At 70.9% G+C, this 55,412-nt stretch carries 57 protein-coding genes and 2 pseudogenes (2 of these 59 only partly in view); 27 read left to right on the top strand and 32 right to left on the bottom strand.

The features are described from left to right. Window positions 1-1,381 carry the 3' portion of a GH92 family glycosyl hydrolase gene (locus AB0J55_RS30570; protein ID WP_364256041.1) on the top strand. Its footprint begins 956 nt before the window's first position, so 1,381 of the gene's 2,337 nt are visible here — the last part of the coding sequence; its start codon lies off the left edge, out of view; the stop codon is at window positions 1,379-1,381. A gap of 96 nt (window positions 1,382-1,477) precedes the next feature. On the opposite strand, the pseudogene AB0J55_RS30565 reads toward AB0J55_RS30570, so the two are convergent. The 3 genes and pseudogenes from AB0J55_RS30565 to AB0J55_RS30555 form a co-directional block, all read right to left on the bottom strand. Beyond that, window positions 1,478-3,531: pseudogene (locus tag AB0J55_RS30565) on the bottom strand (MMPL family transporter). Window positions 3,532-3,645: 114 nt separating this feature from the next. After that, the gene (locus AB0J55_RS30560; RefSeq protein ID WP_364256038.1) at window positions 3,646-4,311 is read right to left on the bottom strand and encodes a response regulator transcription factor; all 666 of its coding nucleotides are present in this window, start codon (window positions 4,309-4,311) and stop codon (window positions 3,646-3,648) included. 7 nt (window positions 4,312-4,318) lie between these two features. Continuing rightward, on the bottom strand, window positions 4,319-5,386 hold the full coding sequence (locus tag AB0J55_RS30555; protein ID WP_364256035.1) for a sensor histidine kinase: 1,068 nt from the start codon (window positions 5,384-5,386) through the stop codon (window positions 4,319-4,321). A gap of 92 nt (window positions 5,387-5,478) precedes the next feature. Between AB0J55_RS30555 and AB0J55_RS30550 the strand changes: the two genes are divergently transcribed. Together AB0J55_RS30550 and AB0J55_RS30545 are read left to right on the top strand one after the other, a co-directional pair. Further along, a complete protein-coding gene (locus AB0J55_RS30550; protein ID WP_364256322.1) occupies window positions 5,479-5,913 on the top strand; it encodes a DUF3761 domain-containing protein in 435 nt (144 codons plus the stop codon). 86 nt (window positions 5,914-5,999) lie between these two features. After that, the gene (locus AB0J55_RS30545) at window positions 6,000-7,412 is read left to right on the top strand and encodes an MFS transporter (RefSeq protein ID WP_364256032.1); all 1,413 of its coding nucleotides are present in this window, start codon (window positions 6,000-6,002) and stop codon (window positions 7,410-7,412) included. Here AB0J55_RS30545 and AB0J55_RS30540 read toward each other — a convergent pair. From AB0J55_RS30540 to AB0J55_RS30520, 5 genes are all read right to left on the bottom strand, one after another. After that, a complete protein-coding gene (locus tag AB0J55_RS30540; RefSeq protein WP_364256029.1) occupies window positions 7,409-8,215 on the bottom strand; it encodes an SAM-dependent methyltransferase in 807 nt (268 codons plus the stop codon). The two genes, AB0J55_RS30545 and AB0J55_RS30540, sit on opposite strands and share 4 nt — an antisense overlap. Window positions 8,216-8,312: 97 nt before the next feature. Next, the gene (locus AB0J55_RS30535; protein WP_364256026.1) at window positions 8,313-8,540 is read right to left on the bottom strand and encodes a phosphoglycerate mutase family protein; all 228 of its coding nucleotides are present in this window, start codon (window positions 8,538-8,540) and stop codon (window positions 8,313-8,315) included. Continuing rightward, window positions 8,541-9,341 (bottom strand): SAM-dependent methyltransferase, encoded by an 801-nt coding sequence (locus AB0J55_RS30530; RefSeq protein WP_364256023.1) that lies wholly within the window; start codon window positions 9,339-9,341, stop codon window positions 8,541-8,543. Window positions 9,342-9,384: 43 nt separating this feature from the next. Beyond that, window positions 9,385-10,938, bottom strand: coding sequence for an acetolactate synthase large subunit (locus AB0J55_RS30525; RefSeq protein ID WP_364256319.1), 1,554 nt, complete (start codon window positions 10,936-10,938; stop codon window positions 9,385-9,387). Between the two features lie 5 nt (window positions 10,939-10,943). Further along, window positions 10,944-12,329, bottom strand: coding sequence for an FAD-binding oxidoreductase (locus AB0J55_RS30520; RefSeq protein ID WP_364256020.1), 1,386 nt, complete (start codon window positions 12,327-12,329; stop codon window positions 10,944-10,946). Between the two features lie 181 nt (window positions 12,330-12,510). Between AB0J55_RS30520 and AB0J55_RS30515 the strand changes: the two genes are divergently transcribed. Further along, complete coding sequence (locus AB0J55_RS30515; RefSeq protein WP_364256017.1) at window positions 12,511-13,332, top strand: aldo/keto reductase; 822 nt, start codon at window positions 12,511-12,513, stop codon at window positions 13,330-13,332. Window positions 13,333-13,373: 41 nt separating this feature from the next. Here the strand turns inward: AB0J55_RS30515 and AB0J55_RS30510 are convergent, their stop codons facing one another. Both AB0J55_RS30510 and AB0J55_RS30505 read right to left on the bottom strand, forming a co-directional pair. Next, window positions 13,374-13,871 (bottom strand): DUF3830 family protein, encoded by a 498-nt coding sequence (locus tag AB0J55_RS30510; protein WP_003079597.1) that lies wholly within the window; start codon window positions 13,869-13,871, stop codon window positions 13,374-13,376. A 2-nt stretch (window positions 13,872-13,873) separates the two neighbouring features. Further along, window positions 13,874-15,130 carry an aminotransferase class III-fold pyridoxal phosphate-dependent enzyme gene (locus AB0J55_RS30505; protein WP_364256014.1) on the bottom strand — a complete coding sequence of 419 codons (1,257 nt, stop codon included), beginning with the start codon at window positions 15,128-15,130 and terminating at the stop codon, window positions 13,874-13,876. A 93-nt stretch (window positions 15,131-15,223) separates the two neighbouring features. Between AB0J55_RS30505 and AB0J55_RS30500 the strand changes: the two genes are divergently transcribed. From AB0J55_RS30500 to AB0J55_RS30490, 3 genes are read left to right on the top strand one after another with little or no spacing between them, the layout of a single operon-like run. Continuing rightward, complete coding sequence (locus tag AB0J55_RS30500; protein ID WP_364256011.1) at window positions 15,224-16,687, top strand: NAD-dependent succinate-semialdehyde dehydrogenase; 1,464 nt, start codon at window positions 15,224-15,226, stop codon at window positions 16,685-16,687. Beyond that, window positions 16,684-17,742 carry a tartrate dehydrogenase gene (locus AB0J55_RS30495; RefSeq protein ID WP_364256008.1) on the top strand — a complete coding sequence of 353 codons (1,059 nt, stop codon included), beginning with the start codon at window positions 16,684-16,686 and terminating at the stop codon, window positions 17,740-17,742. Before AB0J55_RS30500 ends, AB0J55_RS30495 begins: the two co-directional genes overlap by 4 nt. A gap of 60 nt (window positions 17,743-17,802) precedes the next feature. Then, window positions 17,803-18,267, top strand: coding sequence for a DUF4262 domain-containing protein (locus AB0J55_RS30490; protein WP_364256005.1), 465 nt, complete (start codon window positions 17,803-17,805; stop codon window positions 18,265-18,267). A 139-nt stretch (window positions 18,268-18,406) separates the two neighbouring features. Here the strand turns inward: AB0J55_RS30490 and AB0J55_RS30485 are convergent, their stop codons facing one another. The 3 genes from AB0J55_RS30485 to AB0J55_RS30475 are packed head-to-tail and all read right to left on the bottom strand — an operon-like array spanning window position 18,407 to window position 20,675. Continuing rightward, on the bottom strand, window positions 18,407-19,126 hold the full coding sequence (locus tag AB0J55_RS30485) for a GntR family transcriptional regulator (protein WP_364256002.1): 720 nt from the start codon (window positions 19,124-19,126) through the stop codon (window positions 18,407-18,409). A gap of 1 nt (window position 19,127) precedes the next feature. Continuing rightward, window positions 19,128-19,874, bottom strand: a complete 747-nt coding sequence (locus AB0J55_RS30480) for a maleate cis-trans isomerase (protein ID WP_364255999.1) — start codon at window positions 19,872-19,874, stop codon at window positions 19,128-19,130. Window positions 19,875-19,934: 60 nt separating this feature from the next. Beyond that, complete coding sequence (locus tag AB0J55_RS30475; protein ID WP_364255996.1) at window positions 19,935-20,675, bottom strand: Asp/Glu/hydantoin racemase; 741 nt, start codon at window positions 20,673-20,675, stop codon at window positions 19,935-19,937. A 100-nt stretch (window positions 20,676-20,775) separates the two neighbouring features. Here AB0J55_RS30475 and AB0J55_RS30470 point away from each other — a divergent pair, with 100 nt between their 5' ends. From AB0J55_RS30470 to AB0J55_RS30455, 4 genes are all read left to right on the top strand, one after another. Further along, entirely contained in the window at window positions 20,776-21,774 is a 999-nt protein-coding gene (locus AB0J55_RS30470) for a D-2-hydroxyacid dehydrogenase (protein WP_364255993.1), read from the top strand. After that, window positions 21,771-23,153: an amidase gene (locus tag AB0J55_RS30465; RefSeq protein ID WP_364255990.1), complete on the top strand. Its 1,383-nt coding sequence runs from the start codon at window positions 21,771-21,773 to the stop codon at window positions 23,151-23,153. Before AB0J55_RS30470 ends, AB0J55_RS30465 begins: the two co-directional genes overlap by 4 nt. A gap of 58 nt (window positions 23,154-23,211) precedes the next feature. After that, complete coding sequence (locus AB0J55_RS30460; RefSeq protein ID WP_364255987.1) at window positions 23,212-23,469, top strand: hypothetical protein; 258 nt, start codon at window positions 23,212-23,214, stop codon at window positions 23,467-23,469. A gap of 211 nt (window positions 23,470-23,680) precedes the next feature. Then, window positions 23,681-24,151 (top strand): MaoC family dehydratase, encoded by a 471-nt coding sequence (locus AB0J55_RS30455; protein WP_364255984.1) that lies wholly within the window; start codon window positions 23,681-23,683, stop codon window positions 24,149-24,151. Here the strand turns inward: AB0J55_RS30455 and AB0J55_RS30450 are convergent. Together AB0J55_RS30450 and AB0J55_RS30445 are read right to left on the bottom strand one after the other, a co-directional pair. Beyond that, window positions 24,105-25,325, bottom strand: coding sequence for an MFS transporter (locus tag AB0J55_RS30450; protein WP_364255981.1), 1,221 nt, complete (start codon window positions 25,323-25,325; stop codon window positions 24,105-24,107). The two genes, AB0J55_RS30455 and AB0J55_RS30450, sit on opposite strands and share 47 nt — an antisense overlap. 159 nt (window positions 25,326-25,484) lie before the next feature. After that, window positions 25,485-26,000, bottom strand: coding sequence for a helix-turn-helix domain-containing protein (locus tag AB0J55_RS30445; RefSeq protein WP_364255978.1), 516 nt, complete (start codon window positions 25,998-26,000; stop codon window positions 25,485-25,487). An 80-nt stretch (window positions 26,001-26,080) separates the two neighbouring features. Here AB0J55_RS30445 and AB0J55_RS30440 point away from each other — a divergent pair. After that, window positions 26,081-26,197: pseudogene (locus AB0J55_RS30440) on the top strand (hypothetical protein); the annotation flags it as partial. A 149-nt stretch (window positions 26,198-26,346) separates the two neighbouring features. Here the strand turns inward: AB0J55_RS30440 and pqqB are convergent. The 6 genes from pqqB to AB0J55_RS30410 all read right to left on the bottom strand — a co-directional run bounded on the left by pqqB (window position 26,347) and on the right by AB0J55_RS30410 (window position 30,769). Then, window positions 26,347-27,183 (bottom strand): pyrroloquinoline quinone biosynthesis protein PqqB, encoded by an 837-nt coding sequence (pqqB, locus tag AB0J55_RS30435; protein WP_364255975.1) that lies wholly within the window; start codon window positions 27,181-27,183, stop codon window positions 26,347-26,349. Beyond that, window positions 27,180-28,244 carry a pyrroloquinoline quinone biosynthesis protein PqqE gene (gene pqqE, locus AB0J55_RS30430; protein WP_364255972.1) on the bottom strand — a complete coding sequence of 355 codons (1,065 nt, stop codon included), beginning with the start codon at window positions 28,242-28,244 and terminating at the stop codon, window positions 27,180-27,182. The genes pqqB and pqqE overlap by 4 nt, the downstream gene beginning before the upstream one ends. Beyond that, window positions 28,235-28,501 carry a pyrroloquinoline quinone biosynthesis peptide chaperone PqqD gene (gene pqqD / locus AB0J55_RS30425; protein ID WP_364255969.1) on the bottom strand — a complete coding sequence of 89 codons (267 nt, stop codon included), beginning with the start codon at window positions 28,499-28,501 and terminating at the stop codon, window positions 28,235-28,237. The genes pqqE and pqqD overlap by 10 nt, the downstream gene beginning before the upstream one ends. Next, on the bottom strand, window positions 28,498-29,187 hold the full coding sequence (pqqC, locus tag AB0J55_RS30420; protein WP_364255966.1) for a pyrroloquinoline-quinone synthase PqqC: 690 nt from the start codon (window positions 29,185-29,187) through the stop codon (window positions 28,498-28,500). Before pqqC ends, pqqD begins: the two co-directional genes overlap by 4 nt. 3 nt (window positions 29,188-29,190) lie before the next feature. Continuing rightward, a complete protein-coding gene (pqqA, locus tag AB0J55_RS30415) occupies window positions 29,191-29,277 on the bottom strand; it encodes a pyrroloquinoline quinone precursor peptide PqqA (protein WP_043776987.1) in 87 nt (28 codons plus the stop codon). A 127-nt stretch (window positions 29,278-29,404) separates the two neighbouring features. Then, on the bottom strand, window positions 29,405-30,769 hold the full coding sequence (locus tag AB0J55_RS30410; RefSeq protein WP_364255963.1) for a wax ester/triacylglycerol synthase family O-acyltransferase: 1,365 nt from the start codon (window positions 30,767-30,769) through the stop codon (window positions 29,405-29,407). An 80-nt stretch (window positions 30,770-30,849) separates the two neighbouring features. Between AB0J55_RS30410 and AB0J55_RS30405 the strand changes: the two genes are divergently transcribed. The 8 genes from AB0J55_RS30405 to AB0J55_RS30370 all read left to right on the top strand — a co-directional run bounded on the left by AB0J55_RS30405 (window position 30,850) and on the right by AB0J55_RS30370 (window position 41,481). Continuing rightward, window positions 30,850-32,028, top strand: coding sequence for an FAD-binding oxidoreductase (locus AB0J55_RS30405; protein ID WP_364255960.1), 1,179 nt, complete (start codon window positions 30,850-30,852; stop codon window positions 32,026-32,028). Between the two features lie 43 nt (window positions 32,029-32,071). Then, window positions 32,072-33,694 carry a thiamine pyrophosphate-binding protein gene (locus AB0J55_RS30400; protein ID WP_364255957.1) on the top strand — a complete coding sequence of 541 codons (1,623 nt, stop codon included), beginning with the start codon at window positions 32,072-32,074 and terminating at the stop codon, window positions 33,692-33,694. Beyond that, window positions 33,691-35,724 (top strand): hydantoinase/oxoprolinase family protein, encoded by a 2,034-nt coding sequence (locus tag AB0J55_RS30395; protein ID WP_364255954.1) that lies wholly within the window; start codon window positions 33,691-33,693, stop codon window positions 35,722-35,724. The genes AB0J55_RS30400 and AB0J55_RS30395 overlap by 4 nt, the downstream gene beginning before the upstream one ends. Next, window positions 35,721-37,421, top strand: a complete 1,701-nt coding sequence (locus AB0J55_RS30390) for a hydantoinase B/oxoprolinase family protein (protein WP_364255951.1) — start codon at window positions 35,721-35,723, stop codon at window positions 37,419-37,421. The genes AB0J55_RS30395 and AB0J55_RS30390 overlap by 4 nt, the downstream gene beginning before the upstream one ends. A gap of 1 nt (window position 37,422) precedes the next feature. After that, complete coding sequence (locus AB0J55_RS30385) at window positions 37,423-38,208, top strand: SDR family oxidoreductase (RefSeq protein ID WP_364255948.1); 786 nt, start codon at window positions 37,423-37,425, stop codon at window positions 38,206-38,208. Window positions 38,209-38,212: 4 nt separating this feature from the next. Continuing rightward, entirely contained in the window at window positions 38,213-38,905 is a 693-nt protein-coding gene (locus AB0J55_RS30380) for a GntR family transcriptional regulator (protein WP_364255945.1), read from the top strand. Between the two features lie 23 nt (window positions 38,906-38,928). Further along, on the top strand, window positions 38,929-40,119 hold the full coding sequence (locus AB0J55_RS30375) for a CoA transferase (RefSeq protein ID WP_364255942.1): 1,191 nt from the start codon (window positions 38,929-38,931) through the stop codon (window positions 40,117-40,119). Between the two features lie 93 nt (window positions 40,120-40,212). Beyond that, a complete protein-coding gene (locus tag AB0J55_RS30370) occupies window positions 40,213-41,481 on the top strand; it encodes an aminotransferase class III-fold pyridoxal phosphate-dependent enzyme (protein WP_364255939.1) in 1,269 nt (422 codons plus the stop codon). A 58-nt stretch (window positions 41,482-41,539) separates the two neighbouring features. Here AB0J55_RS30370 and AB0J55_RS30365 read toward each other — a convergent pair whose 3' ends face one another. The 7 genes from AB0J55_RS30365 to AB0J55_RS30335 form a co-directional block, all read right to left on the bottom strand. Further along, the gene (locus tag AB0J55_RS30365) at window positions 41,540-41,956 is read right to left on the bottom strand and encodes a VOC family protein (RefSeq protein WP_364256316.1); all 417 of its coding nucleotides are present in this window, start codon (window positions 41,954-41,956) and stop codon (window positions 41,540-41,542) included. Beyond that, window positions 41,956-42,153, bottom strand: a complete 198-nt coding sequence (locus AB0J55_RS30360) for a hypothetical protein (protein WP_004561810.1) — start codon at window positions 42,151-42,153, stop codon at window positions 41,956-41,958. Before AB0J55_RS30360 ends, AB0J55_RS30365 begins: the two co-directional genes overlap by 1 nt. Before the next feature lie 133 nt (window positions 42,154-42,286). Continuing rightward, the gene (locus AB0J55_RS30355; RefSeq protein WP_364255936.1) at window positions 42,287-42,790 is read right to left on the bottom strand and encodes a GNAT family N-acetyltransferase; all 504 of its coding nucleotides are present in this window, start codon (window positions 42,788-42,790) and stop codon (window positions 42,287-42,289) included. 31 nt (window positions 42,791-42,821) lie between these two features. After that, on the bottom strand, window positions 42,822-43,607 hold the full coding sequence (locus AB0J55_RS30350) for an IclR family transcriptional regulator C-terminal domain-containing protein (RefSeq protein ID WP_364256313.1): 786 nt from the start codon (window positions 43,605-43,607) through the stop codon (window positions 42,822-42,824). Between the two features lie 131 nt (window positions 43,608-43,738). Then, window positions 43,739-44,434, bottom strand: coding sequence for a family 16 glycoside hydrolase (locus AB0J55_RS30345; RefSeq protein WP_364255933.1), 696 nt, complete (start codon window positions 44,432-44,434; stop codon window positions 43,739-43,741). 82 nt (window positions 44,435-44,516) lie between these two features. Continuing rightward, complete coding sequence (locus AB0J55_RS30340) at window positions 44,517-45,974, bottom strand: PH domain-containing protein (RefSeq protein WP_364256310.1); 1,458 nt, start codon at window positions 45,972-45,974, stop codon at window positions 44,517-44,519. A gap of 74 nt (window positions 45,975-46,048) precedes the next feature. Then, a complete protein-coding gene (locus AB0J55_RS30335; RefSeq protein WP_364255930.1) occupies window positions 46,049-46,552 on the bottom strand; it encodes a PH domain-containing protein in 504 nt (167 codons plus the stop codon). A gap of 175 nt (window positions 46,553-46,727) precedes the next feature. On the opposite strand from AB0J55_RS30335, the gene AB0J55_RS30330 reads away from it, so the two are divergent. Both AB0J55_RS30330 and AB0J55_RS30325 read left to right on the top strand, forming a co-directional pair. Next, on the top strand, window positions 46,728-47,645 hold the full coding sequence (locus AB0J55_RS30330) for a PAC2 family protein (protein WP_364255927.1): 918 nt from the start codon (window positions 46,728-46,730) through the stop codon (window positions 47,643-47,645). Next, entirely contained in the window at window positions 47,645-48,376 is a 732-nt protein-coding gene (locus AB0J55_RS30325; RefSeq protein ID WP_364256307.1) for a class I SAM-dependent methyltransferase, read from the top strand. Before AB0J55_RS30330 ends, AB0J55_RS30325 begins: the two co-directional genes overlap by 1 nt. 88 nt (window positions 48,377-48,464) lie before the next feature. Here the strand turns inward: AB0J55_RS30325 and AB0J55_RS30320 are convergent, their stop codons facing one another. Further along, complete coding sequence (locus AB0J55_RS30320) at window positions 48,465-49,451, bottom strand: MCE family protein (protein WP_364255924.1); 987 nt, start codon at window positions 49,449-49,451, stop codon at window positions 48,465-48,467. 70 nt (window positions 49,452-49,521) lie between these two features. Further along, window positions 49,522-50,712 (bottom strand): FAD-dependent monooxygenase, encoded by a 1,191-nt coding sequence (locus AB0J55_RS30315; RefSeq protein ID WP_364255921.1) that lies wholly within the window; start codon window positions 50,710-50,712, stop codon window positions 49,522-49,524. A gap of 121 nt (window positions 50,713-50,833) precedes the next feature. Here AB0J55_RS30315 and AB0J55_RS30310 point away from each other — a divergent pair, with 121 nt between their 5' ends. Beyond that, complete coding sequence (locus tag AB0J55_RS30310; RefSeq protein ID WP_364255918.1) at window positions 50,834-51,484, top strand: TetR/AcrR family transcriptional regulator; 651 nt, start codon at window positions 50,834-50,836, stop codon at window positions 51,482-51,484. Here AB0J55_RS30310 and AB0J55_RS30305 read toward each other — a convergent pair. Both AB0J55_RS30305 and AB0J55_RS30300 read right to left on the bottom strand, forming a co-directional pair. Beyond that, window positions 51,481-51,756 carry a YggT family protein gene (locus AB0J55_RS30305; RefSeq protein WP_364255915.1) on the bottom strand — a complete coding sequence of 92 codons (276 nt, stop codon included), beginning with the start codon at window positions 51,754-51,756 and terminating at the stop codon, window positions 51,481-51,483. The genes AB0J55_RS30310 and AB0J55_RS30305 overlap by 4 nt on opposite strands. Window positions 51,757-51,892: 136 nt before the next feature. Further along, window positions 51,893-53,053: a right-handed parallel beta-helix repeat-containing protein gene (locus AB0J55_RS30300; protein ID WP_364255912.1), complete on the bottom strand. Its 1,161-nt coding sequence runs from the start codon at window positions 53,051-53,053 to the stop codon at window positions 51,893-51,895. 194 nt (window positions 53,054-53,247) lie between these two features. Here AB0J55_RS30300 and AB0J55_RS30295 point away from each other — a divergent pair, with 194 nt between their 5' ends. The 4 genes in view from AB0J55_RS30295 to AB0J55_RS30280 are tightly spaced (at most 48 nt apart) and all read left to right on the top strand, a layout consistent with a single transcriptional unit that may run on beyond the window. Beyond that, window positions 53,248-53,577, top strand: coding sequence for a hypothetical protein (locus AB0J55_RS30295; protein WP_364255910.1), 330 nt, complete (start codon window positions 53,248-53,250; stop codon window positions 53,575-53,577). A 48-nt stretch (window positions 53,578-53,625) separates the two neighbouring features. Then, a complete protein-coding gene (locus AB0J55_RS30290; protein WP_364255907.1) occupies window positions 53,626-53,832 on the top strand; it encodes a heavy metal-associated domain-containing protein in 207 nt (68 codons plus the stop codon). 44 nt (window positions 53,833-53,876) lie between these two features. Beyond that, window positions 53,877-54,779, top strand: coding sequence for a hypothetical protein (locus AB0J55_RS30285; protein WP_364255904.1), 903 nt, complete (start codon window positions 53,877-53,879; stop codon window positions 54,777-54,779). Further along, on the top strand, window positions 54,776-55,412 hold the 5' end (the start) of the coding sequence (locus tag AB0J55_RS30280) for a heavy metal translocating P-type ATPase (RefSeq protein ID WP_364255901.1). Its footprint extends 1,592 nt past the window's final position; the window shows 637 of its 2,229 coding nt (coding positions 1-637); the start codon lies at window positions 54,776-54,778; its stop codon lies off the right edge, out of view. Before AB0J55_RS30285 ends, AB0J55_RS30280 begins: the two co-directional genes overlap by 4 nt.

Raw genomic sequence — 55,412 nt, 5'->3', positions numbered from 1 at the left:
GAAGAAGGCCTGGAACGCCGAGCTGAGCCGCGTGGACGTCGGCGGCGGCACGGCGAACCAGCGCATCGTCTTCACGACCGCGCTCTACCACAGCCTCCAGCAGCCCAACCTCGTCAGCGACGTCGACGGCCAGTACCTGGGAATGGACCGTCAACCCCACCGTGTCGAGCTCGGGCAGGACGCGCAGTACTCGAACTTCTCCGGCTGGGACCAGTACCGCGCCCAGGTGCAGCTGCTGGCGCTGCTGGAACCGCGTGTGGCCGGGAATTTCGCACAGTCGCTGTACAACTACGCGCGCCAGAACGACGGCGTCTGGGACCGCTGGGTGCACGTCAACGGCGCAACGCACGTGATGACCGGCGACCCGTCCGCGGCGACGGTCGCGACCTTCTACGCCATGGGCGTGCGCAACTTCGACTACCGCGGCGCGTTCGACTCGCTGTACCGGCAGGCGACCGTCCCCCGTCCGGAGGGGCTGCAGGACGGCGGCTGCCCCGGCCAGTGCGTCGGCCAGCGGCCCAACCTCGCGCAATACCTGACGTCGCACTACGCACCCAACGACGTCTGCCACTGCTGGGGCGGCGCCGCCGAGACACTCGAAGACGCCGTCGCCGACTCCGCAATCGGACATTTCGCAGAGCTGCTCGGACGCACGCGCGAAGCTGCAGAGCTGCAAGCCCGGGGCGCGTACTGGCGGAACGTCTTCAATCCCGCAACCGGGTACGCCCAGGCGCGCAACCTCGACGGCGGCTGGGTGACCCCGTTCGACCCGGCGAGCGACCGCGGCTTCGCACAGGGCAGCGCGGCGGCCTACACCTGGATGGTCCCGCAGGACGTGTCCGGCCTCGCCGACGCCATGGGCGGCAAGCCCGCGGCGATCACCCGCCTCGACGGCTTCTTTCACGATGCGAGCGGGAACTGGCAGCTCAAGGGCGGCGGCCCGCTCAAGTACGACCCGACGAACGAGCCCGACATCCACGCACCGTGGCTGTACAACGAGCTCGGCCAGCCGGCGAAGACGCAGGAAACCGTCCGGCAGCTGGTCAACACCGTCTACACGACCGGCCCGTCGGGACTGCCCGGCAACGACGACCTCGGCACGATGTCCGCCTGGTACGTCTTCGCCGCGCTCGGGCTGTACCCCCGGGCGCCGGGTACGGCGGAACTGCTGCTGTCGAGCCCGCTGTTCCCCAGCGCCGTGATCCGGCCGGCGGGCGGCGCGCCGATCCGGATCACGACGTCCGGCAGCGGTAAGTACATCGCCGGTGTCCAACGGTCGGGACGGTCGCAGCGGGACTGGAAGCTCGACGCGTCATTCCTGCGGACCGGTGGCTCGCTGGCGTTCCGCCTGTCCGAAACGCCGACGGCCTGGGGCAGCTGACCGGCGATTCTGCCGGTCGACGCTCCACACCCACGTCGGCCGGCGCGCGCCGAGCGGGAGGGGGATGGCCGCCACGCCGTGGTGGCCATCCCTGCTTCACGGCTCCAGCGCCAGGTGCGGCAGCCGGCGGTCCAGCCACCGCGGCAGCCACCACGCCCGGGCGCCGAGCAGCCGCATCACCGCCGGGACGACCAGGCAGCGGATCACCAGCGCGTCCAGCAGCACCGCGACCGCCAGGCCGAGGCCGAACTGCGCCAGCATCCGCGACGGGTCGAGCAGGAACGCGCCGAACACCAGCACCATGATCGCGCCGGCCGCGGTGATCACGCCGCCGGTCGCGGCGAGCCCTTCGCGGACCGCCAGCCGCGCGTCACCCGTGCGCCGCCACTCCTCGTGCATCCGCGACACGAGGAACACCTCGTAGTCCATCGACAGCCCGAAGACGATCGCGAAGATCATCACCGGCACGAAGGCCTCGATCGGGCCGGGCTGCGCGCCGAACCAGCCGTCGCCGAACACAAGTGTCATCACGCCGAGCGAGGCGCCGATGCTCAGCAGGTTCAGCAGGGCCGCCTTGAGCGGAATGAGGATCGACCGGAACACGACCATCAGCAGCAGCGCGGACAGCCCGACGACGACCAGGACGAACAGCGGCAGCCGGTCCGCAACGGCGCCGGCGAAGTCCGTCGCGGCCGCGACCGAGCCGCCGACGAGGTAGTGGCCGGGCAGTGCCGGGAGGACGTCGGTCCGGAGCCGTGTCACGAGCTCGGCGGTCGCTTCGTCCTGCGGCGACGTCGTCGGGAACGCGAGCACCGTCCCGCCCATCGGCGGGAGCGCGCGGGCGATCCCCGGTGTCGAGGCGAGTGTCTGCTGCACCGCGACGGGGTCGCCGTCCACACTGATCACTGCTAGAGGGCCGGTGTAGCCGGGGCCGAAACCTTCGGCCAGCAGGTCGTAGGCCTTCCGCGTGGTCGATCCGGTGGGGTCGGTGCTGGCGTCGGCGAACCCGAGGCGCATCCCCGCGGCCGGGATCGACAGCCCGATGAGGAGGAGCAAGCCGATCGCCAGCGGTGCCGCGGGACGTCGCTGGACGCCGTCCGCGAGCCGCCGCCAGACCTGCCCGTGGTCGCGTTTCGCGGCGTGCCGGCGGATGCCGCGCTCGAGCCGCTTGCCGAACAGCGACAGCAACGCGGGCAGGAGCGTCACCGAGGCGAGCATCGTCATCAGGACGGTGAGCGCGACGGACAGTGCCACCCCGCGGAGCCCGCCGAGCCCGAGCGCGAGCAGGCCGAGCAGCGCGATGATCACGGTCGTCCCGGCGAACAGCACCGAACGGCCTGCGGTGTCGAGCGCCCGCCTGGTGGCCGCGTCGCGGTCGTGCCCGGCGAGGATTTCCGTGCGGTAGCGGGAGAAGATCAGCAACGCGTAATCCACGCCGACGCCGAACCCGACCAGCATCATCAGCGGCGAGGTGTAGCTGGCGATGTCGACGAAGTGCGAGACGACCGTGATCACGCCGAGGGTGCTGCCGACGGCGAACACCGCGGTGAGCACCGGCAGCCCGGCCGCGAGCAGCGAGCGGAACAGGAACACGAGGACGACCAGCGCGGCGAGCAGGCCGACGCCTTCCGCGGGCCCACCCCCTTCGGAGATCCGCTTGACCGGATCGCCGGCGAGACCGACTTCGACGGGCCCGACGCGCTTCGCGGCGTCGGCGAACTTCACGATGTCGTCGTAGGGAAGGTCGGTCGAGGCGGCGTCGAAGGTGACGGTGGCGTAGCCGATCCTGCCGTCGGCCGAGAGCGTGGCGAACGGCTCGGTCACCGACCGCACGTGCGGCTGCAATCGGACATCGCTCAGCATGTTCTCTATCACTGATCGATGCGCGGCGAGGCCACCGTCGGCCTTCAGCACGATCTGCGCACTGGCGCCCGATTGCGCGGTGTTCTGCAGCCTGTCGACGACCTGCTGCGACTCCGTGCCGGGCAGCGAGTTGTCGTCGTGGAACGCGTTGCCGGTGAGCCCGGACGTGACGGTGACGCCGATGAGGACCAGCGCCCAGAGAGTGCGACGGCGAGCCACCGGTGGCGCTGCGCCCAGCCGGCCACGCGGGCCAGGCTTCCCCCGATGGGGCGAGTGATGGTGTCCATGGCGGACAAGGATTCGCGAAACCGGCCCTGCGCCGCGTCGCGCACAGGAGGACACTTGCCGTGCTCCCGGCGGTGTCCCCTAAGGCGTTTCCCGTACCCCCGCGGGAGTACGGCTCAGGGCGTCAGCCAGCGGGGCGTCACCGCGCCCGACTCGTAGGCGAGGACGACGAGCTGCGCCCGGTCCCGCATGCCGGTCTTGGTCATGATGCGGCTGACGTGCGTCTTCGCCGTCGCCGGGCTGAGCGTCAGCTCGCGGGCGATTTCGTCGTTCGACAGCCCGGCCGCGACCAGCGACAGCACCTCGCGTTCGCGGTCGGTGAGCCGGTCGAGGGCCGGCGACGGCGCCGGGCGGGTGACGCGCGCGGCGAACTCCGCGATCAGCCGCCGGGTGATCGACGGCGCCAGCAGCGCGTCGCCGCGGGCGACCACGCGGACGGCGTGGATCAGCTCCTCGGGTTCGGTGTCCTTGACCAGGAAGCCGCTCGCGCCGGCGCGCAGCGCGCCGTAGACGTCTTCGTCGAGGTCGAACGTCGTGAGGATGACGACCTTCGTGGGCACGCCGGGGTCTTCGAGGAGGTGCCGGGTGGCGGCGAGGCCGTCGAGCACGGGCATGCGGATGTCCATCAGCACGACGTCCGGGTGGTGGTCGTGCGCGGCCTGCAGCGCCTCGCGCCCGTTCGCGGCCTCGGCCACGACGGCGATGTCGGGCTCGCCGTCCAAAATGGACCGGAATCCGGCGCGGACCAGCCGCTGGTCGTCGACGAGCAGGACCCGGATCATCGGCCCATCATCGCACCGGCAACCGGGCGCGCACCCGGTAGCCGCCACCTTCGCGCGGCGCCGCGGTGACGTCGCCACCGAGGGCCCGCGCGCGTTCGGTCATCCCGCGGATCCCGTTGCCCGCCGGCGCCGCACCGCCGCAGCCGTCGTCGTCGACCTGCACGGACAGCTCGTCCGCGCTGTACCCGAGCCGGACGACGACGGTCTTCGCGCCGGCATGCTTGCTAACGTTCGTTAACGCCTCCTGCACCACCCGGAACGCCGCGTGCTCGACCTCCGGAGGCAGTTCCCGGGCGACACCGTCGATCTCGGTGCGCACGACCAGCCCGGAGCCGCCGACCGACTCCGCCAGCTCCGCCACTCGCTGCAGGCTCGGTCCGCCGCTCTGGCGGAGCATGCCGAGCGTTGCGCGCAACTCCTGGAGTGCGGTCTTGCTGGCGTCCTTGATCGCCCCGAGCGCCTCCTGCGCCTGCTCCGGGTCACGGCGATGCAGTGCAGCGCCGGCCTGGACACTGATCAGTGATAGGTAGTGGCCGAGGGCGTCGTGCAGTTCGCGCGCGATGCGCAGACGTTCGTCGGTGGCGCGCGCCCGCGCCTCGGCCTCCTTGGTGCGCTCGGCTTCGGCGCGGTAGTGCGCGACAGCCCCGCCGGCGACCAGAGCGACGAACCAGCCGGTCATCAGGAAGAATGCGAAGTTGTCGACGTGCCGCCCGCTCCGCGAGCTGATCTCCCCGGCCGCGACGCCGGCCATCGCCGCGACGACGAGCAGCGCGGCGCCGCGGATCCGTCCCGCCGCGGCGGCGTTGTAGAGCGCGTACGCGAAGGCGAGCAGCACCAGTCCGTCGGGATCGGTCAGCGGGTAGTAGAGCGCACAGCAGACGAGCGCGAACGCGGCGACGCTCAGCGGGTACCGGCGCCGGAGGAACAAGGCGGCGCAGCAGAGGCAGGTGAGCACCCACCCGGCCGCGGCGTGGTGAGCGGGCTTGGCGCCGTCGTTGAGGACGGCGAAGACCGAGCCGGCGAGCACCGCGACGACGACCGCGAGTTCCGCCGCGTACCGCCGCAACCAGGACATGCGAAAAGTCTAGGAGAACACGCGTAACAGCCGGGCGCGTTCCGCCGACTCCTGCGGCATTGCTTCGCGAAGCCAAGGGAGTCGGCGTGCGGATGAAGCTCGGCGCGGTACTGGCCGCGGGTGTCCTGGTCGCGGGGTGTGGGGTCGGTTCCGTGCCGCCCAAGGATGCCGGCAACCTCGGTGTCCTCGCCCCCACGACTTCGGCGTATTCGACGCCGACCGAAACGCCCACCCCGCCTTCGGTCCCGGAAACCTCCTCCGCGGCAGCACCGGCCGTCACCACGACCCCGGCGGCTCCGAAGACGGCGGCTCCGAACTCCAAGGCGCCGAGGACGACGACCCCGGCCGCGCCGGCGCCCACCGGCTGCGGCGCGGACTACTACCGGAACTCGGACGGCAACTGCGTCCACCGGCCCAGCGACAACCCGTCCGGCGCAACGGCGCTCTGCAAGGACGGCACCTACAGCTACAGCCAGCACCGCTCCGGTACCTGCTCCGGACACGGAGGCGTGCGCAGCTGGCTGTGACGAAACCGCCAGTCGCGCGGAAACCCGGCACCCCGTAGGTACAGTGCATGAAGTTGCATGACGCGTACTAAGTACACACTGGGGGTGTGGTGGTGTCCCGTTCCGCGCCGTCCGGCCGGGCGATCGTCGTGGTGCTCGCTTCGTGCGGGCTCGTCGCGTCGTTCATGCAGACACTGGTCGTGCCGCTGATTCCGGTCTTCCCGCGGCTGCTCCACGCGTCGGCGGCCGACGCGTCCTGGGTGGTCACCGTGACGCTGCTGGCCGCGTCCGTGATCACCCCGGTCAGCGGGCGGCTCGGCGACCTCTACGGCAAGCGGCGGATGATCCTCGTCAGCCTCGCGGTGCTCATCGCCGGGTCGGTGGTGTCCGCGACGACGAGCGCGCTCGTGTTCCAGATCGTCGGCCGCGGGCTGCAGGGCTGCGCGATGGGGGTCATCCCGCTCGGCATCAGCATCATGCGCGACGAACTTCCGCCCGAACGCGTCGGCGGAGCGATCTCGCTGATGAGCGCGACGCTCGGCGTCGGCGGCGCCATCGGGCTGCCGGTCGCGGCGGTGGTCGCCGAAAACGCCGACTGGCACGTGCTGTTCTGGACCGCCGCCGGCCTCGGGCTGGCCTGCGCGCTGCTGATCCTCACTGTCGTGCCGGAGTCGCCGCAGCGCACACCGGCGCCGTTCGACTACTTCGGTGCGTTCGGCCTGGCCGCCGGGCTGCTCTGCCTCCTGCTGCCGGTGGTCAAGGGCGGCACGTGGGGCTGGACCAGCGCGCCGACGCTCGGGCTGGCCGCGGCCGCGGTCGTCGTCCTGCTCGGCTGGGGCGCCTACCAGCTGCGCCGCCGCGACCCGCTGGTCGACCTGCGGGTGTCGGCCCGTCGTCCGGTGCTGTTCACGAACCTGGCGTCGATCATGGTCGGCTTCGCGCTGTACGCGATGGCGTTGTCGTTCCCGCAGCTGCTGCAGGCCCCGGCGTCGACCGGCTACGGGCTGGGGCAGACGATGGTCGAGTCCGGGCTCACGCTGGCCCCGAACGGCCTGGTGATGATGCTGCTTTCGCCGGTCTCGGCGCGGCTCATCGCCCGGTTCGGCCCCCGCCCGACGCTGATGAGCGGCGCACTGGTGATCGCCGCCGGGTACGCGTTCGCGATCGTGCTGATGGACAACGCGCTGGAGCTGATCACGGCGTCGGTGATCATCGGTGCCGGCGTCGGCATCGCGTACGCGGCGATGCCCGCGCTGATCATGGGCTCGGTCCCGGTCACCGAAACGGCGTCGGCGAACGGCCTGAACTCCCTGATGCGCTCGGTCGGCACGGCGATCTCCAGCGCGGTGATGGCGGCGATGCTGGCCCAGCTGACGATCACCGTCGGAGGACTGCCGGTGCCGTCGCTGTTCGGCTTCCGCGCCACGTTCGCGGTGGCGGCGCTGGCCGCGCTGGCAGGCGTGCTGCTCGCGGCGCTGGTCCCGAAGAAGCGGCCGGCGCCGGAGCTGATCGCCGTCTAGTTCTTGCGCGCCACCAGCGCCAGCCCGCCGCACTCCGCCGGGTTGGGGGGCATTTCCGCGGGGTCGTCCGGCCGCCACTCCGGGATGAACACGATGCCCGGGTCGACGATCTCGAAGCCGTCGACCAGTGCGCGCAGCTCGTCGGCCGAGCGGGGGGTGACGGGGTTCGCGCTCTTCTGGTACATCGCGACCGCACGGGCGGTGCCGTCGCTCTGCTGCTCGTAGGTCGCCGACGACAGCGCGAGGTAGCTGCCGGGCGCGAGCGCGTCGCGGTAGGCGGCGATGAGCCGGGCCGGGTCACGCTCGTCCGGGATGAAGTGCACGAACAGCGCCATCACGACCATCACCGGCTGGTCCAGGTCCAGCATCATCTCGGTGATGTCGTGTTCGAGGACGTCGTCGGGGAACTCGGCGTCGGCGTGCACCATGGCCGCGTTCTCGTTGTCGTCCAGCACGATCTCGCTGTGCGCCACGGCAACCGGCTCGTTGTCGACGTAGACGACCCGCGCCGTGGGATCGACGGCCTGCGCCACCTCGTGCACGTGCCCCACGGTCGGCATGCCCGAGCCGATGTCGAGGAACTGCCGGATGCCCTGAGCCATCCCGAACCGGATGGCCCGGCGCAGCCACTGCCGGTTGAGCCGCGCCCGCTCTCGCGCGTTCGGCTGCGCGGCGAGCACCTGCTCGGCGAACATCCGGTCGACGGCGTAGTTGAGCTGCCCGCCGAGGATGTAGTCGTACACCCGGGCGGCGTTGGGCTTGTCGAGGTCGATGCCCCGTCTGGCGTACTCGTCTTCGCTCATCGCGGCTCCCCGGAGTCAGGTTTGACGCGAGAATAGCCGGACGCGCCGGTCAGCCCGCGAGGTGACTCGTGTCGTGCGGTTGTGGAAGTGGTCGTCTTCATGCAGCACGGTGATGCGCAATCGGCTCCGCGGTCTGGACCGCGCGTCGAAGATCGGAGCTGTACAGCTCAACCGCTGCCGCGCGGGCAATCGGCTGCCGCAGCCGTGCCGCGATCGCCATCGCGTGGATATGACCCCGCGCCGTGAGTGCGGAGTCGAGCCAGCCGCCCAGCCGCCCAGCCGGCCCTCCTCGTGGCGGGTGGGTGACGACGAAGAGCCGGCGCACTTAAGCCTTGCGTGCGACCAGCGCCAGGCCGCCCGCGCGGGCCGGCGGGTCCTCGAGCGGCTCGTCCGGCCGCCACTCCGGCGTGAACACCACGCCCGGCGGTAGGATCTCGAAGCCCTTCACCAGCGCGGCCAGCTCGTCCGGCGAGCGCAGCGTCAAGGGTGTCCCGCTCTTCTCGTACAGCGCGACCGACCGCTGCGTCTCCTCGCCCTGCCCCTCCCACGTGCCGGACGACAGCGCGAGGTGGCTCCCCGGCGCCAGCACGTCCCGGTAGCGGGCGATCAGGCCGGCCGGGTCGCGGGAGTCGGGGATGAAGTGCACGAACGCCGCCATGATCACCATCACCGGCTCGTCGAAGTCGAGCATCGCTTCGGTGGTCGGGTGCTCCAGCACCTCGTCCGGGTACTCGGCGTCCGCCTGGACCATCGTCGCGTTGTCGTTGCCTTCCAGCACGATCTCGCTGTGCGCGACGGCGATCGGCTCGTTGTCGACGTACACGACCCGCGCCGACGGGTCGATCGCCTGGACGACCTCGTGCACGTGCCCGACGGTCGGCATGCCGGAGCCGATGTCGAGGAACTGCCGGATGCCCTGCTCCGCGCCGAACCGCGCGGCGCGGCGCAGCCACGCCCGGTTCACCAGCGCCATGTGCCGCGCGTTCGGCAGCACCCCGAGGATCTGATCGGCGAACATCCGGTCGACGGCGTAGTTCAGCTTGCCGCCGATCATGTAGTCGTACACGCGCGCGGCGTTCGGCCGCTCGAGGTCGATGCCGCGCTTCGCGTGTTCGTCGTCGTTCATCCGCCGCTCCCGGGCTCAGGGTGTGCCGGGAGAATAGTCCGGTTCACAGCAGTGGCGGCACCGCGGCATCGATCAGGTGCGGGCCGGGCTCGGCGAAGGCGCGCTGCAACTGCTCCGCGAGTTCCTCCGCGGTGGTCGCGCGTGTCGCGGGCACGCCCATGCCCTCCGCGATCTTCACGAAGTCCATGTCCGGGCGCGACAGGTCGAGCAGGTCGTTCGCCTTCGGCCCGCCCGACGCCGCGCCGACGCGCTGCAACTCCAGCCGCAGGATCGCGTACGCGCGGTTGTTGAGCAGCACCGTCGTGACGTTCAGGTTCTCCCGCGCCTGCGTCCACAGCGCCGAGATGGTGTACAGCGCGCTGCCGTCCGATTGCAGGTTCAGGACGGGACGGTCCCGTCCCGCCACTGCCGCGCCCGTCGCGACCGGCATGCCGTAGCCGATCGCGCCGCCGGTGAGCGTCAGGACGTCGTGGCGCGGCGCGCCCGCGGTCGCTGCCGGCAGCAGCAGGCCGGACGTGTTGGCCTCGTCGGCGATGATCGCGTTCTCCGGCAGCAGGGCACCGATGACGTCGACCCAGTTCTGCGGAGTCAGCGGCCCGGTCGGCAGCGCGGGCCGGGACGGCTGCTGCAGCACCGGTTCGGTGTCCGCGGCGACGAGCTCCGCGACTTCGTTCAGCGCGCGCGTGACGTCCTGGCCGACGGAAGCGAGCGTGTGCACCTGCGCGCCTTCGGGCACGAGGTCGCTCGGCTTGCCCGGGTAGGCGAAGAACGACACCGGCGCCTTCGTGCCCGCGACGACGAGATGCTTGACGCCGTCGAGCTGATAGGTGACCTGCTCGGCGAGGTACCCGAGCCGCTCGATCGCCGGTAGGCCCGCGCCGCGCTCCAGACGAGACGGGAACGTCTCGACGAAAGTCTTCGCGCCGGTCGCGGCCGCGATCCGGCTGGCCGCGCGCAGCCCCTCCTCGCGACACGCGCTGCCGCCGATGAGCAGCGCGACCGGCTCACCGGTGCCGAACACCGCTGCGACGTCCTTGACGGTGGTGGCGTCGACGGCCTGCGGCACGCGCGGCGGAATGGGCGCGCAGGTCTCGCCCCCGTCACCCCACGAGGCGTCCGCGGGCAGGATCAGCGTCGCGATACGGCCGGGCGCGTCCTGGGCCGCGGCGACTGCGGCGGCCGCGTCCGCCCCGACGTCCTTGGTGTGCTCCGAGCGGCGCACCCAGCCTTCCAGCGAGCCCGCGACGGCTTCGATGTCCGACTCCAGCGGCGCGTCGTACTGCTTGTGGTAGGTCGCGTGGTCGCCGATGACGTTGACGATCGGCGTGTGCGCGCGCCGCGCGTTGTGCAGGTTCGCCAGGCCGTTACCGAGGCCGGGACCTAGGTGCAGCAGCGTCGCGGCGGGCTTGTCCGCGATCCGCGCGTACCCGTCGGCAGCACCGGTGACGACGCCTTCGAACAGCGCCAGCACGCCCCGCATCTCCGGGACGGTGTCGAGCGCCGCGACGAAGTGCATCTCCGACGTGCCGGGGTTCGCGAAGCAGACCTCCACGCCGGCGTCGACCAGCGCGCGGATCAGGGACTGGGCGCCGTTCATCTCGCTCATGCGGTTCCTTCGGGGAAGAGAACGCCGGGGTTGAGGATCCCGGCGGGGTCGAAGCTCTGCTTGATCCGGCGCATCAGCTCGATCTTCGCCGGGTCTTCGAGGTGCTGGTGGTAGCCGGCCTTGGTGCGGCCGAGGCCGTGCTCGCCGGAGATCGCGCCGCCGAGCTCCATCGCGTACGCGAAGATGTCGGTGAGCAGCTGCTTCCGCTTGTCCGCGTCCTTGCAGAAGATGCCGAGGTGGACGTTGCCGTCGCCGGCGTGCCCGCAGCCGAGCGCGCCGCCGCCCGCGGCCATCGCGAGCTCCCGCGCCTTGCCGATGAACTGCGGCATCGCGGTCCGCGGCACGACGACGTCGATCACGTCGTCGGCGCCGGCCGCCTTCGCGGTCCAGAAAGCCTTCTCGCGAGCTTCGATGAGCTTGCGCGCGGCGTTGCCTTCGAGGACGTAGACGTCGGTGGCGCCCAGTTCGCCGAGCAGCTCGCCGACGGTTTCGACGTCCTCGCCGAGGCGCTCGCTGTCGCGGTTCTCCAGCGCGACCACGAGGTACGCCTCGCTGGTCTCGCGGATCTTGTCGGGCACGCCCAGCTCGAGCTTCTCGTTGTAGACGATCGCCGCCATCGTCAGGTTGTCGATGTACTCGAGGATGTGCGGCGCGAGCCCGCTGGAGAGGATTTCGGGCACGGCGGCCATCACCTGGCCGAAGTCGCCGAAGGGGGCGAGGACCGTGGCGCCGTGGGCCAGCCGCGGGTGCAGCTTGACGGTGATCTCGGTGGCGAGCGCGAGGGTGCCCTCGGAGCCGATGATCAGCTGGGTGAGGTCGTAGCCGGTGGACACCTTCGACGTCTTGCCGCCGGTCCGGATGATCTCGCCGGTCGCGAGCACGGCCTGCAGGCCGAGCACGTTGTTGCGGGTGACGCCGTACTTGACGGCCCGCATCCCGCCGGCGTTGGTCCCGACGTTCCCGCCGACGCTCGCGCTCAGCTCACCGGGGTAGACGGTGTAGCCGAGCCCGGCTTCGGCGGTCTTGGCATCGAGCTCGGCGAGAGTCACGCCGGGCTGCACGACGGCGACGTGGTTTCCGGTGTCGACTTCGAGAACGGCGTTCATCCGTTCGAAGGAGATGAGCAGGCCGTCGGCCTGCGGCCGCGCTGCGCCGGAGAGCCCGCTGCCGGACCCTCGCGCGGTCACGGGGACGTTGTGCTCCGAAGCGGCTTTCAGCAGCTCCGCGACTTCTTCGGCTGTAGCCGGCTTCGCGACGTACGCAGGCTTCTGCGGCTCCGCCGTCAGCGCTTCGTCGTGCGCGTAGTCCTCTGAGATCGCGTCGCCCGTGAGCAGGTTCTTGTCCCCGACGATCTCGGCCAGCCGTGCTGCCACGTCGCCCATCGGCAGTCTCTCCTCCGCGCCGTCGCTGTGGTTACCGCAGCGTAGTACGTACCGCCGGTACGCCGCCATGAAGGTTTTTCACGTTCGCGTCGCCCAGTGTGATCACCCGGTGACACCCCTCTCGATTTAGTTCAGGCTAAATCTCTGGAGAGTGACAGCAACGGGAGCAAAGCTTCCCTGCATGACCTCGACGTTCTCCTTCGAAGACGGCCTTTCCGTGCATCGCCTGGGTTTCGGCGCCATGCGGCTGACGGAGTGGGACCACGTGAAAGACGGCGCCGAAGCGGTCGCGTGCCGCGCGGCCGAACTCGGCGTGACTTTCTTCGACACTGCCGATGCCTACGACCTGGGCCTCAACGAAAAGCTGCTCGCGGACGCGCTGCATCCGTACCCGGGACTGCTCGTCGCGACGAAGTGCGGGCACGCGCGCCCGAGCCGCGGCGAGTGGGTCCCGCTGGGCCGGCCGGAGTACCTGCGGCAGCAGGCGGAACTCTCGTTGAGACGCCTCCGTATCGACCGTCTCGACCTGCTGCAGCTGCACCGGATCGACCCGCAGGTGCCGCTGGCCGACCAGGTAGGCGCGCTCGCCCGGCTGCGGGACGAGGGCAAGGTCGCCCGGATCGGGTTGTCCGAAGTCACCGTCGCGCAGCTGGCGGAAGCCCGCGCCATCGCCCCGATCGCGAGCGTGCAGAACCGCTACAACCTGACCGATCGAGCGTCCGACGACGTCCTGGACTACTGCGAGCGCGAGGGGATCGCGTTCGTGCCGTGGCTGCCGATCGCCCGGGGCGACCACGCGACGGCGGGCGGAGTGCTCGGCAAGGTCGCGGCCGACATCGGCGCGACACCCGCGCAGGTATCCCTCGCCTGGCTGCTGCGCCGCTCGCCGGCGGTGATCCCGATCCCGGGGACGTCGTCGATCGGGCACCTCGAGGAGAACTGCGCCGCCGCAGCCGTCACGCTTTCCGACGCCGATTGCGCGCTGCTGGACAACCTGGGCTGAACGTCGGCCCGGCCGCGACGTCGCCGCGGCCGGGCTGGTGTTCAGGCGCGCGCGAACGAGAGCGTCTCGCCCTCGACACCCCGCAGCCAGAGGTCCTGCGCGGCAGCGGCCATCTCGGCCAGGCCTTCCTCGATCGTGGCGAACACGTTGCCGGGGACCCAGCCGGCGTCGCCGTTGATCAGCAGGTTGTTGCGCCCGTAGAAGATGGCCAGGTCGGTCGCACCCTGATCGCTGTGTGCCTCGCTGCCTTCGTCGTAGCCGTATGCCGGGTTGCCGATCTCCCAGGCTTCGAAACCGAAGTACACGACGTCACCGGGAATCGGCGTGATCGTCGGGTTCTCCCGCCCCGGTTTGGGCTCCGCGAACGGCGGCACGAGAGTGTAGACCTCGTTGCGCGCGTATTTCGCGTGGTAGGCGGAACCGCTCTGCGGCAAAGCGTCCCACACGGCTTTGCAGGTACGCGGTGCCTCGTCGTCGAGCAGCCGCGCCCGGCAGGAGACGCCGCGCTTGTCGAGGGTGATCGTGATGTACCGCGCCATCCTCAGCTCCCCGTGACGGACGCGACGACGTCGCCCCAGATGCGTAGCGCGTCGTCGACCTGCTCGGCGGTCACGACCAGCGGCGGCACCATCCGGACCACGTTCATGTACGGCCCGCAGGTGAGCAGCAGCAGACCGCTCTTCGACGCTGCCTGCTGCGCGGCTTGCGCGGTTGCCGTGTCCGGCTCGCCGTCGGCGGTGGTGAACTCCGAGCCGACCAGCAGTCCGAGCCCGCGCACCTCGCCGATCGACGGCGTCTTGTCCGCGATCACGCGCGCACCCTCGAGCAGCTGGCGCCCACGCTCGGCGGCGTTCTCCACCAAGTTCTCCTGCTGGATGACTTCGAGTGTCGCGATCGCCGCGGCGCACGAGACCGCGTTGCCGCCGTACGTGCCGCCTTGCGAACCCGGGAACGCCTTCGCCATCAGCTCCTGCGAGGCGGCGATGCCGGACAGGGGGAAACCGCTCGCCAGCCCCTTCGCGATGAGGACGATGTCGGGCGAGACGTCGAAGTGGTCGTGGCCCCAGAACTTCCCGGTGCGGCCGAAACCGGTCTGGATCTCGTCGACGACCAGCAGAATGCCGTGCCGGTCGGCGCGCTCGCGCAGGCCCGCGAGGAACTCGGTGTTCGCCGGCACGTACCCGCCCTCGCCGAGCACGGGCTCGACGAAGAACGCGGCGGTCTCGTTCGGCGCGCAGACGGTCTGGAACAGGTAGTCCAGCTCCCGCAGCGCGAACTTCGTCGCCGTCTGCTCGTCCCAGCCGTAGTGGTAGGCGTACGGGAAGGGTGCGACGTGCACGCCCGCCATCAGCGGGCCGATGCCGGCGCTGAACCGCGTCCCGGACGTCGTCATGGATGCGGCGGCGACGGTCCGGCCGTGGAAGCCACCCTGGAAGACGATGACGTTCGGGCGCTGCGTGGCCTGCCGCGAAAGCCGCAACGCCGCTTCGACGGCTTCGCTGCCTGAGTTGGCGTAGAAGAGCGAGTCGAGCCCGCGGGGGAGCACGTCTCCGAGCCGCTCGGTCAGTTCCAGCAGCGGCTTGTGCATCACCGTCGTGTACTGCCCGTGGACGAGCTTGCCGATCTGCTCCTGCGCAGCCCGCACGACGTGCGGGTGGCAGTGCCCGGTGCTCGTGACGCCGATGCCGGCGGTGAAGTCGAGGTGGCGTTTGCCCTCCACGTCGTAGAGGTAAACCCCTTCACCGTGGTCGACCACGACGGGCGTTGCCTGCTTGAGCAGCGGAGATAGCTGGGCCATGGCAGCGTGCTCCTAGGTCGGTCTGAGCGGGTTGTCGATTGTTGACAATATCCATAGCATGGCCCTCGGGACAACACGTGAGGAGCAGTCGGGATGAGCGCGAGCACCGAGTCCGGCGTCGTCGAGGCGGTCGGCAAGGAACTGTTCATCGGCGGCAAGTGGGTGGCCGCCGAGTCCGGGAAGACGTTCCCGGTGGTCGACCCGGCCACCGGCCGGGAGCTGTGCCAGGTCGCCGACGCCTCGCCGGCCGACGGCGTCGCGGCGCTGGACGCCGCCGTCGCCGCGCAGGCCGACTTCGCGAAGATGGCGCCGCGCGAGCGCGGCGAGATCCTGCGCCGGGCCTACGAACTGCTGATGCAGCGCCAGGAGGAGCTGGCGCTGCTGATGACGCTTGAGATGGGCAAGCCCCTAGCCGAATCGAAGGGCGAGATCGCGTACGCCGCCGAGTTCTTCCGCTGGTTCGCGGAGGAGGCCGTCCGCATCGACGGCGGCTACGCGACGGCTCCGAACGGCGCGGGCCGCTTCCTCATCACGAAGCAGCCGGTCGGGCCGACGCTGCTGATCACGCCGTGGAACTTCCCGATGGCGATGGGCACCCGTAAGATCGGCCCGGCCATCGCCGCGGGCTGCACCGCGGTGATCAAGCCTGCCGCGCAGACACCGCTGTCGATGCTCGCGCTGGCCGGCATCCTTGCCGAAGCGGGACTGCCCGAAGGCGTGCTCAACGTCGTCACGACCAGCGATTCCGGCGGCGTCATGGAACCGCTGATCCGCGACGGCCGCGCTCGCAAGCTCTCCTTCACCGGCTCGACCGGCGTCGGCCGCAAACTCCTGGAGCAGTGCGCCGACAAGATCCTGCGCACGTCGATGGAACTGGGCGGCAACGCGCCGTTCCTGGTCTTCGACGACGCGGACATGGACGCGGCCATCGACGGCGCGATGCAGGCGAAGATGCGCAACATCGGCGAGGCCTGCACCGCCGCGAACCGGTTCTACGTGCAGCGTGGCGTCGTCGAGGAGTTCTCGCGGCGGCTGACCGAGCGCATGCAGGCTTTGCCGATGGGCCGCGGCACGGAGAAGGACGTCGTGGTCGGCCCGCTGATCGACCAGAACGCCGTGGACAAGGTGACCGAGCTGGTCAAGGACGCCACCGACCGCGGCGCGAAGGTGCTCACCGGCGGCTCCGACGTCGACGGCCCGGGCCACTTCTACCAGGCCACCGTGCTCACCGACGTCCCGCAGGAGGCGCGGCTGACGCACGAGGAGATCTTCGGGCCGGTCGCCCCGATCACGCCGTTCGACACCGAGGAAGAGGCGGTGGCGAAGGCGAACGACACCGAGTTCGGCCTCGTTTCCTACGTCTTCACCAGCGACCTCAAACGCGCGCTTCGCGTCTCCGAGGCCCTCGAAGCCGGCATGATCGGGCTCAACCAGGGCATCGTCTCGAACCCGGCGGCGCCGTTCGGCGGGATCAAGCAGTCCGGGCTCGGCCGCGAGGGCGGCTCGGTCGGCATCGACGAATTCCTCGAAACCAAGTACATCGCGGTGGCCCTGTGACGGCCTACCGCCTGGCGAGCATTCCCGGCGACGGGATCGGCGTGGACGTCACGGTCGAGGCCCGCAAGGTCCTCGACCGGGCCTCTGCTCTCTTCGGCTTTTCGCTGGAGTGGACGGAGTTCGACTGGAGCTGCGAGCGGTACGCCCGGACCGGCGCGATGATGCCGGACGACGGCGTCGCGCAGCTGTCGGCGTTCGACGGCATCCTGCTCGGCGCAGTCGGCTTCCCCGGCGTCCCGGACCACGTTTCGCTGTGGGGCCTGCTCATTCCGCTCCGGCGCGCGTTCCAGCAGTACGTCAATCTGCGCCCGGTGCGGCTGCTGCCGGGCACGGCTTCCGTGCTGGCCGGGCGGAAGGCCGAGGAACTGGAGCTGGTGATCGTCCGGGAGAACTCCGAAGGGGAGTACTCCGCGATCGGCGGCCGGCACAACGCCGGGCGGCCGGACGAGTTCGTGCTGCAGGAGTCGGTTTTCACGCGCGTCGGCGTTTCGCGCATCATCCGGTACGCGTTCGAGCTGGCGCGGACGCGGTCCGCCCGCGTCTGCTCGGCGACGAAATCCAACGGCTTGATCCACTCGATGCCGTTCTGGGACGAGATCTTCGCCGAGGTCGCGGCGGAGTTCCCGGATGTCCACAGTGAGCAGATGCATGTGGATGCGTTGGCGGCACGCATGGTCCAGGCGCCGGACCGGCTCGACATCATCGTGGCGTCGAACCTCTTCGGCGACATCCTCAGCGACCTCGCGGCCGCGATCACCGGCGGTCTCGGCATGGCACCGTCCGGCAATATCAATCCATCGGGTGAATTCCCGTCGATGTTCGAGGCGGTCCACGGGAGCGCTCCGGACATCGCCGGGCAAGGCATCGCCAACCCGGTGGCGCAGATCCTGGCGGCCGCGATGCTCGTCGAGCACCTGGATGAAACCGTTGCGGCACAAGCGATTCGGTCGGCCGTGGACCGGGTGCTCGACGAGGGGCGGGTGCGCACGCCCGACCTCGGCGGCACTGATACCACAGAACGGCTCGGGACGGCAGTGGCCGAAGCGCTGGGCTGAGTTTTTGTCGGTGCCCTCCGGCACGGTGGTCGCAAACCCACCGAGGGGGAGGAGGCACCGATGTGCCGGCAATGCGAAGACCCGGACAGACCCGGGTACCTGGAACGGCTTCGCGAAGGCGTGGCCGACCGTGGCTGGCTCGTGCAAAGCGTTGAAGGAACGGAACTCTATCCGCCGTGGGCCTACACGATCGGCCTGAGCGGATACGGCCTGCCCGAACTGGTCGTGACGGGATTACCGGTGCTCCCGGCGGCCGGCCTGCTCAACGGCGTGGCGGCGCATGCTCTGCACGCGTCGCCACCGTCTCCGGGCGAGCGCATCCCGCTGCGGGGCGGCCCGCTGGTCGAGGTCGTCCCGCTCGCGGAGCCATCGGCGCACCTGGTGTTCGCGATCGCGTTGTACGGCAAAGAAATCCGTGCGCTGCAGCTGGTCCACGCGGACACTCAGGGTCGCTTCCCGTGGTCCCCGGACTACCGCGACGGCCGCGGCGGCCAGCCGGTCCTGGGGGTCCGCCATGAAGCCTGACTGCCGGTGCACCCGGCCGACCAACTGCTTCCCGGAGCCTTCGCGGGCCGTCCACGCGCGCATCACGCCGGTGCGGGTACGTGAGCCGGCGGTACACGTGCGCGTGCCGGTCCTGCGAGCACGCCTGGCGGCGATCCGCTCAAGCGTTGCCCGGTACCGGCGGCGCGTGCCCGTCGGTGAGGCTGGTGCCCGGCGCGAGCCGCTGAACGGCGTCCTCCATGTGCGCCTCGAGAAGCGTGAGCGCCGTCTCTTCGTCGCCGTCCCGCAGCGCCTGGATGAGCTTCGTGTGCTCTTCCACTCGCTCTTCGACCCGCTGGTAAGTGCTCTGCAGCGCCGTGAGGCACATCCGCGTCTCGATGAGGAGCGTCCGGGCCATCCGGACGAGCCGCTTGCTGCCGGAGGCGTTGATGAGGGCCTCGTGGAACCGGAGGTCCGCGGTGGAGAGCGCGCCGGGGTCGTCTTCGCTCGCGGCGGTCGCCATCTCGTCGACTGTCTGCTCGAGGAGATCCGCGATCCGGTCCCGGTCGCCGCCCCGCAGGGCGCGCAGCATGGCGGCGCGCTCGATCGCGGAGCGAGCGGCGTAGATGTCGTAGACGTCCCCGGGCTCGAGGTCGATCACGAACAGCCCGCGGTGCCGCTCGCTCCGGAGGAGTCCTTCCGAGACCAGGTGCTGCATTGCTTCCCGGAGTGGCCCCCGTGACACCTGGAACCGCGCGGCCAGCTCGGTCTCGCCGAGCTGGGTCCCGGGCGGGAGGGCGCCGGTCATGATCGCGTCGCGCAGCTGACGCGCGATGACCGCGGCCGTCGACTCGCGGCTCACCGGTTCGATCTCGGGCAGCATGCCCGGTGGCAGGGCCATGTCAGGCATCTCCGTCGGGCAGGTGCCGGAAGAGCGCGCCGAGCGAGCGGACGAGCCGGTGCTGCCCGGTCAGGCGCAGCCCCTCCCAGACCGTGACCTGGTTGGCGGTCAGCACGGGTTTCCGGAGCGCGGCCTCGACGGCGTTGATCTCGCCGAGGGTGCGCATGGCGGTGTCCGGCACGAGCACCGCCTCGGCATCCGGGTGGTCGTGGCTCACGGCGAGTTCGACGACGGCTTCCGGGCTCATCGCGCCGACTTCCGCGGCGGTGCTGATGTCGGCACTGGCCATCGAGACGACCTCGATGCCGCCCGCCTTGAGGAACTCCGCGAACAGTCGCGCGATGTCGTCCGGATAGCTGGCGGCGACCGCGACCCGCTTGACGTCCAGAGCACGCGCGGCGTGCACGAACGCGAAGGAGGTACTGGAGGCCGGCACCCCGGCGACGGCGGCGAGGCGGTCGGCCTGGTCGCGGGCGCCGTCCCAGCCGTAGACGAAGCTGCCGCTGGTGCACGCCCAGATGACCGCGGCGGGCTCGTGCTTGCCGAGGAGGGCGGCGCCGTCGGCGAGCCGAGCCTCGCTGCCGAGGTCCAGCAGCTCGGCGACCGCGTGCTTGTCGGTGCCGTAGATGTGCTCGACGGCCAGCCGGATGTCGCCCTCGTCGACGGCCGTGCCGCCGAGCAGCTGCTCGGCCAGCGGGTAGTCGTCTTCGGCCGCGTGGTCGGGGTAGATGAAACCGATGGTGGTCACGGAACCTCCGGAGGGGACGCAAATTGTCGACAATCCTAGAGGGGTGGTCAAGGAAAACCTTCACGACACGTCACGAAGCCACCTTCCGGGTCCGACGATGGGCAGGTTCATCCGGCGCAGGCACGCCCACATGGTCAGCTGGTTGGCCGTGAGCACCGGCTTGCCGAGGGCGGCTTCCAGGGGCTCGATCAGGTCGTAGGTCGGGAGATTGGTGCAGCTGACGAAGATCGCTTCGGCGTCGCCGTGGTCGGCGGCGAGGATGCGCTCGGCGATGGTCCGGTAGCTGACCTTCCAGATGCCGCCGCCCAGTCCGAGGTGGTCGCTGGCCACGGTCTCGACGTCCAGTTCCGCGAGGAAGGCGTGCAGTGCATGGGTGAGGTCGGCGTCGTAAGGCGTCAGCACCGAGACGCGGTGCAGGTCGAGCTGCTGCAGCACCTCGGCCAAAGCGCCGGAGGTGGTGACAGCATCCGGCGCGCCGGCGTCGCAGATCGCCTTGGTCAGCGAGCGCTCGTAGTCGACGCCGTTGACGAAGCTGCCCGACGTGCAAAGGTAGGCGACGACCTCGGGCTCGACGTGCAGCACGTCGCGAGTGGCGCCGGCCAGGTGGTGGCTGTCGCTGACGAGGCGGGCCATCTCCATGCTGACCGGCACCGGCTCGTACGGTGTGCGGGCGAGGTGGAGGGACACCTCCATCGGCACCCAGCGCCAGAGCTCGCGCTCCAGCGCGAGGTCGAAGGGGGCGATGACCCCGATGCCGCGTTGCGCCAGCGGGCCGTCGAACGCCAGGAAGTCGAAATCCAAGGCTCAGCCTCCGGAATACGTCTGTGCTTGACAGTCCGGTGCTCCGGGGGTCGTTCCTCGGATTGTTGACAATCATACGAGTGACTTTTACCGTGTCAACGTGATCGCCTCGGAACACCGGGAAGCTCCCGTCCTGGCAGTGCTCTGTGGCGAGTCCCGCCCACCGGACATGCGTGCTGTCGAATCCGGGGCGGTCGTGCGTTACACGGACGCGGTGGGTCTTGCCGAAGCGTTGTCCGGAGCAGACGCCCTCTTCGTCTACGACTTTCTCTCCACTGCGGTGCCCGGCGCATGGCATGCTGCTGACCGGCTGCGGTGGCTGCACATCGCCAGCGCGGGTGTCGACCCCGTGCTGTTCCCCGGCCTGCGCGAGAGCGACGTTGTCCTCACCAACTCGCGGGGTGTCTTCGACGACGCCATCGCGGAGTACGTGCTGGGCGTCGTGCTGGCTTTCGCGAAGGACTTCGCGCGCTCGCACGATCTGCAGCGCGAGAGCCGCTGGCTGCACCGCGAGAGCGAGCGGATCGCCGGCCGCGAGGTGGTGGTCGTCGGTACCGGGCCGATCGGCCGGGCCATCGCGCGGCTGCTGCGCGCGGCCGGGATGCGGGTGACCGGTGCCGGTCGCCGGGCGCGTACCGGCGATCCCGACTTCGGCGTCGTGCACGAGTCCGCGCAGCTCGCCGAATTCCTGCCGCACGCCGACTACGTCGTCGCGGTCGCGCCCCTGACCGAGCACACCAAGGGCATGTTCGACGCGCGCGCGTTTGCCGCGATGAAGCCGTCGGCGCGGTTCGTCAACGTCGGCCGCGGAGAGCTGGTGGTGACGTCCGATCTGGTTGCGGCCCTCGAGAACCGGACCATCGCCGGCGCCGCGCTCGACGTGTTCGACACCGAGCCGCTTCCGCCGGAAAGCCCGCTGTGGGCCATGCCGGACGTGCTGATCTCGCCGCACATGTCCGGGGACTTCGTCGGCTGGCGGAACACCCTGGTCGAGGTCTTCACCGAGAACTTCCGCCGCTGGCGCGCCGGAGAGCCGCTGCGGAATGTCGTCGACAAGACGCTCGGCTACGTGCCGTCGGGGAACCAGGGAGCCGGATGAACGACAGGATGCTGACCGCCAGCGAGCTCGTCGCCGCCTACGCGACCGGTGAGCTATCACCGATGGAGGCGACGCAGAACGCACTGCAGGCCATCGAAGCCCGCGACGGCGAGTGCAACGCGTACTGCCTCGTCGACGCCGACCGGGCGCTGGAGCAGGCGAAAGCGTCCGAAGGGCGCTGGCGGGACGGCAACCCCATCGGCTGGCTCGACGGCGTTCCCGCGTCGATCAAGGACATGTTCCTCACCCAGGGCTGGCCGACCGTCCGGGGCTCGAAGAGCATCGATCCGGACCAGCCGTGGGACGTCGACAGCCCCGTGGCCGCGCGGATGCGCGAGGCCGGCTTGGTGCTGCTGGGCAAGACGACCACGCCGGAGATCGGGTGGAAGGGCGTCACCGACAGCCCGCTGCAGGGCATCACGCGCAACCCGGCCGACCCGTCGAAGACGGCGGGCGGGTCGAGCGGCGGGAGCGCCGCGGCCGTCGCGGCCGGGATGGGGGAGCTGTCGGTCGGTACCGACGGCGGCGGCTCGGTGCGGATCCCGGCGTCGTTCTGCGGCATCGTCGGGCTGAAGCCGACCCACGGCCGCATTCCGCTGTACCCGGCGAGCCCGTTCGGGCCGCTCTCGCACGCCGGTCCGATGGCGCGGTCGGTGGACGACACCGCGCTGCTGCTGGACGTGCTGTCCCTGCCCGACCACCGCGACCCGGCCGCGTTGGCACCGCCGGTGGCGTCGTTCCGCGAGGCCGTCCGGCGGGATGTGCGCGGCCTGATCGCCGCGTTCTCGCCGACGCTCGGCTACGTCGATGTCGACCCGGAGGTGGCCGCGATCGTCGCGGCCGCGGTCCGCGCGCTGGGCGATGCCGGACTGCACATCGAGGAGACCGACCCCGGATTCGGGGACCCGAAGCCGGCGTTCGACATCCTGTGGTCGTCGGGGGCGGCGAAGCTGCTGGATACCTTCCCGCCGGGTTCCGAGGAGCGCACCGATCCCGGCCTGCGCAAGGTCTGGGAACTGGGCAAGAAGTGGAGCGCGAGCGACTACCTCGACGCCACCGCGGAGCGCGCCGCGCTGGGCATCCGGATGGGTGAGTTCCACACGCGCTACGACGTGCTGATCACGCCGACCATCCCGATCACGGCGTTCGAGGCCGGGCACGACGTGCCGCCGGGCAGCGGGCTGAGCGAGTGGCCGGAGTGGACGCCGTTCACCTACCCGTTCAACATGACCCAGCAGCCGGCGATCAGCGTGCCGGCCGGGCGCACGTCGGCCGGCCTGCCGGTGGGCCTGCAGATCGTCGGACCGCGGCACTCGGACGACCTCGTGCTGGCTGTGGCGAAGCTGCTGGAGGAAGTACGGCCCTGGGCATCCGCCTGACCACACGTGAGGGTGAAACCCGGACCGGAGCGCGGCAGGCTGTGCCAGTGTCGGCCGGGTGAACGCTCAAGGCTGGCAGTACGAACGAGCCATCCCGACGGTCGACGCCACCGGTGAGCCGACGCAGGTGATCGTCGGGTTGATCGAACAGGGCGACCGGCTGGCCGCCGCACTGCGGGTGGACGACGGAAAGGCGGCGCTGGTCCCGCTCGAAACCGGCGGTGAGCTGCTGAAGGTGCTTCGCGAGACGCTGGAGAGCTGGTGGCGTCTCGACGGTCATCTCGACCTGACGCCGGAGCCGCACGCGGGGCGGTGACGCAGTCGGCCGACGCTTGGCGGCGCTCGCCCCACCCGGCGTGCCGGAATGGTTGCAGCCCGAACCACCCGCGGGTCGGCTACTGCGCACCCCGCGCGTGTTACGGCCGGCTCGCCGATGGCCTGGGCCACCGCTGCGATGTCGGGCGGTGCGAGCCTGGCCGCGGAGCAGTGCGCTCCGGGGCGAACTGTTCGTGTGGCACCCTGCGGACGTGACTGATCGCTACTTCGAGGACTACGTCCCGGGTGTCACCCACGACTGCGGGAGCGTCGAGGTGTCCGAGGCCGAGATCCTGGAATTCGCCCGGCGCTACGACCCGCAGGACTTTCACGTCGATGCGGCTGCGGCGGCGGACGGTCCGTTCGGCGGGCTGATCGCCAGCGGCTGGCACACCGCGAGCCTGATGATGCGGCTTTACGCGGAGCACTACCTGTCCGCGGTGTCCAGCCTGGGCAGCCCGGGCGTCGACGAGCTGCGCTGGCCGCGTCCGGTGCGGCCGGGCGTCGTGCTGCGGCTGCGGGCGACCGTGGCCGAGGCTCGGCTCTCCCGCTCGAAGCCCGACCGGGGACTGGTGCGCACGCGCGTCGAGTTCCTCGATGGCGACGACGTCGTGTTCAGCGCGAGCGTGCTGAACCTCATCCGGGTACGCCCTGCCGGACCAGGCCGCGAATCTGCGGGTTGACCAGCACGATCGCCGTCGCGCCGACGATCAGGGCTGCTCCGCCGAGGAGCGTCGCCTGCCGTCCGGCGTGCTCGGCGAGCGGACCCGCGGCGATCTGGCCGAGCGGCATGGCGAGGAACGAGCCGAGCATGTCGTAGGAGTAGACGCGGGCGAGCTTGTCCGGCGGGATGTTCTCCTGCAGGGACACGTCCCAGGCGACGGCGAACTGCTCGATCGCGACACCCGAGAGGAACATCGCGAACAGCAGCGGCAGCAGGTATGGCGTCTCGCCGAGAGCCAGCATCGGCAGAGCGTCGACGAAGATGAAGGCGACGCCGATCGCGAGCGCCCGCCGCGGCTGCCAGCGCGCGGCGACGATCCCGCCGAGCAACGCCCCGGCGGTTTGCGTGGCCAGCGCGAATCCCCAGCCGGTGCGGCCGAACGTGTCGTCGGCGACCAGCGGGCCGACCACCAGCAGCGCGCCGGCGTTCACCGCGTTAACGACGGTGAACTGCAGGACCACGAGCCACACCCAGGACCGGGCGCGGAACTCCCGCCAGCCTTCGGCGAGCTCCCCGAAGGGGTGGCGGCGCCCCGGGAGCCGTTCGCCGCGCGGCAGCCGGATCCGGCGGTACGCCAGCGCGGCGGCGAGGAACAGCAGCGCGTTCCCGCCCAACGCCCAGCCGGAGCCGGCGAAGGCGACCAGGACGCCGGCGAGGCCGGCCCCGGCGATGCGGCCGACGTTCGACAGCAGCCGGACCAGCGCATTCGCCGGGGCGAGCAGCGCGCCGGGCACGGTCAACGGTGTCAGCGAGGCGGCCGCGGGAAGGGAGATGGCCGAGACGGCGCCGTTGACCAGGCTGAGCCCGGCCAGCAGCGGAACGGACGCGAATCCCCCGAGGACACTCGCGGCGATGACGGCCTGCGTGAGTGCGGCCGCGGTTTCGGTGCCCTGCAGGATGACCGACCGCGGCAGCCGGTCGGCCAGCATCCCGCCGAACAGCACGAGCAGCACGTTGGCGAGCGACCGAGCCCCGACGACGAGTCCGAGATCCACGGCCGACCCGGTGAGGTCGACGACGGCGAAGGCGAGCGCGAACGGGGCGACGGCGTTGCCGAAGTCGGCTAACGTCCGGCCGGTGACCAGGGCGCGGAACCGTGCTTCCCGCAGTGGCGCGATCAGTGGCGTGGTCATGGGAGCGGCTCCGGTGGGCTCAGGCGGGTTCGGGGGCGGAAACTGGTTGAGACGTCGGGACGTGAGGGGCGCGGCAAGGAGCAGCAGTCTCGAGGCGTGCGCCGGAACGGTCGGCGCCCGGCGAGATTCGGTGCGCTCGGGGGAGCCGGAGCGGCGCGCTCATCGGCTGGTCTCGGCTGTCAGCTCGAACAGCGCCACGCTCGCGCTGACCCGTACCGTCCCCGGCGTTCTCGGTGGCTGCGCCGCTGCGTGCAGTTCCACGCTCAGCGCCGTCGCCTGCTGCAGCATTCGCGCCCAGAGCTGCGGGTCCACCCACAACTCCGCGTCCGTCAGGGACGCCGGCCGGTCTGCGGCTCGTTCCGCTGCGCGGCGGAGGAGTTCCGCCGCGATCGCCTTCGTCAGCAGCTGCTCCTCGCCCGGCTTGCGGCTCGTCAGGCGCCGGCCGGAGTCCGGGTGGTGGCGGTAGCGCTTGGCCCGGCCGCCGCGGATGCGGACCTCCTCGGCCACCTCCAGCAGACCCGCGTCGTGCAGGCGGCGGATGTGGTAGCTCGTGTTCGCCTGCGTCTCACCGAGTTCGCGCGCCGCCTCGGCTGCGCTCATCGCCGTGCCCGTCAGCAGGGACAGGATGCGCATGCGGAGCGGGTGGGCCAGGACCCGGAGGTGGTCGTGGGGCATACGCCGGAGTCTGCCACGACTGTCAAAGAGTTATTTGGGGGTTTCGTGGGCCGGAAAGATCGCGGTATTGGTCTAAGTCTGTGCTGTGCTGGAACCTGGCAGCTCGGCGGCGACTGGGCACCCTCGACGAGGACACCGCCATCGCGGCCATCCATCACGCCCGCGACCTCGGCGTGAACTTCTTCGACACTGCGCCGGCCCATGGCCGCGGTCGGTCCGAGGTGCTGCTTGGGCGCGCCGGCGCGGCGTCGAGACCGGCCCGCTGCCCTACGCCCTGCTCGGCCGAAATCGACCGGATCACCGCCGATGCCGTCCAGATTGCCGGGGCTGTGCCGGAGGGCATTGCCTACAGCACGTACGTCGTGCCGTCCGGGGGCAGCAGGGCGCCTGCGGCCAGTACGGCGGCGTGCTCGGCCGATGCCGGGTCGAGTACGGGGTTCGTGTTGTTAACGTGCGTTAATGCCCAGCGCGGTCCCGGACGTGCGGTGATGCGCGGCAGGATCGCGGTGATCGGCAGGTGCCCCATTGCGAGCTGGTCCGGGCCGCCGACGCCGGCCATCTCGTTCGGCGCATAGAATGTTCCGTCCAGGAGCACGAGATCCGCCCCGGACACCAGCGCGTCGAACCCGGGAGGCCAGCTCTGCAGGCAGGGCGCGTATACGAGCACGCCGCCGGTTGCCGGGTCTTCGATCCGGTAGGCCACCACCCACGGGCCTTCCGGGCCGGCCGGGGCGTACTTCGGCCGCTTGTTGCTCACCGGCAGCACGTCGACGCGCAGGCCGGGGAGGTTAACCGCGGATAACCACGTCCAGCCGCCGTAGCCGTCGACGATGCTGCGGAAGGGCGACAGTGCGGACAGCGCCGCTTCCGGCGCCCACACCGGGAGCCCGCCTGCTTCGCGCAGCATCAGCAGCCCCAGGGCGTGATCGAGCTCGGCATCGGTGAGCAGCACTCCACGCAGCGGAATTTCGCGCGGCCCCGGCCCGGCGCGCAACTCCGGCGTCCCGAGGATCTGGGACCGGATGTCCGGCGAGCAGTTGAGCAGGTACCAGCCGGCACCGTCCGCGCTGATCGCGACGCAGTCCTGCGAGCGCGGCACCAGCCCGGACGTGCAGAGGCGGCACGCGCAGTTCCACTGCGGACATCCGCCGCCGGCCGCGGTGCCGAGCAGGATCACCTTCACCGGCGCATGACCAGGTCGGCGACCGCCGGCTGGGCGAGCACCAGGTCGACGACCCCGCGTTGCGGCGACCGCGAGCACACCGGGTCGGTGGCCGCGGCGTCGCCGGTCAGCAGGAACGCCTGGCAGCGGCAGCCGCCGAAATCCTGCCCGCGGCGGTCGCACGAGCGGCACGGCTCCGACATCCATTCCTCGCCGCGGTAGGCGGTGAACGACGACGAGCGGTACCAGATGTCGGCGAGGGGCGTGTCGCGCACGTTGGAAAGGGAAAGCGTCGAGATCGCCGACGCCGCCGGGCACGGCAGCACGGTTCCGTCCGGCGCCACGGTCAGCTGCCGCGCACCCCAGCCGTACATGCACGGCTTCGGGTACGGCTCGTAGTAGTCGGCGACGACGTAGACGATCTCCATCGTGCCGCGCAGGCGCGCGACAGCCGCGCGCACCACGGGCTCGGCCGCGTCGAGTTGCGCGCGCGTCGGCATCAGTGCCGACCGGTTGCGCAACGCCCAGCCGTAGTACTGGGTGTTCGCCAGCTCCAGGCGGTCCGCGCCCATCCGCTCGGCCAGGTCGATGATCCCGGCCAGCTGGTCGTGGTTGCGGCGGTGCAGCACCACGTTCAGCGAGAGCGGCAGCCCCGAGGCCTTCACCAACGCTGCCACAGCGAGCTTCCGGTCGTGGGCCTTCGCGCCGGCCAGCAGGTCGGCGCGCTCCCGGGTCGCGCCCTGCGCCGACAGCTGGACGTGGGCGAGCCCGCGCTCGACGAGGTCGTCCAGCCGGTCCGCTGTCAGGCCGAGCCCGGACGTGACCAGGTTGACGTAGCAGCCGAGCGAGCTCGCGTGCGCGACCAGCTCGGGCAGGTCCGGCCGCAGCAGGGGCTCGCCGCCGGACATGTGCACCTGCAGCACGCCCAGCTCGCGGGCCTGGGAAAGCACCGACAGCCAGTCCGCAGTGGACAGTTCGGCGGCCCGGGCGGTCAGCTCGACCGGGTTGGAGCAATAAGGACAGTGCAGCGGGCAGCGGTGGGTCAGCTCGGCGAGCAGGCCGAGCGGCGGCGTCACGTCCATGCGACGACCCGCCGTTCGCCCAGCCGGGATAGTACGGAAAGGACGTCCTGCGCGAGCACGCCGGAGTAGCGCTGGGAAAGCGCCGTCGTGATGTCGGTGACGGACCGAGCGCCGTCGCACAGTTCGAGCACTGCGGCCGCGGTCGCGTTCGGCACCAGGACGCCTTCGGGGAACAGCAGAACGTGCGTCTCCCGGACGTGGTCGAAGGACAATCGGACACCGCGGCGCAGCTGCGGAACCGAGTCGGCGGTGATCACGCGGCCGCCCGCTCGATCGCGTCGAGCATCGACCACAGCACGTCGCACTTGAACGACAACGCGGCGATCGCGCGGTCCTGCTGTTCGCGCGTGACGCAGTGGCGGACCACGATGTCGAGGGTGTCCTTGCCTTCGCCGGCGACCTTGTCGATCCGGTTCGTGAAGTACGCCAGGTCTTCGCGCGCGATCCAGGAGTAGTGCGCGAGCATGTCCGCGACGCGCCGCTGCATCAGGTGCCCGGCGAACATTTCGGTCAGTCCTGATGCGACAGCTTCCCACCAGGGCTTGGTGCGTGCGAAGGTCACGTAAGCGTCCACCGCGAACCGGACGCCGGGGACGACGTGCCGTTCGTCGAGGACTTCGTCCCGGTCCAGGCCGACCGCGGTGCAGAGCCGCAGCCAGCGTTCGATCCCGCCGGTTCCGGCGCCGGCGCCGTCGTGGTAGACGATCCGGTCGAGCCACTGACGGCGGATCTCCGGCAGCGGGCAGTTGCTGATGATCGCCGCGTCCTTCTGCGGCAGCACGCACTGGTAGTACCAGCGGTTGGCCGCCCAGATCCGCAGCCCGCGTTCGTCGAGTTCGCCCGCGTGCAGCCGGTGGTGGAACGGGTGCGTTCCCCAGTACCGGCCGGAAAGACCGCGCAGCTCGGCGATGAATGCGCTTTCCGAAAGTGGCTCGACCGGCATCTTTCAGTCCGCCATACGGGCCGCGTACGCGGTGACCTCCATCGGGGTTTCGTACTCGACGAAGTCCGGGGTCGTCCACTCTTCGGTCATGGCCTGCTCCTCTCGCCGGGGGTGATCGTCGCCACCCTAGGAGCGGGGAGAGCCGCCTGAACAGCATTTTCGGCCCGCTTTCGGAAAGTTTCCTTCCGATGGGGGAGTCGGCGTGCCGGTGAGCGGGCTACCTTACTGCAGCTTCGAGTTCCACCAAGGCTGTGTCGAGGTGTGTCAGGATCCGCTGCAGGTGCGGGACGCTGCGGCGGCAGCCGGTGACGCCGAAGTCGAGGTGGTCGCCGTTGCTCGTCAGCGTGATGTTCACGGCCTGGCCGTCGAGGAGCACCGACGCAGGGTAGATGCCGTCGAGCTGGGCGCCGTTCCAGTACATCTGCTTGCGCGGGCCGGGCACGTTCGAGATCACCAGGTTGAACGGCGGCCGCGTGTTCTTCACGACGCCCGGGATCGGCGAAACGCCGAGCTGTGCCACGTTGACCGCCGATAACAGCAGCGTCTGCAGCGGTGTCAGCTCCGAGAACAGCCGCTTGCCGTTGCGCATCGACTGGTGGATCGTGACGAGCCGCTTGCCCGCGTCCGGCAGGTCGGTGGCCAGGTTGCACAGCAGTGCGCCGATGTTGTTGCCCGCCGCTTCGCCGGGGTCGTTCTGGCGGCGCAATGACACCGGCACCATCGCGATGAGCGGTGCGTCCGGCAGGGCGCGTTGTTCGATGAGGTAGTCGCGCAGCGCGCCGGAGCACATCGCGAGCACGACGTCGTTGCGCGACACCCCGGCCGCGGTCGCCACCTGGCGGACCCGGTCCAGCGACCACTTCTGCGCCGCGAACCGCCGTGCGCCGCCGATCGGCACGTTGAACATCGTCCGCGGCGCCTGTCCCGGCAGGGTTAACGTGTGTTCACCGAACGCCTCGCGCGCGACCTTCATCGCCGCGGGCGCCAGGCTCGCGAGCTGGCTGGCCGTCTTGCTCGCGGTCTGCAGGAACGAACGGGGACGCTTCGCGCGTTCTTCGCCGGGCTTGCGCCGGGAGCCCCACCACGGCGGGCAGTCCATGTCCGCGGGGTCGTCGGAGAGCGTGCCCTGCAGCTGGCGCAGGGCCGAGACGCCGTCCATCAGAGCGTGGTGGACCTTGGTGTACACGGCGAAGCGGCCGTCGTCGAGGCCCTCGATGAGGTGGGTCTCCCAGAGCGGCCGGTGCCGGTCGAGCAGGGTGCTGTGCCAGCGTGACGTCAGTTCCAGCAGTTCGCGAACGCGACCCGGCCGCGGCAGCGCCGAATGCCGGAAGTGGTAGTCGAGCTCGAGGTCGGTGTCGTTCGCCCAGGCCACGTGGCCCATCGTGTTCACCGGGCGGGCCGGGCGCCGCCGGAACACCGAACGCATGTTGTCCGATTCCAGCAGCGAAGTACGGATGTCGCGCAGGTACTCCGGGCCGGCGCCGTCGGGTTTCCGGAACAGCTGCAGGCCGCCCACGTGCATCGGATGCTCGCGCGTTTCGACGAGGAGGAACATCGAATCGGTCACGGGCATCATCGCCATGGGACATCACCTTCCGCGCTCGGCACGCCGACTCTACGCGCTCGGCGGCCGCGGGTGGATCACGTTCTACTCTGGCGAGTATGACCGTCCGCGGCGCCGGGGAAACGTCGTTGCCACCGATGGCCGAATGCGTCGTGATCGGTGGTGGCGTCATCGGCGTCAGCTGCGCGTTCCGGCTCGCCGAAGCCGGCGTCGACGTGCTGCTGCTCGAACGCGGCGAGCTGGGCGGCGGCTCCACGGCGAAGGCCGCGGGCGGCATCCGGTCGTCGTTCACCACGCGCGTCAACGTCGAGCTGGGGCTGCGCGGGCTCGCCGCGTACAGCGCTTTCTCGCGCGACTTCGGCGTCGAGATCGACTTCCGGCGCGACGGCTACCTGTACCTGCTGACCGACCCGGCGGACGTTCCCGCAATCGGACATTGCGCGGAGCTGCAGCGTGAGTACGGCGTCCGCAGTCACCTCCTCGATCCCGCGGAGGCGAAGCAGGCTCTACCACTGATAGAGACGGACGGCGTCGTCGCGGCGCTGTGGTCGCCGGACGACGCGAAGGCGACGCCGGACGCTGTCGTCCAGGGCTACGCGCGTGCGGCGCGCGCTTGCGGCGCGGTGCTGCGCACCGGCGTCGAGGTCACCGGGATCGAGCGCGACGGCGACACACTGACCGGCGTCGTCACGACGGCGGGGTTCGTCCGGACCGGCGCTGTGGTGTGCGCCGCGGGTGCGTGGTCCGGACGGATCGGCGAACTCGCCGGCCTCGATCTCCCGGTGCGGCCCTACCGGCGGCAGGTCGTGTTCACCGGGCCGGTGCCCGGGCTGCCGGAATCGGTTCCGCTGACCATCGAGCTGCCGTCGGCGTTCTACTTCCACCGTGAGGGACCGGGCCTGGCGATGTCGTTCAGCGAGGACGACGGCTTCCCCGGTTTCGGCACCGGGTACGAGCCGGGCGAGTGGCTGCCGCGCCTGGCCGAGCTGGCCGCCCGCCGGATTCCCGCCGTGCTCGACGCGGGGGTCCGCACCGCCTGGGCCGGGTTGTACGAAATGACGCCGGACCGCAACGAGATCCTCGGGCGAAGCGTCCTGCTGTCGCGGTTCTTCTACGCGACCGGTTTCTCGGGGCACGGCTTCCAGATGGCGCCGGCCGCCGGAGAACTGATCCGGGACCTCTACCTGGAGCGCGAGCCGGCGGTGGACATCACCGAGCTGGACGTCCGGCGGTTCGAGAGCGCCGATACCGCACCGGTGGAGCACCACATCGTCTAGGGCCGATTGCCAGATCGTTCAACGATCTGGCAGTATCCGCGCCGTGGCTGTGAGTGGTGCTCGGGAGCTGGTGGACGCGCTGGAAGCGCTCGGAACGGAGATCGTGTTCGGCCTTCCGGGGGTGCACAACCTGCCACTCTGGGAAGCGCTCGGTGAAACCCGCATCAAGCTCGTCGGCGTCCGCCACGAACAGACCGCCGGGTACGCCGCCGACGGCTACGCCCGCGCCACCGGCAAGCTCGGCGTCGCGCTGGTCACCACCGGCCCGGGCGCGGCGAACACCCTCGGCGCGGTCGGCGAGGCCATGGCGTCCGCGGCCCCGGTGCTGGTCATCGCCACCGACATCCCGTCGGCACTGCGGCGTCCCGGCGTCGTCCGCGGCGTGCTGCACGAGACCTCCGACCAGCAGGCGATGTTCGCGCCGGTGACCAAGGGCGGCTTCACCGTGCGCGCGCCCGATCAGATCGGCACGACCGTCCACCGCGCCGCCCGGCTCGCGCAGCTGCCGCAGAGCGGCCCGGTCTACCTCGGCGTGCCGACCGACTACCTGCGCGAGAGCGTGCCGCACCGCCGCCCGCCCGCGCCGCACCGCAAGCCCGACGTCGACGTCCCGGACCTCGCGCGGGCCGAGACGATGCTCTCCGACGCGCGGCACCCGCTGATCTGGGCCGGCGGTGGCGCGCTGCGCTCGGGCGCAGGCGACGCCATCGGCGCGCTCGCGGAGAAGCTCGCCGCGCCGGTGATCACCACGTTCGCCGCCCGCGGGCTGCTCCCGCTCGACCACCCGTGCCTGGCGCCGAACCCGGTGCACACGCCGGAGGTCGGGGAACTCTGGGATGAAGCCGACGTCGTGCTCGCCATCGGCACCGACTTCGACGGCCTGATGACGCAGAACTGGCGGATGCCGAAGCCTCCGGCGCTCATCGCGGTCAACGTCGACGCCGACGACGCCGCCAAGAACTACCAGCCGGACCTGACGCTCGTCGGCGACGCGCGCTCTATCGTCGATAGATTGCTGCCGAAGCAGCGTCCCGGCCTCGACGACATCACGCTCCGGCTGGCCGGCATCGGCCGGCGGGTGCGCCAGCGGATCCGGGACGAGGAGCCGCAGGCCTACGACTTTCTGTCCACTTTGGACGAGGTGTTGCCGACGGACGCGGTGCTGGTGTCCGACATGTGCGTCGCCGGGTACTGGGTCGGCGGCTTCCACCGGGTGCGGGCGCCGCGCAAGCTCGCCTACCCGATGGGCTGGGGGACGCTCGGCTACGGCTTCCCGGCGTCGCTCGGCGCGGCCGCGGCTGGCACCGGGCGAGCGATCTGCATCACCGGAGACGGCGGATTCCTCTACGGCTGCGGCGACCTGGCGACGCTGGCGCAGGAGCAGCTGCCGGTCACGGTCATCCTCGTCGACGACGGCGGCTACGGGATGCTGCGCTACGACCAGGACCGCGAGGGCCTGCCGCACCGCGGGGTCGACTGGGACAGCCCGGACTTCGTCGGCCTGGCCCGGTCCTTCGGGGTGCACGCCGACCGCGTCTCCGGGTTCGGGCGGGCGTTCCGGCGGCTGCTCGGCGAGTTCGTCGAGTCGGACGAGCCGAACGTGCTGGTCGTCAAGGCCAAGCTCAAGCCGCCGTTGAACACCTCGCCGCGGTGGTACCGGACATGAGGATCGGCGTCGACATCGGCGGGACGTTCACCGATCTCTGCGCGGTGGACGAGACCGGCATCGTCGCCGTCGGCAAGGTGCTGACCACGCACGACGCGCCGGCTCTAGCGGTGATAGAGGGACTGGCCGCGCTGCTGGCGGACGCCGGGATCGCGGCTTCCGACGTGACGCAGGTGGTCCACGGAACGACCCTGGTGACGAACGCGCTGATCGAGCGCACCGGCTCGCGGACCGCGCTGCTGGCCACCGCGGGCTTCCGCGACGTCCTGGAGATGCGCCGCGAACACCGGTACGAGCTGTACGACCTGCACCTCGAACTGCCCGCGCCACTGGTGCCGCGGCACCTGCGGTTCGACGTCCCAGGGCGGATCTTCGCCGACGGATCCGTGCACACTGCGCTTGACGAGCAGTACGTGCGAAAGCTCGGCCGCGAGCTGGCGGACCGCGGGATCGAAGCGGTCGCTGTGTGCTTCCTGCACTCCTTCACGAATCCCGCGCACGAGCGGCGCGTTGCGGAGATACTCGCCGAGGTTGCGCCCGGGATGCGCGTCGCGCTGTCTTCGGACGTCGTTCCGGAGATCCGGGAGTACGAGCGCGCGTCGACCACGTCAGCGAACGTTTACGTCCAGGACCTCACCGAGCGCTACCTGCGCGATCTCGAACACCGATTGAGTGGACTCGGGATCACGCGGGCGCCGCACATCATGCTGTCGAACGGCGGTGTGGCCACCGTCGAGACCGCGGCCCGGTACCCCATCCGCATCCTCGAGTCCGGCCCGGCGGGCGGGGCGCTGGCGGCCGCGGTGCTGGGCCCGCCGGACCTGCTGGCCTTCGACATGGGCGGCACTACGGCGAAGCTGTGCCTGATCTCGGAGGGCGCGCCGCTGGTCACGCACCAGTTCGAGGTGGACCGCAAGTACCGGCTGCTGCCCGGCTCGGGCTTGCCGGTGCAGGTGCCGGTCATCGACCTGATCGAGATCGGCGTCGGGGGCGGATCGATCGCCCGCATCGACGCGTTGGGGCTGCTGACCGTCGGGCCGGACTCGGCGGGGTCCGAGCCCGGCCCCGCCTGCTACGGCCGGGGCGGCACCGAGCCGACGGTCACCGACGCCGACCTCGTGCTCGGCTACCTCGACCCGGGGTACTTCCTCGGCGGCGGCATGCGCCTGGACGCCGAGGCTTCCCGATCAGTGCTAGAGGAGAGGATCGCCACCCCGCTCGGCGTGAGTATCGAAGAAGCTGCCTGGGGGATCCACACCAGCGTCAACGAGGACATGGCCAACGCCGCCCGCGTGCACGCCGTCGAGCGCGGGCACGATCCGGCGAAGCTGCCGATGTACACCTTCGGCGGTGCGGGTCCGGTGCATGGCGCAGGCGTCGCGCGGGCACTCGGTGCACCGTCCGTCGTCGCGCCGCCGGCCGCCGGTGTGCTCAGCGCCGCGGGATTCCTCACCGCGCCGCTGGCGTTCGACTTCGTCCGCTCGGCGCGCGCGGCCGTGCACGATCTGGAGTGGGAACAGGTCGACGCGCTGTTCTCCGACATGGAAGCCGAAGGCGCCGCGCTGCTCGCCAAGTCCGGGGTGGACGAGGTGACGCACCGGCGGATCGCCGAGATGCGCTACACCGGGCAGGGATACGAGATCCGCGTTCCGGTCCGCGGCGGCGACTGGCCTCTATCACTGATAGAGGAATTCACCCACACCTACCGCGCTCTGTACCGGCGCACCGGGCCGGACGTCGGCATCGAGGTGCTGAACTGGCGCGTCGTGTCGAGCGGGCCCGCGCCCGACGTCGCTCTGCGACCGACTGCGCAGACGGCAGGCGGCAGCGCGCAGAAGGGTGTGCGCAAGGCCTACTTCCCCTCGGCAGGTGGATTTGTCGACACGGCCGTGTTCGACCGGTACCGGCTGGCGGCGGGCACGCGGGTCGACGGACCGGCCATCGTGGAGGAACGCGAGTCCACCGTGGTCGTCCCGCCCGGCGCGCACTGCGTCGTCCGGGCCGACGGAGCCCTGGAGGTGACGGTGTGAGCGTCGACCCCCTCCTCGCCGGGCTGTTCGGCAACCGGCTGCACTCCATCCTCGCCGAGCAGCAGAACGCGCTGGTCAACACGGCTTTCTCCGCCGTCGTGCGGGAGTCGCTCGACCTGGCGTGCGCGGTGTTCGACTCCCGCGGCGAGATGATCGGCCAGTCCGTCGGCGGCACGCCCGGGCACATCAACGCGATGGCCACCGGCATGCACCACTTCGTCGCGGCCTACCCGCCGGAGACCCTCGAACCCGGGGACGTGCTGCTCACCAACGACCCGTGGCAGACCGCCGGGCAGATCAACGACATCACGGTGGCGACGCCGGTGTTCCGGCGCGGCCGGCTGGTCGCGTGGTTCGCGTCGTGCTGCCACGCGCCCGACATCGGCGGCCGGCTCGTCTCCGCCGAAGCCCACGAAGTCTTCGAAGAAGGCCTGCGGCTGCCGATTCTGAAGTTCCTGCGCGCCGGTGAGGTCAACGCCGACCTGGAACGGCTGATCCGGGCGAACGTCCGGACGCCGGAAGAGACCATCGGCGACCTGTACGCGCAGGTCACCGGCAACGAGGTTGGCGCGGCGAGCCTGCTGCGGCTGCTGGACGAACTCGGCCTCGAGACGCTGGACGACGTCGCCGCCGAGATCATGGATCGCTCGGAGCAGGCTCTGCGGGACGCGCTGCGAGCGCTTCCCGATGGGACATACACCAACGAAGTCGTCACCGACGGCTTCGACGACGAAGAGATCGTGTTGCGCGTCGCGGCCACTGTGGACGGTGATGGGATCCACCTCGACTTCGCGGGCTCGTCGCCGCAGAGCCGTCGCGGGATCAACGTCGTGCTGAACTACACGCGGGCGTACGCGTCCTTCGCGGTCAAGGCGGCGATCTCGCCGGAGGTGCCGCACAACGCCGGGTCGTTCCGGCCGGTGCGTGTCACCGCGCCCGAAGGCTCGGTGCTGAACTGCCTGCCGCCGGCGCCGGTCGCGTCGCGGCACCTGATCGGGCACTTCCTGCCGTCGCTGCTGATCGGCGCGCTGCCCGGCACGGCGATCGCGCCGAGCGCCGACGCGCTGTGGATGACCATCTGGCGCGGCCCCGGGTTCATGCTGAACGTCTTCCAGACCGGCGGCACGGGTGCGCGCCGGGGCAAGGACGGCCTCAGCACCACGGGGTTCCCGAGCGGCCTGCGGTCGACGCCGACCGAGGTGATCGAAACGACGGCGCCGCTGGTCCAGTACTCGCGGGAGCTGCGCGCCGACTCCGGCGGTCCCGGACGGTGGCGCGGCGGTCTCGGCCAGGTGACGACGATGGGTGGGCGCGGAGAACTCCCCTGGAGCGTCAACGGGAACGTCGACCGCGTGCGCGCCGCGGCGTCCGGAGTGGACGGTGGATACCCGGGCGCGATCGGCCGCTTCGGCTTGCACGGCGGCGCGGATCTGCCCGCGAAGAGCCGGGTGACGCTGGCCGCGGAGTCCGTTGTGGACGTCACGCTGCCGGGCGGCGGCGGTTACGGGCCGCCGTTCGAACGGCCGGTGGCGGCGGTGCTCGCCGACGTCGTCGAGGGTTACGTCTCGCGAGAAGCAGCGCGTGAGGTGTACGGCGTCGAGGTGGTGTACCTGGGGCAGCCGGACGCGCTCGTCCGGCTGCCCGAAGACTACACAGTGGACGAAGAGCAGACGGCACGATTGAGAGCGGGGAAGTGACATGGGTCGGTTGGCCGGCAAGGTGGCGATCGTCTTCGGCGGCGCGCGGGGAATCGGCCTCGCCACGGTGAAGGAGTTCGTCGCCGAAGGGGCGACGGTCTTCGCTTCCGACATCCGGGAGCCCGCGGCAGCGGTCGACGGCTACCGGCATTCCATAGTGGACGCCACGGACGAAGCTGCCGTGGCGGCGTTCGTCGACGGCGTCATCGCCGAAGCGGGCCGCATCGACGTGCTGTTCAACAACGTCGGCATCCACCTCGGGAAACCGCTCGCCGACACGACGCTGGCCGAGTTCGACCACATCTTCGCCCTCAACGTCCGCGCCGCGTTCCTCGGCACCCGCGCCGTGCTGCCGCACATGATCGAGCAGAAGGCGGGCAGCATCATCACGACGTCGTCCAACGGCGGCGTGATGGGCCGTCCCGGTGACCCGGTGTACAACGCCACCAAACACGCGCTGGTCGGGCTGACGAAATCCATCGCCGTCGCGCACGCGCACCAGGGCATCCGGGCCAACACGGTGAACCCCGGCGCGATCGACACCGACATGCTGCGCAGCACCCTCAACTCGCCGGAGGAGTTCGAGACCAAGCAGCACCAGCTGGTCGCGAGCACGCCCGCGGCGCGCGTCGGCGAGGCGTGGGAGGTCGCGAAGGCGGTGGTGTTCCTGGCGAGCGACGAGTCGCGGTTCGTCAACGGCGTCGTGCTGCCGATCGACGGCGCGAAGGCCGCGGGCGCGATGCCGGGCAACCGCTACAGCCTCGATTTCGAGCTCGGCGTCAGGTAGCGCCGTGACCGTCGATGCCTCGGGGCTGGAGGGCGCGCGGCACCTGCTCGAGCGCAGCGGCACGGCCGAGCGGGTCGCGGCGATCCTGCGCCAGCACATCACCGACGGCGTCTTCGCGCCCGGTGAACGGCTGTCCGAGCCGGTGATCAGCGCGGCGCTCGGGGTCTCGCGCAACACGCTGCGCGAGTCGTTCCAGCTGCTCGCCCACGAACGGCTGGCCGTGCACGAGCTCAACCGGGGCGTGTTCGTGCGCGAGCTGACCACGGACGACATCGCGGACCTCTACGTCGTGCGCCGCGCCACCGAGTGCGGCGCGCTGCGTCGCGCCGCGGAGCTGCAGAGTGTCGATCTATCAGTGATAGAGAACGCGCTCCGCGACGGCCGGGCGGCAGCGGACGCCGAGGACTGGCCGGCGGTGGGCACCGCCAGCATCCACTTCCACCAGGCCCTCGCGGACCTGGCCGGCAGCGAGCGCCTCTCCGCGACGATGCGCCAGGTGCTCGCCGAAACGCGGTTGTTCTTCGTGCTCAACGAGAACACGCGGGAGTTCTACGAACCGTTTCTCGGGTGCCACGACGAGATCCTGCGCGACCTGCGCCGCGGCCGGTTCGACGCCGCGGAGGCCGCCCTGGACCGCTACCTGCGCGACGCCGAAGCCCGGCTGCTCGAGCTCAGCGCCGGGGGAACGGCGCCGTGACCACGCCCGACGAGGAGCCGACGATGCCCGCTGTCCCCGACGGATTCCGCCCGCTGGACGGGATCAAGGTCGTCGACCTCTCCCGCATCCTCGCCGGCCCGTACTGCACGCAGTACCTGGGCGAGATGGGCGCCGACGTGGTGAAGGTGGAGCCGCCGGGGCACGGCGACGACACCCGCGGCTGGGGGCCGCCGTTCGTCGGCGACGAGGCCGTCTACTACCTGGCCGCCAACCGGAACAAGCGCGGGATCGTGCTCGACCTCAAGAGCGACCGCGGGCGGGACGCGCTGCGGCGGCTGGTCACCGGCGCCGACGTGCTCGTCGAGAACTTCCGGCCCGGGACGCTCGAGAAGTGGGGCATCGGGTACGCCGAACTGGCGGAGTTGAACCCGCGGCTGATCCACGTGTCCATCACCGGCTTCGGGCAGACCGGCCCGTACCGCGACCGCGCGGGGTACGACCTGGTCGCCCAGGCCCTCGGCGGCGTGATGTCGCTGACCGGCGAACCGGACGGCGCGCCGGCGAAGGTCGGGCTGCCGGTGGCGGACCTGAACGCCGGGACGTGGGCGATCATCGGGGTGCTGATGGCGCTGCAGGCCCGGCACACCACCGGTCGCGGCCAGTACCTCGACGTGTCCCTTCTGGACAGTCAGCTGGCCTGGCACGTCTACGCCGCCGGCGCGACCTTCTACGACACACCGCGGCCGCGCCGGATGGGGTCGGCGCACCCGAGCATCGTCCCGTACCAGGGCTACCACGTCGCCGACGGCTGGCTGGTCATCGCGGTCGGCAGCGAAAAGCTGTGGCACGCGTTCTGCGGCGTGCTCGGCCTGGACATCGCCGCCGACCCGCGGTTCGCGTCGAACGCCCTTCGCGCCGCACACCGCGACGAGCTGAACGCCCTGCTCGAGCCGGTGCTGCTGACCCGCACGGCGGCAGAGTGGATGAAGTCGTTCGACGCGGCGGGCATCCCGGCGGCCCCGGTCAACGAGGTCGACGACGTCTACGCGGACCCGTGGGCGGCCGCGCGCGAACAGGTGGTGCGGCTGCCGCACCCGACGGTCGGGACGTACGTGGGCACGGGCTTCCCGGTGAAGGCGTCGGACACCCCGCCGCGGCCGACGTCGGCGCCCCCGACACTGGGCCAGCACACCGCGGAAGTCCTCGCGGAGCTGGGATACACGGCGGAGGAGATCAGCGAGTTCCTGGACTGACCGGCCAGTCCGGCGCGGCGAACTGTGCACGATGGAGTGTTCGCGCCCGGCGCCGCGCCCTGGTAGGGATGGGGGCAGGACTGAGGAGGACCGATGTCAGCACAGCACGCCCTGTGGCACCCGTTCGCCGACATGGGTGCGGTCGACGGCGACCGGATGGTGATCACCCGCGGCGAGGGCTCGTACGTCTGGGACGACGCGGGCCGCCGGTACTTCGACGCGACCGCGTCGCTCTGGTACGCGAACTTCGGCCACGGCCGCCCGGAGATCACCGAAGCCGTCGCCAAGCAGCTGCAGACGCTCGACTCGTACAACCTGTTCGGCTACAACGCGAACCAGCCGGCGATCGAGCTGGCGGACCGCGTCGCCGCGCTGGCCCCGGAACCGGGGTCGAAGGTGTTCTTCGGCTCGGGCGGCGGCGACGTGATCGACACGGCGGTGAAGCTCGCGCGGGCGTACTTCGCGCACACTGGGCGGCCGGAGAAGGTGCACGTGATCGGCCGGGCCCAGGGCTACCACGGCACGCACGGGTTCGGCACGGCCGTCGGCGGCATCCCGGCCAATGCGGCGAACGTCGGCCCGCAGCCGCCGGACTTTTCGCACGTCCCGTACGACAGCGCGGCGGCGCTGGAGGCGGAGATCGAGCGCGTCGGCGCGGCGCGTGTCGCGGCGTTCTTCTGCGAGCCGGTGATCGGCGCGGGCGGCGTGCTGCTGCCGCCGGAGGGGTACCTCGAGGAGGTGGCGGCGATCTGCCGCCGGCACGAGGTGCTGTTCGTCGCGGACTGCGTGATCGCGGCGTGGGGGCGCCTCGGCACGTGGTTCGGCATCGACCGCTGGCCGGTGCAGCCGGACATGATCACGACGGCGAAGGGCATCACGGGCGGCACGATCCCGCTGGGTGCGCTGGTCGTGGCGCCGCGGGTCGCGGAGCCGTTCTTCACGGGCAAGCCGGGAGCGCCGATTTTCCGCCACGGCGCCACCTACGCGGGCCACCCGGTGGCGTGCGCGGCAGGCTTGGCGACCTTGGACATCTACGAGCGCGACGGCCTGATCCCCCGCGGCCGCGAGCTGGAGAAACCCCTGGCCGACGCGGTGTCGGGGGTCAGCGGGCACGAGCTCGTGAAGGAGGTCCGGGCGGGCCTGGGCTTCCTGGCGGCGGTGGAGCTGACGGCGGAGGTCGTCGACGCGGACCCGGGAGCACCGGTGAAGCTGCAGCGAGCCTGCCGGGACGAGGGCGTGATCGTGCGGAACCTGGGCCGGGGTGTGGCGGTGTCCCCGCCGCTGGTGGCGGCCGAGCCCGAACTGGACCTGCTGGCGGCGGCCCTGCCGAAGGCATTGGACCGCCTGGCGGCGCAGGTCTGACGTCGGTGAAGGGGCTCTTTCCCGCCGCCCAAGGCGGGAAAGAGCCCCCTTCACGAACTCAAGAAATACAGAACTCGTTCCCCTCGGGGTCCGCCATGGTCACCCAGCTGTGCGGCCCCTGCCGTCCCCGCCACAGGTACGTCGCCCCGCGCGACTTCAGCTTCTCCATCGTCGCCTCGACGTTCTCCGCGCCGACCCACACGTCCAGGTGCACCCGGTTCTTGACCGTCTTCGCCTCCGGAACCTCCTGGAAGAGGATCCGCCGCGGCGGCCCCTCCGGCGGCGAGTCCGGGTGACGGATCCCCGCACCCGTCTTCCACACCAGGGCCCCGCGGTAAGTCCGGGTCTCCTCTTCCTTCGCGTACCCCTTCGCGATCATCTCGCGGATGAAGTCCTCGTCCGTCGGTTCCACGGACCAGCCGAGCGTCTCGGCCCACCAGCCGGCGAGCACGTGCGGGTCGGCCGAATCCACCACTACCTGGAAGTCATGCGCCATACCGGCACGTTAACGACCGAGTCCGACATTTTCCGCAGCATCGGGTCCTCGGGCACGACCGTGAAGCGCCACTTGTCCACGCCGCCGCCCATGATTTCGGCGTACCGGCGGGCGCCGTCGGCGTTGGCGAACCGGACCTGCTGGCCGTTCGTCAGGTGGGTGATCTTGACCGCCACAACAACCTCCCGAAGTCTGTGGGCCGGCCCGCGGAGCTTCCCCCTCCGGGACCGGCAGGCACAGTAGAACACATGTTCGACCACCCGCGCCACTCTCTCCCCCAAGTAGGGGAGCGGCGGGTAAAAGCGCAGGTCAGAGCGGTCGGATCATCGCGACGCGCGGCCAGGCGTCCAGGCCGCGCGCCGCCTCGGCACGGCGGATCGAACGCAGGCCGGGGCCGATTTCCGGCTCCGGGACGACCCGGAATCGCAGCCTCTCGTAGTACGGCGCGTTCCACGGCACCTCCGTGAACGTCGTCAGCGTCAACGCCGTCAGACCCCGCGAAGCAGCCCACTCGGCGAGCGTCTCGATCAGGGCGTGGCCGAGCCCGCGCCGCGCGTGGGACGGCCGGACCGAGACCTGCTCGATGTGCGCGCACCCGTCGACGACCTCCGCGACCAGGTAGGCGACCGGCCGGTCGCCCGCGTCGACGCTCACCCACGCGCGGCCGGCGGACTGGTACACCGCCAGCTCCGCCACCGAGCCGGGGTCGTCGTCGGCGATCGCGGCCATGCCGACGTCGCGGAACAGCTCTCCCGCTTCGCGTTCGACGTCGATCAACGCGGGCAGGTCGTCGGGACGCGCAAGCCGGATCACCCGGGCAGTTGTACGCGCCTGCGCCGGATTCTCACAGCGAATAAGACGAGATCGCCCGCTGGATGCGGATCGCGTACTCCTGCAGGGCGGTGATCGCCGTGTGCCGGGCCTCGTCGGTGATCCGGGCGGCCGGGCCGGCCAGGCTCAGCACCGTCGGCCGCCTGCCGATCGTCTGCACCGGCACCGAACACGCCCAGACGCCTTCGTCGAGTTCGCCGGAGCTGACCGCGAACCGGTTCTCCAGCGCCCGCTTCAGCTCGTCGCGCACTCCCGGGCCGCGCTGCTCGACGATCGACGCCCACCGCCGGTCGCGTTCGATCTCCGGCAGCAGCGCGAGCAGCATCTTGCCGGACGCGCCGACGCCGAGCGGCAGCGAATGCCCCGGCTCGAACGTGAACCGCATGGCGCGGTCGCACTCGACGCGGTCCGCGCACACGGCGGAGTCGCCGAACTGCTGGAACAGCATCACCGTCTCGCCGAGTTCCCGCGCCGCCTCCTCCATCGCCGGACGGGCCAGCCGCACCATGTCGTTCGCCAGCTGCGCGGCCCGCGCCAGCGGCATCACCTGGCTGGTGAGGTGGTAGTGCCCGGCCCGGCCCTCCTCGAGCAGCTGGAGCTCCTTGAGCAGGGCCACGTAGCGGTAGGTCGTGGCCACCGGGCTGCCGATGGTCGCCGCGAGTTCCGCGACGCTCGCCTCCCACCGCCGCTCCGAAAAGGCCAGCAGCAGCTGGAGGACCTTGCGGGAACTGCTGGCACCGGGCGTGCGGCGCGGGGAAGTGGTGGCGGAACCGTCGACGCTACTGACGGCAGGCGTCATCATGACCTCTCGGTGAGACAAAAACGTCCTTCGCTATCACACGCGGTGAATAAATTAGCACGTAGTGTGAAACGAAGGCCAGGTATTACCGGCGGCGGTGCCGCGAAAGGCCCGCCGCCGGCTCACCCGCGTCACATCGTGAGAAATTCGCCCGGTTTCGTCACCACCGGTGACTCGACGTAGAGCCCGCGGTACTCGTCCTGGATCCCGGAGTTGTGCACCTGCAGCGCCAGCGGGCCCACCCGCCCGGCGGTCTTGTCGGTGAACCGCAGCACCTCGGTGCCCTTGCAGGTGATCGCCGTGCCGGTGAGCGGGCAGCACGCCATCCGCGCCACGCCGGTGGCCGCGTCGCCGATCAGCTCGCACTGCGCCCACTTTTTGATGTCGATGGTCGTGTGCGGCAGCTGCTGGAACAGTTTCCCGCCGCCGTCGTTGTGCCCCGGCCGGTAGTCCCAGTGCCCGCCGTTCGGCGGCTGGAACTGGATGGCGCTCAGCGCGTCGCGGATCGGATCGGTGGTGCCCCAGATCAGCACGGTGGGTTTGTGGTTGCCCTTGACCTGCCGGACATTGAATATCCACCGGAACGTGCCGACCTGCTGTTTGTTGTAGTACAACCAGCCGCGTGCGGTGCCGTTGCCGTGGATGACGCCGTTTTTCGCCGACCACAGGCCGGTTTTCGACGACGTCCACGCACTCAGGTCCGTGCCGTCGAACATCGGAACCAGATTCGGGTCGCCGTAGGGGTTTTCCGCGGCGGCGGCGGTCGGGGCGAAGGCCGAAGCCACGACGATCCCCGCGGCGAGCACGCCGAAGAGCTTGCGAAACATTCTGCCGTCCTCTCGTGAACGCGAACTGCGGTCGAGGGTTTCGGACGGCGGAATTCACGTTAGGAGCGACGCGGGTGAACCGTCAACCGCGGTCCCGGTCACCGGTGAGGAACGGCGTCAGCAGGCCGGGGACGGCCCGGTCGGCGAGCGCCAGCCCGTCGGCCTCGCCGACGTCGAGCACCCGGTACTTGCCCTTGCCCGCGGCGACCGGCGCGACCAGCGTGACCAGCCCGGCCCGGCGCTGGAAGTACGAGCGCTCGACGACGATCCCGGTCAGCCCGTCGCAGCGGACCGCCGCCGTGCCGCGGTCCAGCGAACCCGACCGCGTCACCAGGTAGCGGCCGGCGAGCGCGTGCCCGAGACCGCGGTAGCGGTCCCAGCCGACGAGTGCGGCGACGGGCACCAGCACGAGCGCGACCTGCCACGGCCAGTCCGGCAGGGCGCCGAGCCACGCCAGGCCGTAGAGGGCCGCGGCGAGCAGCAGCACGCCGAAGACGGCCCGCGAGAGCCGCCGGTACAGCGCCCGCCGCGGGTGCCGCACCAGCGGCGTCGCGGCCGGGTCCGTGCCGAGCACCTGCGCTACGACTTCGTGCGCGCGTGCCACCGGCGCCGGCGGCAACAGCAGGCCGCCGCCCTTGTCCGCGCCCTTGCCTTCGCGCAGCCCGCCGGCGATGGCGACGCAGCGCGCGCCGCCGGCCAGCCGCAGCGGCAGCGGCTCCCGGATTTCGGCGCCGCGCAGGCGGTCCTCCTCGATGGACACCGACCGCGTGGTGATCAGCCCGCGCCGGACGTGCAGGGTGCCTGCCGGTTCGCGGGTGAGCCGGAAGTTCCAGAACGAAAGCACGTACCCGCCGATCGACAGCAGCGAGACGAGCACCAGCAGACCGGCGGCGGCGAGCACCAGGCTCAGCCACGCCGGCGTCTCGGCGAAGTGCCCGACGACCGCCTGGACCAGCGAAAACTGGATCGGGTCGAAGTGCAGCTCGTGCGCGAAGTGGTAGACGGTGCCGACGGCTGCGCCGACCACGGCCAGCCCCGACAGCGTGAACGGCGCGTACCGCAGCCACCGCTTGTCGACCGCGGCGATCAGCTGCTCGGGCGGCGCGGCGGCCTCCGTCGCCACGACTTCCTTCCGGTGCAGCAGGAGCGTCCGCAGCCGCTGGGCCTCGGCGATGGTGACGGCGTCGAGGACGAGCTCGTCCTTGCCCGGCCCCTTCCCGTGCGAGTGCCGTCCGGTGCCGATCCGCGCCGCGGCCAGCGAGAACAGCCGGTGCTTCGGCTCGGAGGTGACGTCGACCGTGCGGATCCGGTCGCGCGGGATCGCGCGCTGCTTGCGCAGCAGGAGCCCGGTGTGCCACTCGACCTGCGACCCGGTGATCCGGTAGCGCGAGGTCAGCACGTGCGAGACACCGGTGAACACGGCGATCGCGGTGAACACGAGGCCGATCCACTGCCACGGTTCGCCGTGGCCGAACAGCAGCGCGCCCAGCAGCACCGGGAGGGACTTCGCCAGGTCCAGCACCGGCCGGATGAGCAGCATGCGCCGGTCGAGGTGGTGCCACGGCGCGTCCTGCGTGCCCTCGGCCGGCGGGGTCACGACCGTTTCCGTGCTGCTCACGTCGCGTCCCCTCGCACCGCCTGGGTCGTCTTCGTCAGCTCGTCGGCCAGCGCGAGCGCGCGATCGTGCGCCAGGCCCGCGATGCGCAGCGGGCCCGCCGCGGACGCCGTCGTCACGGTGATCTTCGCCAGCCCGAACAGCTGCTCGAAGGGGTCGCGCTCGATGTCGACGGTCTGGATCCGCGAGACCGGCGCGATCCGCCACTCCTGCTTCAGCCAGCCGGACTGCGTGTAGACGGCCTCGCCGGTGACCTCCCAGCGGTGCACGCGGTAGCGCCACTGCGGCATCACGATCAGGTGCAGCGGGCAGAGCACGCAGGAAAGCACCAGCGTCACCGTCAGGAACGACGGCGTGTCGTCGCTGGTCACCGCGATGAGCGTCTGCACGCCGATCAGGATGATCCACAGGATCGAGGCGGTGACCGTCCAGTAGCCGATGGCCCGGCGGCTGACCCGGTGCGCCGGCGGCCGCAGCCGCAACGCCGTGGTGTGTTCGCTCACGCCTCAAGCGTGCCCGATCGGGGCCTTGCGCGCCCACGACACTTGTCACGATGACGATCCGAACCGGCTTCGAACGCGTGCCGTTACGATCGGCGACACCGTCGGCGGAATGGAATCCCACTCGGGGTGTGTTGTGCTTGACGGACAGCCATGTGAAGAGCAGCAGGAGGACCCGGTGGGACTCGATCCCGACGACCTGTACGAGGTGGACTCGGACGTGCCCGACCTGAGCGGGGCGGTGCTGCTGCACCACTTCGAAGGGTTCATGGACGCCGGCTCGGCGGGCCGTCTGCTGGCCGAGCACCTGCTCGGCGGGGAGCACCGGGTGATCGCCCGCTTCGACGTCGACCGGCTCATCGACTACCGCTCGCGGCGGCCGACGATGACCTACGCGGTCGACCACTGGGAGGACTACGACGCGCCCGAGCTGGTGGTGCACCTGCTGCACGACACCGACGGCACGCCGTTCCTGATGCTGTCCGGCCCGGAGCCGGACCACGACTGGGAGCGGTTCTGCGCGGCGGTCCGGAACCTCGCCGAGCGCTGGGGCGTCCGGCTGACCGCCGGCTTCCACGGCATCCCGATGGGGGCGCCGCACACGCGCCCGCTCGGTGTCACCGCGCACGCCACCCGCAAGGACCTGATCGGCGACAACCAGCCGCTGCCGAACCGGCTGCAGGTGCCGGGCAGCCTCGCCGCGCTGCTGGAGTACCGGCTCGGCGAGTGGGGCCACGACGCCATGGGCTTCGCCGCGCACGTGCCGCACTACCTCGCGCAGTCGACGTACCCGGCCGCGTCGCTGATCGTCCTCGACGCGCTGAGCCGCGCGACCGGCCTGAGCCTGGCCGAGGGGGAGCTGCGCGCGGCCGCGGAGCTGGCCGACGCCGAGATCAACCGGCAGGTCGCCGAGTCCGACGAAATCGCCGACGTCGTGCGCGCTCTGGAGCGCCAGTACGACACGTTCATCGAGGCGTCCGAGCGGGGCAGCCTGCTCGCGGAGTCCGTCGAGCACATGCCGACGGCCGAGGAGCTCGGCTCGCAGTTCGAGCGCTTCCTCGCCGAGCAGAACGGCGGCGACGGTCCCGAACGGTGATAGAGCGCTACGACGAGATCGGCGTCGGCTACGCCCTCGGGCGGCGGACTGATCCGCGCTGGCTCGCGCCGGTGCTCGATGCGCTCGGCGACGCTGCCTCCGTGCTCGACGTCGGGTCCGGGACGGGCTCGTACGAGCCGCCCGGTCGCCGGGTCGTCGCGGTCGAGCCGTCGGCGGAGATGATCCGGCAGCGTCCGCGCGGTGCGGCACCGGTCGTGCGCGCGGTTGCGGAGGCGCTGCCGTTCTCTCTATCGGTGTTCGAGGCCGCCCTCGCGGTGCTGACCGTGCACCACTGGGGTGACTGGCGCCGCGGTCTCGACGAGCTGCGCCGCGTGTCTCGCCGCCAGGTCGTGCTGGCCTACGACACGGAGTTGCACAACGACTTCTGGTTCGTGCGCGAGTACGTGCCGGAGATCGCCGCGCTGGAACGGTCCCGTCCGTCGGCGCCGGAGATCGCGGAGTACCTCGGTGCTTCTTCGGTGCGCGTGCTGCCGGTGCCGTGGGACTTCACCGACGGCGTCTTCCCGGCGTACTGGCGGCGCCCGGAGGCCTACCTCGATCCGGCGGTGCGCCGGTCGTGCTCGGCGCTCGCGCAGACGTCGCCGACCGCGGTGGACCGCGGCATCGCGCGGCTGCGGGCGGACCTGGAATCCGGCCGCTGGCACGCCGATCACGCCGGGCTGATGGACCTGCCGGAATGGGACGCGGGGTTCCGGCTCATCGTCGCCTGAACCGCCCTCCCGGGGTGGACGAGACGGTACCGTTCCGTCGCAACGCCGCGGCGAACGAAGAGACAGGCGACGGCGCCGATCGCGGAACCTAGCCGTAACAGCCCTCCTCGTTGAGCGGTCCGAACGAAGGCAGGAGCAGCCCGCACAGGTAGCCGTCGATGAACCGGCCGCTCCCGGCGATGTTCGTGCCCAGCCGGACCAGCGGTGCCAGGCCGCGGATGCCGGCGGCGAGCGCGTCCTGGTTGCGCTGCAGCATCGACGTCAGCCGGTCGAGCTGGGTGAGCACCGGGCCGATCTGCGCTTCGTTTTCGGCGATCAGGCCGGACAGTTCGGTGGCGAGCTGCCGCGAGCCGTCGAGCAGCTTGCTGATCGCGGTCTCGCGGCTGCTCACCTCGCCGAGCAACTGGTTCCCGTCGTCCAGCAGCCGTCGCACGGCGGTGTCGCGGTTAACGAGCGTTTGCGAAACGACGCGGGTGTTGCTGAGGAGCGTGGCCAGCTGGCTGTCGCGGGACGCGAGAGAGTCCGACAGCCGCGACAGCCCGGTGAGCGCGGCGCGGACACTCTGCGGCGTGTTCGCCAGCGTCGCCGACAGCGTGTCGAAGCTCTTCGTCAGCTGCGCGGTGTCGATGTGGTCCACAGTGGACGAAAGACGGCCGAACGCGGCCAGGATGTCGTAGGGCACGGTGGTCCGGGACCGCGGGATCGGCGTGCCCGGGTCGAGCGTGTCCGCGCCCTGCGGGTCGAGGGCGAGGTACTGCTGGCCCAGCACGGTCTTCAGCCGGATCGCCGCGGTCGTCGCGTCGCCCAGCCAGGCACCCTTGACCCGGAACGAAACGAGCACGTGGCCGCCGCGCAGCTGCACGTCGGACACGTGGCCGACCTCGACGCCAGCGATGCGGACGTCGTTGCCCTCGGCGAGCCCGGCCGCTTCGCTGAATTCCGCCGAATACGTCGTGCCGTCCCCTATCACTGGTAGGGACCGCGCGTTGAGCGCGGTCACCACGCCCAGAGTGAGCACGGCCAGCCCCGCGAGCGCCGTCCTGACCGGGGTATCGGCGGCCCGACGTGGTGACATGGCGTCGAGGGTGACGCCGGTCGCGCCGGGCCGCCACCCGGATCCCCCGATGAGACGAAGATCGGCAGCCTCACGCGGCGGTGAGCGCGGGGTACTCGCGGTACTCGAGCGCGTTCGCCGCCCGGTCGGTCATCTTGAGGAAAATGCTGCCGAATACGCGCGTGTTCAGCATCCGGTAGGTGCGGTTGCGGCTGCGGATCTTCGCCGCCGTGCGCGGCGCGAGGAAGTTGCCGGAGCCCTTGCCGTTCCGCTGCCCGACCGTGGCCGGCTTGCGCAGCCGCTGCTCGTACTTCGCGAACGCCGTCACGTGGTCGCCGCCGGCCGCCGCGAGTTCCCCGGCCAGCACCTGCGCACCCATCATCGCCAGCCCGGTGCCGGAGCCGCCGGGCCCGGCGCACCAGGCGGCGTCGCCGAGCAGCACGACCCGGCCTCTCGACCACTGATCGAGATGGATCTGGCTGATCGAGTCGACGTACAGGTCGTCGGCCGCCGGGAGCGCATCGAGCAGCTTCGGCGTCTCCCACCCGGTACCGGCGAACAGCTGCGCGAGCAGCGCGCGCTGCTCGGCGGGCGTGCGGCGGTGGAACTCGACGCCGTCGGCGGCGAAGACGAGGTTGACGTGCAGCCGGTCCGGCAGCCGGTGGCTGCCCACGGTGAGGCCGCGGCCCGGCTCGTTGTACATGACGCTGGCGTGGTCGAGCCCGAGGTGGTTGGGGGCGGTGAAGCCGGCGATGCCGAAGCCCAGGTCGCGCCGGAAGTCCCGCTCCGGCCCGAACGCCGCGGCCCGCACCCCGGAGTGCACGCCGTCGGCCCCGACGACCAGGTCGAACTTCCGCGACGGCCCGCGGGAGAAGGTGACTTCGACGCCGTCCGCAGTCTCGGTGAGGCTCGTGACGCGGTCGCCGAAAACGTATTCGGTGTGGGCCACGGTGTGCTCGTAGAGGATCCGCGCGAGATCGCCGCGCAGGATCTCGACCTCCCCGCTCCAGGCGGCGCCGGGCACGGTCAGCGCGGGAGCGCCGTCGAGACCGAGCACGGTCTGGTCGCCCATCGCCGTCTCGTACCGGCGCACCTCGTCGAGGACGCCCATCGCGGCCAGCAGTTTCACCTGCTCACCGCGGAAGTCGACGGCCTGGCCGCCGGGCCGCGGCGCCGGCGCGGACTCGACGACGGTCACGCGGTAGCCGCCGCGGTGCAGCCAGTGGGCCGCGGACGGGCCGGCGATGCCGGCCCCGGAAACGAGCACGGTCTTGGCGGTCATCGGGAGTTCCTCTCGGGTCGGTGGTGACGACCCCGAGACTGCGCACGGCCGCTGACGGTCCCCGCACCATCCGCTGACAGCTCGGCCGGTGCGGAGCGGTTGCAGTCGCTAACATGGCGCGGTGGACCGCTCCGCCGAAGGCCGGATCCAGGAGGGCGGCGAGGAGATCGCCGAAGCGCGCATCCTGGCGGCCGCAGCGCAGCTCATCGCCGAAGAGGGCTTCGGCCGGATGAAGATCGGCGGCGTCTGCGCCCGCTCCGGCTACGCGCGGTCCGTGGTCTTCCAGCACTTCGGCGACAAGGACGGGCTCGGGCGGCGGCTCGTCGAGCACGCCGTCGAGGAGTTCACGAACGTTTACAGCGAGGCCGTCGCGGCCCGGACCGGGGCGGCCAACGCGACGCCGATGGACATGCTGCGCGCGCTGCTCGACATCATCTTCGAGCTGATCCGCACGATGCCGACGCTCAACCAGGCGTTCCTGGTGCTCTGGGGCGACGCCGCCGCCGAGTACTCGGGCCTGCGCGGCGCGCTGACCGAGGCCGACCGCCGCTTCCGGTTCGCCATCGCGCAGACCGTGGCCAGCGGGGTCGCGGACGGGTCCATCACCGGGGTCCGCGACCCCGACTCGTACGCCTCGGCGCTGCTCGCCCAGCTGCGCGGGATCTCGATGCAGGCCCTCATCGACCCCGACGGCGTCGACCTGCGCGGCCTGCGCGCCGAGCTCGAACGCGGCGTCGACCGGCTGTCCGCGGGCTTCCGCGGCTCGCTCTAAAGGGCGTAGACGATGCTCCGCAGCACGATCACGCCGACGAAGACCAGCGTGAACGCCAGGTCGAGCGAAATCCCGCCGATCCGCACCGGCCGCACGACCCGCCGGACCGGCCCGATCACCGGCTCGGTCGCGGCGTAGGCCAGGCCGCGGGCGCGCCGCGCCCACGGCGGGGTGGTGGTCACCATCCCGACCCAGTCCAGCACCATCCGCGCGACCAGCACCAGCAGGTACAGGCTCAGCAGGAAGCCGAGCAGCGTTCCCAGAGCACCCATGGCCCCTCCGTTCTCCCTACCCGGTGAACGCGCGGGCGGCACGAGGAGTGCCAGTTCTGTCCGGTTCACAGCATTTCAACAGGTTCGCCACGCCGTGCGTGGGCCGGCTCACCCGGCCCACGCACGGCGTCGATCTTCAGCCGAAAGTGACCACGAGCCGGCCGTCGGAGGCGAAGGACCACTTCATCGTCCCGGCGTAGGACGAGCACCGGGAGCCGTTCTTGCCGGTCCAGAACTGGTCGGAGCTGTCGACGCTGCCGACGGTCTTGTCGTTCGACCCGCCACTGGCGAAGCGGCACGACGTGTCGTTGCGGAACACCGAGGTCCCGGTGTCGAAGGAGAAGTTGCGCTCGGCGTTGTCGATGCCGACGTTGTCGGAAACGGTGATCGTCCCGGGGTTGCTGTTGTAGGTGAACCCGTGGTGGCCGTTGCGGTAGGCGATGTCGCGCCGGACGATGTGGTTGACCGCGATCTTGTCGCCGCCGAGCTTGTAGCCGTTGCGGTCGCCGTTCTTGTTGACGGTGCCGTTGCTGAGGGTGCCGTTGGCGTAGGCGAGGGAGTCTTCGATGGTGACCGGGCCGATCGGGCCGGTGTCGGTCTTGGTGTAGAGGTCCCAGCCGTCGTCGATGTTGTTGTGGGAGACGTCGTAGCGGAAGACGTTGCCGGGGCCGGCGGTGAGTTTCGCGGCGAATCCGTCGGCGTCTTCGCCGTCGGAGTCGGCGTTGTCGTGCGATTCGGAGCTGACGACGAGGTTGTTCGACGGCCACTGGTCCTTCGGCGTGCTCGACGCGATGCGCGAGATCTGCAGCCCGGAGTCGTGGTTGAAGCGGGTCACCACGCGTTCGATGACGTTGTTGCTGCCGCCGACGAAGATCCCGTTGTCCCCGGCGCGTTCGACGACGATGCCGGCGACCCGCCAGTACGACCCGTTCAGGGCGAGACCGCGGTTGGCCGGGTCCTCCTTCATGGCGGAGAAGTTCAGCACCGGGGTTTCGCCGGGGTAGGCCGACAGCGTCTTGCGGGCGCTGGACGTGCCGCTGTTGGCGGGGGCGATGGTGACCGTCTGGGCGTAGGAGTAGGTGCCACCGCGCAGGGAAATGGTGCCCCCGGCGGTGATCCGGCCGAGGGCGGCGGGCAGGGTGGTGGGGTCCGCCTGCGTGCCGGCGGCGGAGTCCTTGCCGTTGGGTGCGACGTACAGGGTGGTGGCGGCGGCCGTGGCCGGTGGCGCCAGCGCGGCCACCGTGACCAGTGCGGCAGCTGCGGTAAGCGCTTTCTTGACGTGTGCGTACGAACTCATGCGCGCCTCCTTGCGGGCAAGAACCGACACCGAATCCGAGAGCGCTCCCAGCTATGGCCGGGGCGGGATCTTCGGTGAAGCGACGGTAGCACCGGGCATGCCGGGCGCGAGTGGGCCAAGCGGGTCGTCTGCACTGAAAACGCTTTCAAAGCGCGGTGACGCCCGCCTTCCGGCCTGGCGTGCATACTCATCCGGTGCCGAATCTCCCGAACGACGTCCGGTTCCCGTTCCGCGGCCGGCTGGTCTGGCTGACGGCGGAACAGGGTGGCCGCCTGACGGGCCCACCGCACCCGCCCGACGGCGTCTACGCGGCGAACGCGTACGTGCCACCGCAAACGGCGGCGTCCGGGCTGGCGTCGTTCGTGCTGCGTGACTTCGAACCGGGCGCCCTGACGGCCTCCGCGGCGGGGTGCTGGCTGGTGGTCGACAACGCCGGCCCGTACCGGATCCAGGAGGGGACGATCGTCGTGATCACCGAGGGTCCGAAGCCGGTGGGGTACTTCCACGTCGAGCGGATCGAGTGAGCCGCTGAGTTGGTTGCCTACCCTACCCCCCTAGGGTATAACTGAGGCATGAGCGAGCAGACCTACACCGTGACCGGCATGACCTGCGAGCACTGCGTGCGCTCGGTCACCGAGGAGATCGGCGAGATCGACGGCGTCACCGGCGTCGTGGTGGACCTGCCGACCGGGAAGGTGACCGTGACCAGCAGCAAGGAGCTCGACGTCGCGGACGTGCGCGGCGCCGTCAAGGAAGCCGGCTACGAGCTGACCGCCTGACCCGCGGCGGCTCCTCGAGCTGCGAAGACAGCGAGGACCCGGAAATGAACACAGCAGCGAAGCTCTCCGCCTACGGTGTAGCGCTCGTCCTGGTCGCCGGTGGCGCCTGGGCGACCGGCACCGCTGTCGGTCCCTTCTCCGGCGCGGCCGGGGTGCACGGCGACGAGGAAGCCGGGCACGGGGACACCCACAGCGGCACCGTCGCGGAGGCCGCGAACGCCCACGAGCCCGGCGGGCTCGCGTCGTCCAGGGGCGGCTACACCCTCACGCCCACCAGCACGACGCTCACTCCCGGGACGAAGACGCCCTTCACCTTCCGCATCACCGGTCCGGACGGACACCCAGTCACCGCCTTCGACGTCGAACACGAAAAGCGGCTGCACCTCATCGTCGTCCGGCGGGACACCGCCGGGTTCCAGCACGTGCACCCCGAGCTCGCCGCCGACGGCACCTGGAGCGTCCCACTGTCCATTGCGGACGCGGGCAGCTACCGCGCCTTCGCCGACTTCAAGCCGGCCGGTGCCGAAGCGACGACGCTGGGCGTCGACCTCGTGGCGCCGGGCGACTTCCGGCCGGTCGAGCACGCGCCGTCGAAAGCGTCCACTGTGGACGGATACCGGGTCCGGCTCGACGGCGACCTGGTTCCCGGCAACACGTCGAAGCTCACCGTGACGGTCACCAAGGACGGCAAGCCCGTCACCGACCTCCAGCCCTACCTCGGCGCGTACGGTCACCTCGTGGCGCTGCGCGGCGGCGACCTCGCCTACCTGCACGTCCACCCGGACGGCGAACCCGGCGACGGCAAGACCCCGGCGGGCCCCGCGGTGACGTTCTACGCCGAGGTTCCCTCGGCCGGCACTTATCGGCTGTTCCTGGACTTCCAGCACGCCGGGAAGGTCCGCACGGCCGAGTTCACCGTCGCCACGCGAGAGGGGGCCGGCGCATGAGCACCGATGTGGCAACCGGCGAGGTCGAGCTGGCCATCACCGGGATGACCTGCGCGTCGTGCGCGATGCGGATCGAGCGGAAGCTGAACAAGCTGGACGGCGTGACCGCCACGGTCAACTACGCCACCGAAAAGGCGAAGGTCGTCTATTCCGGCGACATCGAGCCGGAGCGGCTGGTCGAGCAAGTCGAGGCCGCGGGATACGGCGCCACGCTGCCCGCTCCGAAGACCGAGACGCCGGAGGCGGCCGAGGAAGAGGACCCGGCCCGCGCGTTGCGGCAGCGGCTGGTCGTGTCGGCGGTGCTGTCGCTGCCGGTGGTGCTGCTGGCGATGGTGCCGGCACTGCAGTTCACGTACTGGCAGTGGATTTCGCTGACGCTCGCGGCGCCGGTTCTCGTCTGGGGTGCCTGGCCGTTCCACCGCGCCGCGTGGGCCAACCTGCGGCACGGCGCCGCGACGATGGACACGCTGATCTCGCTCGGGACGCTGGCCGCGTTCTTGTGGTCGCTGTACGCGCTGCTGTTCGGCACCGCAGGCGTCGCGGGGATGAAGCACCCGTTCGAGCTGACCATCGAGCGGATGTCCGGCGACGGCAACATCTACCTCGAAGTCGCCGCCGGCGTGACGACGTTCA

The organism is Amycolatopsis sp. NPDC049688, assembly GCF_040674975.1.
In the GTDB taxonomy this organism is placed as follows: domain Bacteria; phylum Actinomycetota; class Actinomycetes; order Mycobacteriales; family Pseudonocardiaceae; genus Amycolatopsis.
This window is presented reverse-complemented; position numbering and strand designations above follow the sequence as displayed.

Coding starts and splice junctions, on each gene's coding strand:
- AB0J55_RS30285 (WP_364255904.1), top strand. CDS start 53,877: ATGAACACAGCAGCGAAGCTCTCCGCCTACGGTGTAGCGCTCGTCCTG.
- AB0J55_RS30550 (WP_364256322.1), top strand. CDS start 5,479: ATGAAGCTCGGCGCGGTACTGGCCGCGGGTGTCCTGGTCGCGGGGTGT.
- AB0J55_RS30405 (WP_364255960.1), top strand. CDS start 30,850: ATGACCGTCCGCGGCGCCGGGGAAACGTCGTTGCCACCGATGGCCGAA.
- pqqC (WP_364255966.1), bottom strand. CDS start 29,187: ATGCCGGTCGAGCCACTTTCGGAAAGCGCATTCATCGCCGAGCTGCGC.
- AB0J55_RS30505 (WP_364256014.1), bottom strand. CDS start 15,130: ATGGCCCAGCTATCTCCGCTGCTCAAGCAGGCAACGCCCGTCGTGGTC.
- AB0J55_RS30540 (WP_364256029.1), bottom strand. CDS start 8,215: ATGAGCGAAGACGAGTACGCCAGACGGGGCATCGACCTCGACAAGCCC.
- AB0J55_RS30345 (WP_364255933.1), bottom strand. CDS start 44,434: ATGTTTCGCAAGCTCTTCGGCGTGCTCGCCGCGGGGATCGTCGTGGCT.
- AB0J55_RS30300 (WP_364255912.1), bottom strand. CDS start 53,053: ATGAGTTCGTACGCACACGTCAAGAAAGCGCTTACCGCAGCTGCCGCA.
- AB0J55_RS30530 (WP_364256023.1), bottom strand. CDS start 9,341: ATGAACGACGACGAACACGCGAAGCGCGGCATCGACCTCGAGCGGCCG.
- AB0J55_RS30315 (WP_364255921.1), bottom strand. CDS start 50,712: ATGACCGCCAAGACCGTGCTCGTTTCCGGGGCCGGCATCGCCGGCCCG.
- AB0J55_RS30510 (WP_003079597.1), bottom strand. CDS start 13,871: ATGGCGCGGTACATCACGATCACCCTCGACAAGCGCGGCGTCTCCTGC.
- AB0J55_RS30485 (WP_364256002.1), bottom strand. CDS start 19,126: ATGGCCCTGCCACCGGGCATGCTGCCCGAGATCGAACCGGTGAGCCGC.
- AB0J55_RS30320 (WP_364255924.1), bottom strand. CDS start 49,451: ATGTCACCACGTCGGGCCGCCGATACCCCGGTCAGGACGGCGCTCGCG.
- AB0J55_RS30450 (WP_364255981.1), bottom strand. CDS start 25,325: ATGACCACGCCACTGATCGCGCCACTGCGGGAAGCACGGTTCCGCGCC.
- AB0J55_RS30500 (WP_364256011.1), top strand. CDS start 15,224: ATGAGCGCGAGCACCGAGTCCGGCGTCGTCGAGGCGGTCGGCAAGGAA.
- AB0J55_RS30445 (WP_364255978.1), bottom strand. CDS start 26,000: ATGCCCCACGACCACCTCCGGGTCCTGGCCCACCCGCTCCGCATGCGC.
- AB0J55_RS30350 (WP_364256313.1), bottom strand. CDS start 43,607: ATGACGCCTGCCGTCAGTAGCGTCGACGGTTCCGCCACCACTTCCCCG.
- pqqA (WP_043776987.1), bottom strand. CDS start 29,277: ATGACCGAAGAGTGGACGACCCCGGACTTCGTCGAGTACGAAACCCCG.
- AB0J55_RS30525 (WP_364256319.1), bottom strand. CDS start 10,938: ATGAACGGCGCCCAGTCCCTGATCCGCGCGCTGGTCGACGCCGGCGTG.
- AB0J55_RS30465 (WP_364255990.1), top strand. CDS start 21,771: ATGAACGACAGGATGCTGACCGCCAGCGAGCTCGTCGCCGCCTACGCG.
- AB0J55_RS30490 (WP_364256005.1), top strand. CDS start 17,803: ATGTGCCGGCAATGCGAAGACCCGGACAGACCCGGGTACCTGGAACGG.
- AB0J55_RS30385 (WP_364255948.1), top strand. CDS start 37,423: ATGGGTCGGTTGGCCGGCAAGGTGGCGATCGTCTTCGGCGGCGCGCGG.
- AB0J55_RS30375 (WP_364255942.1), top strand. CDS start 38,929: ATGCCCGCTGTCCCCGACGGATTCCGCCCGCTGGACGGGATCAAGGTC.
- AB0J55_RS30410 (WP_364255963.1), bottom strand. CDS start 30,769: ATGGCGATGATGCCCGTGACCGATTCGATGTTCCTCCTCGTCGAAACG.
- AB0J55_RS30290 (WP_364255907.1), top strand. CDS start 53,626: ATGAGCGAGCAGACCTACACCGTGACCGGCATGACCTGCGAGCACTGC.
- AB0J55_RS30340 (WP_364256310.1), bottom strand. CDS start 45,974: ATGCTGCTCATCCGGCCGGTGCTGGACCTGGCGAAGTCCCTCCCGGTG.
- pqqE (WP_364255972.1), bottom strand. CDS start 28,244: ATGGACGTGACGCCGCCGCTCGGCCTGCTCGCCGAGCTGACCCACCGC.
- AB0J55_RS30370 (WP_364255939.1), top strand. CDS start 40,213: ATGTCAGCACAGCACGCCCTGTGGCACCCGTTCGCCGACATGGGTGCG.
- AB0J55_RS30520 (WP_364256020.1), bottom strand. CDS start 12,329: ATGGGCGACGTGGCAGCACGGCTGGCCGAGATCGTCGGGGACAAGAAC.
- AB0J55_RS30395 (WP_364255954.1), top strand. CDS start 33,691: ATGAGGATCGGCGTCGACATCGGCGGGACGTTCACCGATCTCTGCGCG.
- AB0J55_RS30555 (WP_364256035.1), bottom strand. CDS start 5,386: ATGTCCTGGTTGCGGCGGTACGCGGCGGAACTCGCGGTCGTCGTCGCG.
- AB0J55_RS30560 (WP_364256038.1), bottom strand. CDS start 4,311: ATGATCCGGGTCCTGCTCGTCGACGACCAGCGGCTGGTCCGCGCCGGA.
- AB0J55_RS30305 (WP_364255915.1), bottom strand. CDS start 51,756: ATGGGTGCTCTGGGAACGCTGCTCGGCTTCCTGCTGAGCCTGTACCTG.
- AB0J55_RS30515 (WP_364256017.1), top strand. CDS start 12,511: ATGACCTCGACGTTCTCCTTCGAAGACGGCCTTTCCGTGCATCGCCTG.